46 protein-coding genes are annotated in these 51,819 nt (G+C 61.6%); 25 read left to right on the top strand and 21 right to left on the bottom strand.

Annotation, left to right across the window (positions count from 1 at the left end; translation table 11 throughout):
• Window positions 1–212 precede the first annotated feature (212 nt).
• The 3 genes from ACZRN6_RS32705 to ACZRN6_RS32695 form a co-directional block, all read right to left on the bottom strand.
• Entirely contained in the window at window positions 213–773 is a 561-nt protein-coding gene (locus ACZRN6_RS32705; protein ID WP_322146143.1) for a cytochrome b, read from the bottom strand.
• 123 nt (window positions 774–896) lie between these two features.
• Complete coding sequence (gene phnX / locus ACZRN6_RS32700) at window positions 897–1,724, bottom strand: phosphonoacetaldehyde hydrolase (protein WP_322146142.1); 828 nt, start codon at window positions 1,722–1,724, stop codon at window positions 897–899.
• Between the two features lie 27 nt (window positions 1,725–1,751).
• On the bottom strand, window positions 1,752–2,861 hold the full coding sequence (locus tag ACZRN6_RS32695) for a 2-aminoethylphosphonate--pyruvate transaminase (RefSeq protein ID WP_322146141.1): 1,110 nt from the start codon (window positions 2,859–2,861) through the stop codon (window positions 1,752–1,754).
• A gap of 111 nt (window positions 2,862–2,972) precedes the next feature.
• Here ACZRN6_RS32695 and ACZRN6_RS32690 point away from each other — a divergent pair, with 111 nt between their 5' ends.
• The 3 genes from ACZRN6_RS32690 (at window position 2,973) to ACZRN6_RS32680 (ending at window position 4,922) form a co-directional block, all read left to right on the top strand.
• Window positions 2,973–3,830, top strand: coding sequence for a LysR substrate-binding domain-containing protein (locus ACZRN6_RS32690; RefSeq protein ID WP_464009743.1), 858 nt, complete (start codon window positions 2,973–2,975; stop codon window positions 3,828–3,830).
• Between the two features lie 38 nt (window positions 3,831–3,868).
• Window positions 3,869–4,105 carry a hypothetical protein gene (locus ACZRN6_RS32685; RefSeq protein ID WP_464009742.1) on the top strand — a complete coding sequence of 79 codons (237 nt, stop codon included), beginning with the start codon at window positions 3,869–3,871 and terminating at the stop codon, window positions 4,103–4,105.
• A 109-nt stretch (window positions 4,106–4,214) separates the two neighbouring features.
• Entirely contained in the window at window positions 4,215–4,922 is a 708-nt protein-coding gene (locus tag ACZRN6_RS32680) for a YebC/PmpR family DNA-binding transcriptional regulator (RefSeq protein ID WP_322146139.1), read from the top strand.
• Between the two features lie 131 nt (window positions 4,923–5,053).
• Here ACZRN6_RS32680 and ACZRN6_RS32675 read toward each other — a convergent pair whose 3' ends face one another.
• Window positions 5,054–6,367 carry a leucine-rich repeat-containing protein kinase family protein gene (locus ACZRN6_RS32675; RefSeq protein WP_322146138.1) on the bottom strand — a complete coding sequence of 438 codons (1,314 nt, stop codon included), beginning with the start codon at window positions 6,365–6,367 and terminating at the stop codon, window positions 5,054–5,056.
• Window positions 6,368–6,377: 10 nt separating this feature from the next.
• The gene (zapE, locus tag ACZRN6_RS32670; RefSeq protein ID WP_464009741.1) at window positions 6,378–7,493 is read right to left on the bottom strand and encodes a cell division protein ZapE; all 1,116 of its coding nucleotides are present in this window, start codon (window positions 7,491–7,493) and stop codon (window positions 6,378–6,380) included.
• A gap of 198 nt (window positions 7,494–7,691) precedes the next feature.
• Between zapE and ACZRN6_RS32665 the strand changes: the two genes are divergently transcribed.
• Genes ACZRN6_RS32665 through ACZRN6_RS32635 form a run of 7 tightly spaced genes read left to right on the top strand, consistent with a single transcriptional unit; the run spans window position 7,692 to window position 14,041 of the window.
• Entirely contained in the window at window positions 7,692–8,192 is a 501-nt protein-coding gene (locus tag ACZRN6_RS32665) for a Csu type fimbrial protein (protein WP_464009745.1), read from the top strand.
• Window positions 8,186–8,728, top strand: coding sequence for a spore coat protein U domain-containing protein (locus tag ACZRN6_RS32660; protein WP_322146135.1), 543 nt, complete (start codon window positions 8,186–8,188; stop codon window positions 8,726–8,728). Before ACZRN6_RS32665 ends, ACZRN6_RS32660 begins: the two co-directional genes overlap by 7 nt.
• 18 nt (window positions 8,729–8,746) lie before the next feature.
• Window positions 8,747–9,283 carry a Csu type fimbrial protein gene (locus ACZRN6_RS32655; protein WP_322146134.1) on the top strand — a complete coding sequence of 179 codons (537 nt, stop codon included), beginning with the start codon at window positions 8,747–8,749 and terminating at the stop codon, window positions 9,281–9,283.
• A 4-nt stretch (window positions 9,284–9,287) separates the two neighbouring features.
• Window positions 9,288–9,788 (top strand): Csu type fimbrial protein, encoded by a 501-nt coding sequence (locus tag ACZRN6_RS32650; RefSeq protein ID WP_322146133.1) that lies wholly within the window; start codon window positions 9,288–9,290, stop codon window positions 9,786–9,788.
• Window positions 9,789–9,814: 26 nt separating this feature from the next.
• Window positions 9,815–10,600 carry a fimbrial biogenesis chaperone gene (locus ACZRN6_RS32645; protein WP_322146132.1) on the top strand — a complete coding sequence of 262 codons (786 nt, stop codon included), beginning with the start codon at window positions 9,815–9,817 and terminating at the stop codon, window positions 10,598–10,600.
• Between the two features lie 41 nt (window positions 10,601–10,641).
• A complete protein-coding gene (locus tag ACZRN6_RS32640; RefSeq protein WP_464009740.1) occupies window positions 10,642–13,035 on the top strand; it encodes a fimbria/pilus outer membrane usher protein in 2,394 nt (797 codons plus the stop codon).
• Between the two features lie 52 nt (window positions 13,036–13,087).
• Window positions 13,088–14,041 carry a Csu type fimbrial protein gene (locus tag ACZRN6_RS32635; RefSeq protein WP_322148721.1) on the top strand — a complete coding sequence of 318 codons (954 nt, stop codon included), beginning with the start codon at window positions 13,088–13,090 and terminating at the stop codon, window positions 14,039–14,041.
• Here the strand turns inward: ACZRN6_RS32635 and ACZRN6_RS32630 are convergent.
• Both ACZRN6_RS32630 and ACZRN6_RS32625 read right to left on the bottom strand, forming a co-directional pair.
• Window positions 14,038–14,790, bottom strand: a complete 753-nt coding sequence (locus ACZRN6_RS32630) for an anti-sigma factor family protein (RefSeq protein ID WP_464009739.1) — start codon at window positions 14,788–14,790, stop codon at window positions 14,038–14,040. The two genes, ACZRN6_RS32635 and ACZRN6_RS32630, sit on opposite strands and share 4 nt — an antisense overlap.
• On the bottom strand, window positions 14,787–15,293 hold the full coding sequence (locus ACZRN6_RS32625; RefSeq protein ID WP_464009738.1) for an RNA polymerase sigma factor: 507 nt from the start codon (window positions 15,291–15,293) through the stop codon (window positions 14,787–14,789). Before ACZRN6_RS32625 ends, ACZRN6_RS32630 begins: the two co-directional genes overlap by 4 nt.
• A gap of 214 nt (window positions 15,294–15,507) precedes the next feature.
• Here ACZRN6_RS32625 and ACZRN6_RS32620 point away from each other — a divergent pair, with 214 nt between their 5' ends.
• The 5 genes from ACZRN6_RS32620 to ACZRN6_RS32600 all read left to right on the top strand — a co-directional run bounded on the left by ACZRN6_RS32620 (window position 15,508) and on the right by ACZRN6_RS32600 (window position 20,973).
• On the top strand, window positions 15,508–17,115 hold the full coding sequence (locus ACZRN6_RS32620; protein WP_464009737.1) for an amino acid adenylation domain-containing protein: 1,608 nt from the start codon (window positions 15,508–15,510) through the stop codon (window positions 17,113–17,115).
• Entirely contained in the window at window positions 17,108–18,424 is a 1,317-nt protein-coding gene (locus ACZRN6_RS32615; protein ID WP_464009744.1) for a hypothetical protein, read from the top strand. Before ACZRN6_RS32620 ends, ACZRN6_RS32615 begins: the two co-directional genes overlap by 8 nt.
• Window positions 18,425–18,470: 46 nt before the next feature.
• Window positions 18,471–19,235, top strand: coding sequence for an enoyl-CoA hydratase-related protein (locus tag ACZRN6_RS32610; RefSeq protein WP_322146127.1), 765 nt, complete (start codon window positions 18,471–18,473; stop codon window positions 19,233–19,235).
• 119 nt (window positions 19,236–19,354) lie between these two features.
• Window positions 19,355–20,437 (top strand): catalase family peroxidase, encoded by a 1,083-nt coding sequence (locus ACZRN6_RS32605; RefSeq protein WP_464009736.1) that lies wholly within the window; start codon window positions 19,355–19,357, stop codon window positions 20,435–20,437.
• Complete coding sequence (locus tag ACZRN6_RS32600; protein ID WP_003212459.1) at window positions 20,434–20,973, top strand: cytochrome b; 540 nt, start codon at window positions 20,434–20,436, stop codon at window positions 20,971–20,973. The genes ACZRN6_RS32605 and ACZRN6_RS32600 overlap by 4 nt, the downstream gene beginning before the upstream one ends.
• Before the next feature lie 55 nt (window positions 20,974–21,028).
• On the opposite strand, the gene ACZRN6_RS32595 is transcribed toward ACZRN6_RS32600, so the two are convergent.
• Together ACZRN6_RS32595 and ACZRN6_RS32590 are read right to left on the bottom strand one after the other, a co-directional pair.
• Window positions 21,029–22,180 (bottom strand): M14 family metallopeptidase, encoded by a 1,152-nt coding sequence (locus ACZRN6_RS32595; RefSeq protein ID WP_464009735.1) that lies wholly within the window; start codon window positions 22,178–22,180, stop codon window positions 21,029–21,031.
• A 464-nt stretch (window positions 22,181–22,644) separates the two neighbouring features.
• A complete protein-coding gene (locus tag ACZRN6_RS32590; RefSeq protein ID WP_322146124.1) occupies window positions 22,645–23,007 on the bottom strand; it encodes a DUF6124 family protein in 363 nt (120 codons plus the stop codon).
• 129 nt (window positions 23,008–23,136) lie between these two features.
• Here ACZRN6_RS32590 and ACZRN6_RS32585 point away from each other — a divergent pair, with 129 nt between their 5' ends.
• Window positions 23,137–23,784, top strand: coding sequence for a LexA family protein (locus tag ACZRN6_RS32585; RefSeq protein ID WP_464009734.1), 648 nt, complete (start codon window positions 23,137–23,139; stop codon window positions 23,782–23,784).
• Here the strand turns inward: ACZRN6_RS32585 and ACZRN6_RS32580 are convergent.
• The 4 genes from ACZRN6_RS32580 to ACZRN6_RS32565 are packed head-to-tail and all read right to left on the bottom strand — an operon-like array spanning window position 23,781 to window position 29,321.
• The gene (locus ACZRN6_RS32580) at window positions 23,781–25,718 is read right to left on the bottom strand and encodes an acetyl/propionyl/methylcrotonyl-CoA carboxylase subunit alpha (RefSeq protein ID WP_464009733.1); all 1,938 of its coding nucleotides are present in this window, start codon (window positions 25,716–25,718) and stop codon (window positions 23,781–23,783) included. The two genes, ACZRN6_RS32585 and ACZRN6_RS32580, sit on opposite strands and share 4 nt — an antisense overlap.
• On the bottom strand, window positions 25,715–26,521 hold the full coding sequence (locus ACZRN6_RS32575; protein ID WP_464009732.1) for a gamma-carboxygeranoyl-CoA hydratase: 807 nt from the start codon (window positions 26,519–26,521) through the stop codon (window positions 25,715–25,717). The genes ACZRN6_RS32580 and ACZRN6_RS32575 overlap by 4 nt, the downstream gene beginning before the upstream one ends.
• Window positions 26,522–26,535: 14 nt before the next feature.
• Window positions 26,536–28,143, bottom strand: a complete 1,608-nt coding sequence (locus tag ACZRN6_RS32570; RefSeq protein WP_322146120.1) for a carboxyl transferase domain-containing protein — start codon at window positions 28,141–28,143, stop codon at window positions 26,536–26,538.
• A gap of 14 nt (window positions 28,144–28,157) precedes the next feature.
• A complete protein-coding gene (locus ACZRN6_RS32565) occupies window positions 28,158–29,321 on the bottom strand; it encodes an isovaleryl-CoA dehydrogenase (protein ID WP_322146119.1) in 1,164 nt (387 codons plus the stop codon).
• A 163-nt stretch (window positions 29,322–29,484) separates the two neighbouring features.
• Here ACZRN6_RS32565 and ACZRN6_RS32560 point away from each other — a divergent pair, with 163 nt between their 5' ends.
• Window positions 29,485–31,164, top strand: a complete 1,680-nt coding sequence (locus ACZRN6_RS32560; protein ID WP_464009731.1) for an AMP-binding protein — start codon at window positions 29,485–29,487, stop codon at window positions 31,162–31,164.
• On the opposite strand, the gene ACZRN6_RS32555 is transcribed toward ACZRN6_RS32560, so the two are convergent.
• The 6 genes from ACZRN6_RS32555 to ACZRN6_RS32530 all read right to left on the bottom strand — a co-directional run bounded on the left by ACZRN6_RS32555 (window position 31,161) and on the right by ACZRN6_RS32530 (window position 36,421).
• Window positions 31,161–31,673, bottom strand: coding sequence for a zinc-binding dehydrogenase (locus ACZRN6_RS32555; RefSeq protein WP_322148719.1), 513 nt, complete (start codon window positions 31,671–31,673; stop codon window positions 31,161–31,163). The two genes, ACZRN6_RS32560 and ACZRN6_RS32555, sit on opposite strands and share 4 nt — an antisense overlap.
• 85 nt (window positions 31,674–31,758) lie before the next feature.
• Window positions 31,759–32,511: an SDR family NAD(P)-dependent oxidoreductase gene (locus tag ACZRN6_RS32550; RefSeq protein ID WP_464009730.1), complete on the bottom strand. Its 753-nt coding sequence runs from the start codon at window positions 32,509–32,511 to the stop codon at window positions 31,759–31,761.
• A 109-nt stretch (window positions 32,512–32,620) separates the two neighbouring features.
• Window positions 32,621–33,523, bottom strand: a complete 903-nt coding sequence (locus ACZRN6_RS32545) for a LysR family transcriptional regulator (RefSeq protein ID WP_322146116.1) — start codon at window positions 33,521–33,523, stop codon at window positions 32,621–32,623.
• A 596-nt stretch (window positions 33,524–34,119) separates the two neighbouring features.
• Entirely contained in the window at window positions 34,120–35,019 is a 900-nt protein-coding gene (locus ACZRN6_RS32540) for a hydroxymethylglutaryl-CoA lyase (protein ID WP_322146115.1), read from the bottom strand.
• A gap of 12 nt (window positions 35,020–35,031) precedes the next feature.
• Window positions 35,032–35,430, bottom strand: a complete 399-nt coding sequence (locus tag ACZRN6_RS32535; RefSeq protein WP_322146114.1) for a MerR family transcriptional regulator — start codon at window positions 35,428–35,430, stop codon at window positions 35,032–35,034.
• Between the two features lie 55 nt (window positions 35,431–35,485).
• Window positions 35,486–36,421, bottom strand: coding sequence for a LysR family transcriptional regulator (locus ACZRN6_RS32530; RefSeq protein WP_464009729.1), 936 nt, complete (start codon window positions 36,419–36,421; stop codon window positions 35,486–35,488).
• Between the two features lie 149 nt (window positions 36,422–36,570).
• Here ACZRN6_RS32530 and ACZRN6_RS32525 point away from each other — a divergent pair, with 149 nt between their 5' ends.
• Window positions 36,571–37,800, top strand: coding sequence for an acyl-CoA dehydrogenase (locus ACZRN6_RS32525; RefSeq protein ID WP_322146112.1), 1,230 nt, complete (start codon window positions 36,571–36,573; stop codon window positions 37,798–37,800).
• Between the two features lie 114 nt (window positions 37,801–37,914).
• Here ACZRN6_RS32525 and ACZRN6_RS32520 read toward each other — a convergent pair whose 3' ends face one another.
• Both ACZRN6_RS32520 and xthA read right to left on the bottom strand, forming a co-directional pair.
• Window positions 37,915–39,255, bottom strand: coding sequence for a substrate-binding domain-containing protein (locus ACZRN6_RS32520; protein ID WP_464009728.1), 1,341 nt, complete (start codon window positions 39,253–39,255; stop codon window positions 37,915–37,917).
• 176 nt (window positions 39,256–39,431) lie between these two features.
• Complete coding sequence (xthA, locus tag ACZRN6_RS32515) at window positions 39,432–40,244, bottom strand: exodeoxyribonuclease III (protein ID WP_464009727.1); 813 nt, start codon at window positions 40,242–40,244, stop codon at window positions 39,432–39,434.
• A 178-nt stretch (window positions 40,245–40,422) separates the two neighbouring features.
• Between xthA and ACZRN6_RS32510 the strand changes: the two genes are divergently transcribed.
• From ACZRN6_RS32510 to ACZRN6_RS32480, 7 genes are all read left to right on the top strand, one after another.
• Entirely contained in the window at window positions 40,423–41,073 is a 651-nt protein-coding gene (locus ACZRN6_RS32510) for a GNAT family N-acetyltransferase (RefSeq protein WP_464009726.1), read from the top strand.
• A gap of 64 nt (window positions 41,074–41,137) precedes the next feature.
• Entirely contained in the window at window positions 41,138–42,865 is a 1,728-nt protein-coding gene (locus ACZRN6_RS32505; protein ID WP_322146108.1) for an autotransporter assembly complex protein TamA, read from the top strand.
• On the top strand, window positions 42,865–46,536 hold the full coding sequence (locus tag ACZRN6_RS32500; RefSeq protein WP_464009725.1) for a translocation/assembly module TamB domain-containing protein: 3,672 nt from the start codon (window positions 42,865–42,867) through the stop codon (window positions 46,534–46,536). The genes ACZRN6_RS32505 and ACZRN6_RS32500 overlap by 1 nt, the downstream gene beginning before the upstream one ends.
• Before the next feature lie 292 nt (window positions 46,537–46,828).
• Complete coding sequence (locus ACZRN6_RS32495; protein ID WP_322146106.1) at window positions 46,829–47,302, top strand: MarR family winged helix-turn-helix transcriptional regulator; 474 nt, start codon at window positions 46,829–46,831, stop codon at window positions 47,300–47,302.
• A complete protein-coding gene (locus tag ACZRN6_RS32490; RefSeq protein ID WP_322146105.1) occupies window positions 47,299–48,762 on the top strand; it encodes an efflux transporter outer membrane subunit in 1,464 nt (487 codons plus the stop codon). Before ACZRN6_RS32495 ends, ACZRN6_RS32490 begins: the two co-directional genes overlap by 4 nt.
• A 15-nt stretch (window positions 48,763–48,777) precedes the next feature.
• Window positions 48,778–49,998 carry an HlyD family secretion protein gene (locus ACZRN6_RS32485; RefSeq protein ID WP_322146104.1) on the top strand — a complete coding sequence of 407 codons (1,221 nt, stop codon included), beginning with the start codon at window positions 48,778–48,780 and terminating at the stop codon, window positions 49,996–49,998.
• Window positions 49,998–51,527, top strand: coding sequence for a DHA2 family efflux MFS transporter permease subunit (locus ACZRN6_RS32480; protein ID WP_322146103.1), 1,530 nt, complete (start codon window positions 49,998–50,000; stop codon window positions 51,525–51,527). Before ACZRN6_RS32485 ends, ACZRN6_RS32480 begins: the two co-directional genes overlap by 1 nt.
• Window positions 51,528–51,819 lie beyond the last annotated feature (292 nt).

Raw genomic sequence — 51,819 nt, 5'->3', positions numbered from 1 at the left:
CCGAGCCTAAGCGAGGTGCCGAGTGGTGGGGCAAGAGCCTTTTGGTTACTTTTGGGCTCCTTTCAAAAGTGACCCGCTGTAAGAGCGGAACCCATCTAAACCATCACCGAAAAAACGGATATGCCCCCCACCCGACCCAGCCCCAACACAAATTATGCGTCGATACCTATGGCTATCGCAGGCAACCTCCCTCCCACATCCAGTCGCAGAGTTTACTGACTGCTCTCTCGCTTGCCGGGCATCATCCGCAACGCAGTATTGTCGCGCAGCATGTAGTGGTGAACGATCGCGGCCAACGCATGCAGTCCGATCAACCAGTAACCGATCTTGCCGAACAGCACATGCCAGCTTTCAATCTCCTTGGCCAACGCCTTGTTTTCGGCAATCAGTGGCGGTAACTCAATGCCGTAGAACATCACCGAATGCCCCTCGGCACTGACGATCAGCCAGCCGGCGATGGGCATGCCGATCATCAAGGCGTACAGCGCCATGTGCATCAGGGTCGCGAGGAGGGTTTGCCACTGCGGCGGGGCCGGCACGATCTTCGGCGCCACGCCCAGGCTGCGGGCGAACAACCGTAGCCACACCAGCACAAACACGGTCAGGCCGAACATGAAGTGCATTTCCACGATCAACGTACGTGCACCGCTGCCTTTGGGAAACTGCCCGCGTAACTCAATGCAGGCGTAGACCACCGCCAGCAGCACCACCATCAGCCAGTGCAACGCAATCGACATGGTGCTGTAACGCGTATCGGAATTTTTCCAGGGCATCGCTTTCTTCCTCACTCATCAGGGCAAACCTCCGTTCTTTCGCGACGGAGTCCTTTCAATGTAAGCCTGTTTTACGAGGTTTGCCCGTGAGAGGAGGGCGCAGAGGCGATCTTTTGATCTCGATCAGTTGCCCTGCGGCATTTCACCCCGCGCCAGGCGTTGGTTAATGTCGGCAACAACGTCGGGCAGGTCGGTGATGGTGTCGATCATGTAGTGCGGGCGCGAGCCTTCGAACAGGGCCTGGATGCGCTTGCGTTCGCTGGCGAGTGTGTCCGCGTCCAGGGCACGGAACTGCTCGTAGGTCAGGCCCAGGGCGTTGCCCGAACAGGTCAGCGCCACGGTCCACATGCCGGCGCGACGGCCTTCAAGGATGCCCGGCACGGTGTCGTCGATCTTCACGCAGGCCGCTACATCATCAATTCCCAGGGCGATCACGTTGGCCAGGGCCTGGGCGGGCCACGGGCGGCCTTTGGGCACTTCGTCGGTGGCCACCACGTGGTCGGCGACGTAGCCATTGGCGGCGGCCAGCTCGACCACCTTGTCCATCACCTGCTTGGGGTAGCCGGAGCACGAGCCGATCTTGATCCCTTGCTTGCGCAGGCTGGCGATGGTGTCCAGGGCGCCGGGGATCAGTGCCGAATGTTCGGCGATTTTCTCGATCTGCAGTGGCATGAAGCGCTGGTAGATAGCGGTCACGTCGTCGTCGGTCGGCGTGCGGCCAAAAGCCTTGCGATAACGCTCGGCCACCTGCGGCTGGTCGCACAGGGTGCGGATGTGGTCCCACTTGCCCATGCCCATCGGGCCGCGGGCTTCTTCGATGGAAACCTGCACGTCGAACTCGGCGAAGGCCTCGACAAAAATCTGCGTGGGGGCGAACGAGCCGAAGTCGACCACGGTGCCGGCCCAGTCGAGGATCGCGGCTTGAAGCTGGGTTGGGTTTGCGTAGTTCATGGTTCAGATCCTGTTAGAGGTTGGCAGTCAGATGTCGAGCACGTTCATTTCTTGCAGCACCTCGGCCACCGCCGCGACCGCAGCTTGCATCTCGGCCCGGTTCACATGGCCGATGCAGCCCACGCGGAAGGTTTCGACCTGGGTCAATTTGCCGGGGTAGAGGATGAAACCCTTGGCCTTGACCCGCTCGTAGAACTCCTTGAACTGGTAGCGCGGGTCTTTCGGTGCATGGAAGGTGACGATGATCGGCGCCTGGATCGCGGCAGGCAGGAAGCTGCGCAGGCCGAGCTCGGCCATGCCTTCCAGCAGCGCCTGGCAATTGTCGGCGTAGCGCTGGTGCCGGGCGGGCAAACCGCCTTCTTCGTTGTATTGCAGCAGGGCTTCGTGCAGCGCCGCCACCACGTGGGTCGGCGGGGTGAAGCGCCACTGGCCGGTCTTGGCCATGTAGCTGTGCTGGTCAAACAGGTCCATCGCCAGGGAATGGCTGTTGCCTTGGGCAACGGCCAACGCCTGCTTTTCAGCGAACACAAAGCCCATGCCCGGTACGCCTTCCAGGCACTTGCCCGAGGCAGCGATCAGGGCGTCGAACGGCACTTCGCGGGCGTCGATTGGCAAGGCACCGAAGGAACTCATGGCGTCGATGATCAGGCGCTTGCCATGGCGGGCGATAACCTGGGCGATCTCGGGCAGCGGGTTGAGAATCCCGGTGCTGGTTTCGCAATGGATCAGCGCGACATGGGTGATGCCCTTGTCGGCGTGCAGCAGGCGGTCGACGTCGGCGGCGGTGGTGGGTTCGTTTTCAGCGGTTTCAAAGGTGCTGAACGCGCGGCCGAGCACTTCGCAGATCTTCGCCAGGCGCTTGCCGTAGGCGCCGTTGATCAGCACCAGCACCTTGCCGTCCCGTGGGACCAGAGTGCCAATGGCCGCTTCCACGGCGAAGGTGCCACTGCCTTGCAATGGCACGCAATTGTGGCTGTGGGTCCCATTGACGATCACCAGCAGTTGCTCGCAGAGGCTGGCGGTCAGTTGGTTGAAGCGGTCATCCCATGAACCCCAGTCGACCATCATGGCCTGGCGGGTGCGGGCCGAGGTAGTCAAGGGCCCGGGGGTCAGCAGGATCGGCGCGGCAGTACTCATTCTATGTTCTCGCAAAACGTTGGGATGAAGCTACGGGGCATAAATTGCAGTTTGGCTTGTCATCAATCAAATTGTTTGTTGTTATGCGAGCTATCAGTGAGGCCGATAGCTATGAACTTGTTCCAACTGCGTGCGTTTGACGCCGTGGCCCGCGAGGGCAGTTTTACCCGGGCGGCCGAGCGGTTATTCATCAGCCAGCCGGCAGTGACCGGGCATATCAAGGCGCTGGAAGAGCACTACCAGATTGCGCTGCTGCGGCGCACGGCCAGGCGCGTGGAGCTGACGGAGGAGGGCACCAAACTCGCCGCGATCACGCGCGCCATCTTCGGCCTGGTGGAAGAAGCGCAGACGTTACTGGAGGCCAACCGACAACTGCTCGCCGGGCGCCTGGAAGTCGCGGCAGACGGCCCGCACATGGTCATGCCGATGCTGGCCAGGCTGCGTGAACATTACCCGGGGATCACCGTCAATTTGCGCCTGGGCAATGCTCAGGAAACCCTGGCCGCGCTGTTGTCGGAACGTGCGGATGTGGCCGTGCTGACAGAGGTAGAGCCGCGCAAGGGGCTGCACCTGCAGCCGTTGATCGAGTCACGGATTTGCGCGTTGGTGCCGGCCGGTCATCCATGGTTGGCGCAGCCTGCGGGGATTCGGCTCAAGCAGTTGGATCAAGTGATCATGGTGCTGCGCGAGCCTGGCTCCATCACCCGACGCACGTTTGACGACGCCTGCGCCCAGACCGGCGTGCAGCCCAAGGTGTTGCTGGAACTGGACAGCCGTGAGGCGGTGACGGAAGCGGTGGCGGCTGAGTTGGGGGTTGGGGTGGTGTCGTCGATGGAGGTGAGTCGGGATCCACGGGTGCATGCGATTCCGATCCAGGGTGAGGGGCTGGTGAACCGGCATGTGATCGGGTGCATGGAGCGGCGGCGTAAGTTGCGGTTGATTCAGGCGTTTTTCGAGTTGGCGCCCTGAATGGGGGAGGGCCTCAAATTCAGCGCAAACTTTTGCGCATGATCTCCAGAAGCGTCGCCGTGCTCGGCGGGTTGCTGATTTCAGCTGCCGTCGCCCTGGTGATGGGCGCCTTGCACACCGCCAGCGTGGTGCTGGTGTTTATCGTGTTCGCCGGCGCGGCGCTGTTTTCCTTGCTGGTGTTGATGCCCTGCTGGAATGCCAGGCCGGCGGTGCTGGCGCAGGTGGGCGACTTCGTACCGGGCCGTGAGCGCACAATCAATCCCTTGCGCACCTGAGGGGCATGGCCGGTTTTTTGGTGGATTAGAGTGTTTCAGCGCTATAAACTCTGCCCCCAAAGCGCCGGCCAGTAGACGTCTCGGTGCGATGGATAGAAGAGAGTGAGTCATGGGCGCACAGTGGAAAGTCAAACATAAAGAAGCGGCATCCAATGCCAAGGGCAAGATCTTCGGCAAGCTGGTGAAAGAGATCACTATTGCCGCCCGCAACGGTGCCGACACCACCACCAACGCACATTTGCGCCTGGTGGTGGAGCAGGCCAAAAAGGCCTCGATGCCCAAGGAAACCCTGGAGCGCGCGATCAAGAAAGGCGCCGGTCTGCTCGGTGAGACCGTGCAATACCACCGCGTGACCTACGAAGGTTTTGCCCCGCACCAGGTGCCGCTGATCGTTGAATGCGTAACCGACAACATCAACCGCACCGTGGCGGAAATCCGCGTGGCGTTCCGCAAGGGGCAACTCGGTGCGTCCGGCTCCGTGGCATGGGACTTCAACCATGTGGGCCTGATCGAAGCCTCGCCGGAAAGCCCCGACGCCGATCCGGAAATGGCCGCGATTGAAGCCGGTGCCCAGGATTTCGAAGACGGCGAGGAAGAGGGCAGCACCCTGTTCATCACCGAGACCACCGACCTGGACGCCGTGCAGAAAGCCTTGCCGGAGCAGGGTTTTACGGTGTTGTCGGCCAAGCTGGGCTACATCGCGAAAAACCCGGTGAGCGGTTTGAGCGATGAGCAGATGGCCGAAGTCGAAGCCTTCCTGGAAGGTTTGGACAACCATGACGATGTGCAGGATATGTTTGTCGGGTTGGCGGGTTAATTCCAGTCTGAAGTGAACCCGGTCCAAATGTGGAAGCGGGCTTGCTCGCGAATGCGGTGTGTCAGTCGATACATACTTGGCTGATACACCGTATTCGCAAGCAAGCCCGCACACACGTTGGTTTAGCGCAGTTAGGAAGACCGCAACAGGGTTGTGATTTCCTCAAACCCGGGCCGGGCAAGCACATCCGGCTGGCAGCAGTTATCCCGCAAGCTTTCCAGTGCCACGCATTCCTCCTCGCTCAACCCCGCATCAATCCGTTCCAGCAACTCCCCCAGCAACACCCCGAACGCCCGCACTTCGATGCGCTGCAACGCCCGGGTTTCCTGGCTGTCGAGCGAGGCATGAAACGACGCGGCACCAAAATCCCCGAGCAGACACTCACCGGCTTCATTCCACAGAATGTTATGTCCGTACAAATCGCCGTGGGTGATGCCTTGCTCATGCAGGTGCGCCGCCACCGAGGCAATACCCCGAGCCATGCGTAACGCCACGTCGGCGCTGAAGCGTGTGGTCGGTTCGTAGATATCGCGGGTGCATGACGCCAGGCTCGGCAGGGCCGCAAGGTTGCGGTAGCTCGGTTCGATCAGTTGCATCACCAGCGCCGCCTGGCCTTCGGGATGGTCGACGACCCGGCCTTGCACCTTGATCAAATTGGCATGCAGCCCGGCAGCGATGCAGGCGTGCATTTCGTGCAGCGGCGAGCCGTCGCTGGTGATGCTGCCTTTATACAATTTGACCGCCACTGCCTTGGCCGGCCCGGTGGGCGGTATCCAGGACGCCTTGCGGATGATCCCGGAAGCGCCTTCGCCCAGCACTTCCCCCAACACCAATTGCGACCAGGGAATATTCGGCGTTGCGTCATCGCGGGCCACTTCCACGGCCATTTCCACCGGGTTGCCGGCATAGGCCAGCCAGGTCAGGCTCGGCAAGGTCAGCAGCCAGTCGGGCAGGTGGGTCAGGCGGTTGGAGGCGATGCGGATCAGTTCGAGCTTTTTGCACTGGGCCAGGCTTGGCGGCAGGTCTTCGAGGTGGTTACCGGCCAGCATCAGTTTTTGCAGCAACGGCCGTTCGCCCAGCTCGCTCGGCAACTGGCTGATGCGGTTATCGGTGAGGATCAGCCAGCGCAGCAGGGGCGGTAACGCAGCAGCAGGGACGCGGCTGATCTGGTTCGACTTAAAGCCGATCATGCTCAACTGCGCGCATTGGCCCAGGCATTCCGGCAATTCGGTAAAGGCGTTTTCCGAACAGAACAGCACGCGCAAATGCGGCAGGCGGTGCAGGTCATCCGGCAGGCTGCTGAGGGCATTGCCGGTGAGGTTGAGGATTTCCAGGGAGTCGGCCAGGTCGAAGATTTCCCGGGGGAACTCGGTCAGCCCGCAGCGCAGGTCCAGGCGTTTGATACCGGCCAATTGGCCGGCCTTGAGTTGGGCAAGGGTATCCATGAACAGCGCGTCACTCGGCAATAGGGGCGTGAATGGCGCTCATGATAGCGGGTTGCGGGCCGATCTTCTGCAACTGCCCCAGCCGGCTGGCGGTGCGTGCCAGGTCAATTGCCTGGCCGCTGAGGGATTCTTCCAGCGGCTGCTCGCCGATCAGCACCAAGTGTTTGTCCTGGTCGTAAAGCACATCTATCAGGTTGATGAACCGTTGCTGGGTGGCAATCGGGCTGTCTGCCAGGCAGGGCACACCGTCGATGACCCAGCGATCGTAGTCGCGGCACAGCTGCAGATAGTCCATGACGGCGGTCGGTTGGTCGCACAGGTCGCCGAAGGTGAAGGCGATGCAGCGGCCCTGATGCCAGCGGGCGGTCAGTTGCCGGGCGCCGACGGTCAGGCTTATAGCGGCGTGACCCGCTGACCGCAGCCCCAAGGCTTCGCGTTGCGCAGGCGTACCCGGCCAGACGAACTGCCCAGCGGTGAAACGCTGATCGCCATGGGCCTGGGCCAGGCCACGATAATCCTGGGGCGCGCTGACTTCCATCACGTCCATGCGCGCACTGATCAGCTCGATGACCGGCTTGAAGCGTTGGTGGTACAACGGGTTCGGCAACAACCCGGCGGGCGGGTAGTTGGAGGTCACCAATACCAGCACGCCACGCCGGAACAGCGCCTTGAACAAGCGGCTGATCAGCATCGCATCGCCGATGTCGTGCACATGAAACTCATCGAAGCACAGCACACGACAGCCATCGAGCAGCTCATCCAGGGTCACGGCCAGGGCATCGCGCTGCTGGCGATGGCTGAACATGCCCTGGTGCAGCCGGGCGAAAAAATCGTGGAAGTGCACGCGTTGTTTCTCGGCAAGCGGCAGTGCCAGGAAAAAACCATCGAGCAACCAGCTTTTGCCCCGACCGACGGCGCCGTACAGGTACAGGCTGCGGGTAGGGCACCCGGCCAGCAGGTGTGCGGCTTGCCGGGCCATGGTCTCGATGACCTGTAACTGGCTGGGGCTGAGGGTGTAGCCCTGTTGCCGGGCCTTGCCCAAAAAAAATGCCGTGATGCCGGGGTCGGCAACGGGCGCTGCAGGTTTACCCAGCAACCGTTTAAGCAGGGGCGGTAAAGCAGCCAATGGTTGTCACTCTGTGTTTCGGTGGTCACTCACTTTAGAGCGCCGATTGCGGTTTGACCAATAGAGAAGTACGCCGCGAGCTCTCTGGAAACGGCATGACCTGACTGGCGGATTCCTCTTGAGTGACTAACCTCATACACAGCAGTCACCCCTGTACAAGGATTTGGGGCAGTGAAAGGACACGCAGTCTTGGCAGTCATGAGCGCGATGCTCTGCAACACGGTTTATGGTGCACAGCTCCAGGTGGAGGTGCGTATCGACGTGCAGCGCGGTTGCCAATTGGTCGGCACCACGCGTGACGCAGGCATCGAGCAACTCGGCGTGCTGGATTTTGGCAGTGGCTCCCGGCTGGATGACCCGGCAGGCCCGTTGAGCGCCGCCTTGATCAGCCAGCGCCAGCCACGCCTGGAATGCAACCCGGATACGCCGTATCAGATGCGTGTCGACGGCGGCTTGCATGGCGGCGTCGGCGAAGTGCGTTACCTGGGCGCCACGGCGCCTTCGATCAAACCCATTCCCTATCGTATTTATGTCGACGCCGCGCGCCGCATCCCCTTGGCGGTGGACGTACCGGTGAGTGGCCGCGTGCCCGACTCCGGCACGGTAGACCTGCCCCTCTACGGGCGCATCGAGCCGCTCAAGGACATCCCGGCCGTGGGGCGTTATTCCGACCTGCTCAAAGTGACGGTGACATGGTAAGCCGCGGCTTGGCCTTCGTGGCGCTGGGCGGCCTGTTGCTGCTGGCCGATGACGCCCAGGCGGCGGTCGCCGGGCAGATTCATGCACGGCTGGTGATCACCGCCAGTTGCCAGGTAAGCAAAGGCACCGACAGCGCGCCGGTCAGCCCGGACGGCGGCTCGGCCTTGCTCGACTTTGGGAGCCACGGGCCCACGTGGGACAACCGCCTGGGTGCCGGCATCAGTGACGGCGACAAGGCGGCCCTGGCGGTGTCGTGCAATCCCTCGGTGGTGAGCAGTTTCACCGTGACAATCGACGGTGGCGCCCACGGCGACGGCACCACGCGGCGCCTGAGCAACGGCCGGCAAACCATTCCGTATCGGCTGTCGGCCGATTCCGCGGGCCTGCGCACTTACAGCATCGGCCAGCAACGCAATTTCGTCGTGACCAAGGGCGCACAGGTACCGATCCCGGTATTCGGCTCGGTGGTGGCGAATACCAGGGCCCTACCGGCCGGCATCTACACAGACACCCTGACGGTGACTCTGGATTGGTAAATCATGAGGATGGACATCATGCATGCACTTGTATCGAAAGCAGTTTTCCCATTAATCGCGCTGGCGTGGGTGTCGGGCGCCCAGGCGGCGACCACCGTCACGGGGCAGATCAGTTCCACCCTGATCCTTACCAACAGCTGCCTGGTCAATGGCGCCGCCGGCACCACGGGCTTGAACTTCGGTACGATCAATTTCGGCACCACCAACAGCCAGTTCACCACGGCGACCGGCCAAGTGCTGGGCGGTGGCGGTGGCGCGTTGTCGATCCAGTGTTCTTCGGGCACTTCGCCGGTGATCACCGTGGGTGCAGGCTCCCATGACGGCCAATCCACTGGCGGCTCCCGCGCGCTGTATGACGGCGTGGCCAATTTCGTGCCGTATGACTTCTACACCGACTCCGGGCATTCGACGCTCCTGGCGATCAACGGCACCATCAATGTGGGCGCGAGCACGGGCTTGGCGCAAACCGTGAATATCTACGGCCAGGCCGTGGGCAAGACGGGGCTGCCGGCCGGCACCTACACCGACACGGTGTCTGTCCAGTTGACGTTCTAAAACCATGAGGCGTGCCTGCTGTACGACGCTTTTGGTGATGGTGGGTTGGGGTCTGCCGTTGTCGCTGCTGGCGGTCACCAGCCAGACGTTACAGGTCAGCGCGACGATAGCCGCGGGATGCCTGGTGGTGGGCGGCGGGACGAATTACGGCAGCCTCGCGTTCGGCACGTATTCGGCGCTGGCCACCAGCACGGTCTCGGTGGCGTTGAGCAGTGGGGTAACGCTGCAATGCACGCCAGGGGTCACGTTGAACATGAGCGTCGATGGCGGCTTGCACAACGTCAGCGGCCGGCGCATGCAGCTCAATAGCGGCAGCGCCCAAGTGGCGTATCAACTGTTTCAAGACGCGGCGCTGAGTCAGAGCCTGGGGGTCAGCCAGAGCGTCAGCGTGGCCTACAGCAACGCAAACGCGATAACCCTGCCGATCTACGGCCGGGTGGTATTACCGGGTAATCAGCCTGGGGGGACGTACAGCGACGTGCTGCAGGTGCAGCTGTCCTGGTAAGGCGATTGGCATAAGGAGTGGAATCTATGTTTGCAGCTTCCCGGCGGTATTGGGTCGCGGGTTTTATCGGTTTGGTGGGATTGGGAGCCGGACAAGCCCAGGCCGCCAGCTCGGTGCTGATCTGGCCCATTGACCCGGTGCTGGAGGCCGACCAACAGGCCAGCGCCTTGTGGTTGGAGAACCGCGGTACAGAGACCGCGAACCTGCAAATCCGGGTGTTTGCCTGGAGCCAGGGCGGGTTTGACGAGCAGTACCAGAACCAACGTGATGTGATTGGCAGCCCGCCGGTGGCGAAGATCGAACCGGGGCAAAAGCAGCTGGTGCGCTTGACCCGTACCCGCGAAATACCGCCAGGCCAGGAACTGGCCTACCGGATCATCATTGACGAGATTCCTGCCGCGATCCCTGAAACCCCTGCCGCCGATGGCAAGACAGCCGCTGCCATCCGTTTTCAGATGCGTTATTCGGTGCCCTTGTTTGCGTATGGCGCGGGCCTGTGGAGCAAGGATGACGCCACTCGCCAGCGCGACCCCAAGGGCGCGGGCAAGCCCGACCTGAGCTGGAAGAAGGTCACGGTGGCCGGGCGCAACTATGTGGAGATGCGCAACCAGGGCGCCGTGCATGCACGGCTTACCGATGTGGCGTTCAAGCAGGGTGGGCAAACCCGGCCACTGGTGGATGGCCTTCTGGGCTACGTGCTGCCGGGCGCAACCATGCGCTGGCCGGTACCTGAGGGCGTGCAGGCCGATCAACCGTTACAAGTGCGAGTCAATGGCGCAACGCAACTGGAGAATCTCGCACCCGCACGGTAGCGCAACGGAATAGGGCATGGAGTAGCCCTTGGTCTTAACGGATGGAGATGTCCATTGATGGACACAATGCCTTGGTGAGCCAAGATCGGGCTCGTAGTCTGTGGCGATCGGTGTGGGTGGTGGGTGGGCTGTCTAGCCTGGCGCTTGCGCCGGTTGGCGTGGCCGCGACGTTGCCGCCGCCCCCCAGCAGTATGGAGGCTGTAGCCGATGCACAGTTGTTCCTGGAACTGGTGGTCAACCAGTTGGACACTGGCCGCGTGGTCGCCGTTGATCAACGCGGCGGCGGCCTGTTTCTGCCTGCGGCAACGTTACGGGACGTGGGCATGAAACTGCCGGCCGACATCACCACCGAGGTCGCACTGGACCACGTTCCCGGCCTGCATACCGATTATGACAGCCAGGGCCAGCGCCTGATGCTGACGGTACCGCCGGCGTGGTTGCCGGAGCAGTTCATCGGCAACCGCGATAACTACCCGCGCACCCAGGCACTCACCAGTTTTGGGGCGCTGCTCAACTACGATGCCTACCTTAATGACACGGATGACGCTGGCACCTACCTGGGTATCTTCAACGAAGTGCGGCTGTTCGACACGTGGGGCACGCTGTCCAATACCGGCCAATACCGCACCACCTTTGGCGGTCAAACCAGCGGCAGCACCCTGGACAACGGCTATCGGCGCTATGACACCACCTGGCGCTTTTCCGACGATGAACGCCTGCTGACGTATGAGGCGGGCGACGTGATCAGCGGCGCGTTGCCGTGGAGCAGTTCGGTGCGCCTGGGCGGGGTGCAAGTGTCGCGGGACTTCGGCGTTCGCCCGGACCTGGTGACCTACCCCTTGCCACAGTTTGCCGGCGAGGCGGCGGTACCGTCGTCGGTAGACCTGTTTATCAACGGGTACAAGTCCAGCAGTGCCGACCTGCAGCCGGGCCCCTACACTTTGACCAACGTACCGTTTATCAACGGTGCTGGCGAAGCCGTGGTGGTCACCACCGATGCATTGGGCCGTCAGGTTTCAACCACCGTACCGTTCTACGTCACCAGTACGTTGCTGCAAAAAGGCTTGTCGGACTTTTCGGTGGCGGCCGGCAATTTGCGGCGGGACTACACCATTCGGGATTTTGGCTACGGGCCGGGCGTGGCCAGCGGCACGTTCCGCTACGGGGTGTCGGACTCCTTCACCCTGGAAAGCCACGCCGAGGCCTCGGGCGACCTGACCCTGGGTGGGCTGGGCGGCAACGTGCGGCTGGGCAACTACGGGGTGCTCAATACGGCCCTCAGCCAAAGCCAGTTCGGCAACGAGAATGGCCAGCAACTGAGCTTCGGTTATCAATACAGCAACCAGCGCTACAGCCTGTCTTACCAGCGAGTTGAGCGGCGCGACCAGTACGCCGACCTGACCCTGGTAGACACGCCTTACGCCAGCCTCAGCAAGCGCAGCGAGCAGGTGACCCTGAGCCTGAACCTCAACGACTTTGGCAGCATCGGCGCCGGTTATTTTGATGTACAGGCGGCCGATGACTCCCGCACCCGGTTGTTGAACCTCACGTGGAGCAAGCAGTTGTGGCGCAACACCAGTTTTTACCTGTCGGCTAACCGCGAGATCGGCGACAGCAACTGGGCCGTGCAAGCGCAATTAGTGGTGCCGTTCGACATCTACGGCAGCCTGGCCCTGAGTAATGAGCGCAGCCAGGCTGGCGAGAGCCGCCAGCGCGTCAACTACAGCCGCTCGGTACCGTCCGAGGGCGGGGTGGGCTACAACCTGGGTTACGCCAGTGGCGACGGGCCAGCCTATCGCCAGGCCGACCTGACCTGGCGCATGCAGTCGGTGCAGTTGCAGGCAGGCGTCTACGGCAGCAGTGACGCCGAGACCCGTTGGGCGGATGCCAGCGGCTCGTTGGTGTGGATGGACAACCAAGTGTTCGCGGCCAACCGGGTCAATGATGCCTTCGTGGTGGTGAGCACCGACGGGTACGCCGGGGTACCGGTGCTCTACGAAAACCAGCGGGTGGGTGAAACCGACCGCAACGGGCACCTGCTGGTGCCGTGGAGCAGTGCCTACTACCGGGGCAAGTACGAAATCGACCCGTTGAACCTGCCGGTCAACGTGCAGACCCCGAATGTCGAACAGCGCGTGGCGGTGCGTCGCGGCAGCGGCTACTTGCTGGAGTTCCCGGTGCGCCGGGTGATCGCGGCCAGTATCACTCTGGTAGACGCCCAGCATCAGGACTTGCCCCTGGGCAGCCAGGTACGCCATGAGCAAACCGGGGCGCGGGCGGTGGTGGGGTGGGATGGCCTGGTGTACCTGGAGAACCTGGCGGCCCACAACACCTTGCAGGTCACCCTGGGTGAGGGTCGTACCTGCCAGGCAACGTTCGACCTGGATACCAACGAGGAGCAGGTGCCGCTGATCGGGCCGCTGGTTTGCCAATGACATAAGGAGTGTGGGTGTGCGGGGCAAGGAATGGGTGTTTGCAGTGCTGGTGATGGTGAGCCTGGCTTTCGTGCAGCAGGCACAAGCCTTGTGTTCGGTGGGAGCGACCGTACCTGCAAGCTTTGGCACGGCGGTGAGCTCGATAAGCGTGCGCACCACCGCACAGACCAGCTCGACCAACTCTGGCGGCTTGAACTGCACCTCGGCCCTGATTTCGCTACTGGCCTCCACCGACCACTTCTACGCCACCATCACCGGCTCCTCGCAAGGCGGCATGGTGGGGCCGAGCGGTGATGTGATCAGCTATACGGTGTATGCCAACAACACCACCAGCTTTCCGATGGCCCGGGGCACCGTATTTGACTTTGGCGGCCCTGGCGGCATCGCACAAACAGCCGGGCTGATTTCCGGGCCGGGCACCAAAACCTTGCCGCTTTACATGAGCACGACTATCGGCAGTAACGTGGCAGCAGGCACCTATAGCGAGACCTTGAGTATTTTCTGGAACTGGAACTATTGCTCGGGTATTGGCATTGGCGGCATTTGTTTGGGGCGGGACATCAGCAGCGGCACCACCACCCTGACCGTCAGCGTGACGGTGGCTAACGACTGCACCATCACCGCACCGAATATCGCCTTTGGCAGCGCCCCGGTGATCAGCGGTTTCGCCCCCGTGACCGGGCAAGCCAGCATTGCCTGCACCAAGGGCAGCGCTTACACCGTGGGCATCAGCGACGGCCAGAACCCGGTGAGCGTGGGTGGGCAGCGGCGGATGATCTCGGGGAGCAACTTCCTCAATTACGATATTTTCAAAAGCGCCACCACCACGCGCTGGGGCAGTGTGAGCACCGCGCGGCGCGCCAGCTCCACGGCTGAAGTGAACCCCGGAAATGGCCTGGGCACCGGCAGCCAGGTGTTCAACTTCAACGCGGCGATCTATACCAACCAGGCCACGCCACCGGCAGGCACCTACCTGGATAACGTGGTGCTGGATGTTGGCTTTTAGAACCGCATCGTCTGCTTGAGCATGTGTGTGGTGGATGGGTCTTGCGGGCTGACCATCGCATAGTTATAGCCCGCTCCCGACCAGTACTCGGCCTGCAGTCCGTCGGCGCTGCGGCTGCCGCGGGGCAGAAGTTTGTTTTCCGGGCCCGGCGGGCGAATGTAGAAACTGATGCGCCGCCCTTGCGGGTCTTCATACAGCACCATGGCCGCTGCGCCTTGTTCGGTGCTCAACAGGCGCCCGCTGACCGCCTTGAACCCGGCCTGGCTCAGGTCCGGCAGGCGGTAGGCCTGGTTGAAGTAACGGTCGAGCCAGCCTTGCATGTCGCCGTCGCCTTGTACGCGGTAATCGGCGGGCAGGATGCCGTCTTGGGCAAACAGACGGTAGGCCTGCATGGCGTCGGCCATCGGCAGCACAGCCCCGGCGAGCGTCGCTTGCCGGGCTTGCCAGCCGCCAAGGCCGCCAACACTGACGGCGACCAACAGCACGGCGGCGCTTGCGAGGTGACGGCGTGATTGGCGCTTGATGCGTTGACGGATCAAGGCCGGGTCCAGCTCGGGGTTGGCCGGCTGTTGCAGCGCGCCGCTCAAGGACGCTCTTAGGTGCTGCGCATCCTGTTGCCAGGCGTGCACCTGGGCGGCGACCTCCGGGTGGGCCGCCAGCCAGGTGTCGAGCTGGCGGCGGTCGACGTCCAGAAGGTGGTGATCGACGTAGGCATGCAAATCGCGTTCGCTGGGGGGCAGGCTGATCATTTGAGTATCCGCAGGGCAGGGCTGGTGATTTCGCCGTCGCTTACCTGGCGCAGGGCCTGGCGTGCACGTGACAGGCGAGACATCACGGTGCCCACGGGCACCTCAAGGATGTCGGCGACTTCTTTGTAACTCAAGCCTTCCACCGACACCCACAGCAGCAGCGCGCGTTGTTCGGTGTTCAATTTGTCGAAGGCCTGCAGGGTCGATTGTGCGATGACGGTGCGTTCGACCGATGGCTGCGAATCATCGCGGCCAGTGAAAAACTCCAACATGCGCGTGTAACGCCGGGAACGCCGATGGGCGTCGAGAAACTGCCGGTAGAGGATCGAGAACAGCCAGGCGCGCAAGTCGCCTTCAAGGCGTTTGTCAGCCCAACTGATGATCGCGCGTTCAAGGCTGGCCTGTACCAGGTCGTCGGCGCTGCTGCTGTTACGCGTCAACGACACAGCAAATCGCCGCAACCTGGGGATGAATTCACGTAACTGTTCGTCAAGTTCGTGCATGGGGTGTCCTGCGGCTTCTCATCATTGGCACTGGGCTGTGCTTAGGAAGACGCCGGTCGTTGTAGGTTATTCCATTAATGAAAGAAAGAAACTGGACGATTGGGTATCAGTAATATCTGCATCACTCGGCGGTGTGTAATGACTCGCGTGCCCCTCAATCAACCCTCGTACCTGCAAGGCCATCGCCGGGCAGTGGACAGCAGAGGGTGGATGCATGAAGTCATTAACAACACAAACAAGATGCTTTTCCCGGCAAGGACTTGCCCATTTGCCTGACAGGCAACGTGATCTTTTCGAGCAGTGGGGCACAGGGCCTTCGGCGCGGCCGGCCTACACGCTGGTACACCACGCCATCGAGGCTCACGCGGCCTTGACACCCCAGGCCACGGCCGCCAAATGGGCCGGCCAGCACATCAGTTATGAGCAGTTGAACCGCCAGGCCAATCGGCTGGCGGTGCATTTGGTCGAGCTGGGCGTCAGGCGTGGCGACACCGTGGCGTTGTTTGTCGAGCGTTCGATTCCGATGCTGGTGGGCCTGCTGGCCGTTTTGAAAGTGGGGGCGGCTTATGTGCCGCAGGACGTCAGAATCGCGCCGCCGGTGCAATTGGCGATGATCCTTGAGTCGTTGTCGAGCCCCGTGGTACTGACCTTGTCTGCGTGGAGAGCCCGCGTCCCGCTGGCGCCGGAGCACCGTTGCCTGTGCCTGGACGAGTTCCTTGACGAGACACCGCACGTGGGCGAGGCCAATGACAGGGCGTTTATCGCGCCTGAGCCCGACGACCTGTGCTTTGTGCTTTTTACCTCAGGCACCACGGGACGACCCAACGGCGTACAAATCAGCCATCGTAATGTGTGCAACATCGCGCTCACCGAACCCGGCCGATTGGGCATGGCACCGGGCATGAAGGTGGGGCAGATTCTCAACATCGGATTCGACATGGCAGCCTGGGAAATCCTCGGCTGCCTGGCACACGGCGCGACGTTATTGATTCGCGGCAAAGACATTCGCCAGACGGCCCGCGAGTGCCAGGTATTGATCGCCACACCGTCGATCCTTGCCACCCTTGATCTGCGGGAGTGCCCCGCGCTGGAAGTGGTCGCCGTGGCCGGAGAGCCTTGCTCCCAGGCTTTGGCGGATACCTGGAGTTCCCACTGCCGCTTCTATAACGGTTGCGGTCCTACCGAAACCACCATCGTCAATACCTTGCACCGCCATACCCCGGGCCGGCTGTTGACCATTGGCACGCCGACCCCCAACAACACCGTCTATATCCTGGACGAGCAGGGCCGCCCCTGCCGGATGGGTGAGGTCGGCGAAATGTGGGCCGGCGGTGCCGGTGTGAGCGCGGGCTACCTGAATAATCCCGAACTGACGGCCGAGCGCTACCGCCCGGACCCGTTCATGGGGGCAGGCGCGATGATGTTTCGCACCCGTGACCTGGGGTGCTGGACCGCCGATGGCCAGCTTGAACACCGGGGGCGTGTCGACGACCAGGTAAAGGTGCGTGGGTTTCGTGTTGAGTTGGATGCGGTCTCGACGGCGCTGGAGTCGTGCGACGCGTGCGCCCGGGCCGTTACGCTGAAGCTCGACAGCAGAACCCTGGTGGCTTTCGTAACCCCGGCCAGTGCGGACATCGAGGCAGCAAGGCGGCAGTGTGAGCAACGCTTGCCCTATTACTGCGTGCCGTCGCAGATCTTCGCCGTGGAGCGGTTTGCACTCACTTCCCGGGGCAAGATCGATAAGGCACTGCTCCTGCAATTGGCCCGTGACCGTTGCGTGGCGCCGCTTGCGCTTGCGCAGTGTGGGGCCGCTGATGATTGATGCGCTGACAAAAACCGTGGTGCCCCGCAAACCTGTGGTGTGGCGACGCTGGTCTTCATTGCCGATGTTCTCCCAGTACAACTGCCTGGTAGTGATGGTGCTCGCTGCCAATGGGTTGTTTGCGGTGTTTGGCCTGGCCCGGCCGGCTGTTGAGGTCCAGACGCTGTCGACAATGGTGTTGATCAACCTGTCCCTGGCGATCCTGATCCGCCAGCAGTACGTGATCAATCTGCTGTTTTGGCTGGCCACACGGGTACCGGCGGGTTGGCCGTTATGGATCCGCCGCAGGGCGGCCAAGGTCTATCACCTGGGCGGGCTGCACAGTGGCGCAGCGCTGGCGGCGACCGGGTGGTTCGCGGTCATGGTTGCACTTCAGGGCGGGCGTTACTGGCAGCAGCCCTCGAGTGTTTCATTTGCTTGGCTATTGGTCAGCAGTGCGCTGCTGGGCCTGCTGCTGTTGATGGTGATCATGGCCCAGCCCTGGATTCGTGGGCGCTTTCATAATGGTTTCGAGCGTGTGCACCGGTTTGCCGGCTGGGCGGCGCTGTTGCTGTTCTGGGCGCTGACCCTGATGTCTGTGGCGCAAGGCGACCCGCAGGGTGGGTTGCTCCACGGCCTGATGCAGGCTGGCTCATTCTGGATGATGCTGTTGCTGACACTGAGCATCGCTTTGCCCTGGTTACGCTTGCGCAAAGTCCCCGTCGAACACCTGCGCCCGTCCAGGCATGCGGTGATCACCACGTTAGCGCATACCAGGCCGTTTCCCGGATCATCCACCGCCCTTAGCCTGCAGCCGCTGCTGGAGTGGCATTCGTTCGCCAACATCCCCACACCAGGACAGCCGGGTTTTCGCTTGATTGTTTCGCGTGCCGGTGACTGGACGGGACGTTACATCGAGCAGATGCCTTCCCATGTATGGGTCAAGGGGATCACCACCGCGGGTGTGGCGAATATCGAAACGCTGTTTAAGTCCGTGGTGTACATCGCCACTGGCAGCGGGATCGGCCCGGTGATGCCGCATTTGCTGGCAGCCCAGGTGCCGATCCAGTTGATCTGGTCCACCCGTAGCCCGAGGAAAACCTATGGGGATGAACTGGTTGACGAAATTCTGCAAGCCCAGCCCACGGTCGTCATATGGGATACCGACGTGCGGGGCAAGCCCGACCTGGTGCAATTGGCCTATGGCGCTGTTCACGCCGTTGGTGCCGAGGCCGTGATCTGCATTGCCAACCAGGCGCTGACGCAACGGGTGGTGGAGGAAATGGAAGCGAGGGGAATTCCCGCCTATGGCGCGATATGGGACTCGTGAATCTTTCAGGGCGCTACAACATTCTTTGGACATTGTGGAGGTGGTGATGGATATCGTGGTCGAGCGTTACGGTCGAGTGGTGCTGGTCAGGCTTAATCGGCCCCAGGTAAAAAATGCCCTGAATTCGGCGCTGATGCGCGAGTTGGTTACGTGCTTGCAGGCCCTGGACCAGGATCCGCAGGTAGGGTGTTTCGTGATTACGGGGGCCACGGATTACTTCGCTGCCGGGGCGGATATCAAGGAAATGAGCGGCAAGACTTACCTGGACATGCTCAACGAAGATTACTTCGTTGGTTGGGAAGCCTTTGCCGCGTTGCGCACGCCGAAAATTGCCGCCGTTGCGGGTTTTGCTTTTGGCGGCGGGTGTGAGCTGGCACTGATGTGCGACATGATTTTTGCCGCCGATACCGCGTGTTTCGCCCAACCGGAGATCAAATTGGGCGTGATGCCGGGCATGGGCGCCACCCAGCGGCTGACACACCTGATCGGCAAGGCCAAGGCTATGGATATGATCCTCACCGGCCGGTTAATGACGGCGGTGCAGGCCGAACAGGCCGGATTGGTATCGCGCGTGTTTGCCGCTCATACCCTGCTTGAGCAAGCCCTCGCGGTGGCGCAGCAGGTGGCCAGCTATGCCAAGACTGCCACGGTAGCGGCCTGTGAGGCAGTCAACCAGGCGCAGGAGTTGGGTGTGCGGGACGGGGTGCGATTGGAGAGAAGGCTGTTCCATGGGCTGTTTGCGACCCCTGATCAGAAGGAGGGAATGCACGCGTTCCTGCAAAAGCGCGCGGCTTCGTTTAATCAGCCATAACAACGGAGAAAAGCTGGGCGGTGGTTGCCAAGAAAATAACTACAGTGAAAAGGGAATAAACCTACATGAGCTGCGTCTCATAGCACCTTCCCCCTGCGGCCCCGGCCCTGGAGCTTTTCATGGTAGATCACTCATCACCGCCCCGTCCGCCGTTGAGCACCGCAAGCCTGATAATTCGGTTGGCCAGCATCGGCGTGGTGGTCGCGGTTGTGGCCGGGGCTTTTGCCTACGTCAACGGTAGCCTCGACCCACAGCGGTTGCGGCCTAAAACCCTGGTCAACGCCCTGGAAACCAACAACGGCCTGCACCCGGGCTACCGTCGTAACCATGCCAAGGGCGTGTGTGTGGCCGGTTATTTCGAAAGCAGCCCCGAGGCGCGGCAGTATTCCAGTGCCCAAGTCTTCAGCGAGGCGCGCACCCCGGTGATCGGGCGTTTTGCGCTGCCCAGCGGCAACCCGTATGCGCCGGACAGCAGCGTGCCGATCCGCAGTTTTGCCTTGCAGTTCAGCCTGGCCAACGGCCAGCAATGGCGCACCGGAATGAACAGCATGCCGGTGTTCCCGGTGGGTACGCCCGAGGCATTTTTTGCGATGCTCAAGGCCGGGGCACCCGACCCCGCCACCGGCAAACCGAACCCAACAGCCATGCCGGCATTCTTCGCGGCGCATCCCGAGACCGCGCAGTTCCTGGCCTGGGTCAAAACCGCCAAGCCGTCTGCCAGCTACGCCACTGAGACCTATAACGGCATCAATGCGTTTTACCTGGTAAACCCCAGCGGTCAGCGCCAGGCCGTGCGCTGGGGCGTCGTGCCACAAAGCCAGGATGCCGCGGGTGCCACGGCACCGGCCGGCAGTGATTTTCTCGAAAAAGACCTGACGCAGCGCCTGGTGGCCGGCCCGTTGCGCTGGCAGTTGAATCTCACCCTGGCCAACCCGGGAGACCCTTTGGACGATGCCAGCAAGGCTTGGGCCGGCGAGCACAAGGTGTTGAATGCCGGGACGCTGGTGCTGCAAAGCAGCCAGCCGCAGATGGACGGTGATTGCCGCGACATCAACTTTGATCCACTGGTGCTGCCGAGCGGTATCGAAGCCTCGAATGACCCGCTGCTGGCTGCCCGTTCGGCGGCATACGCCAGTTCTTACCTGCGTCGCACCAGCGAAGTCAGCCAGTTGCACAGCGCCCCTCAGGAGTCGAAGCCATGAATGCCCAACCCCGGTTTTTCGCTCCGCTGGCGCGGCTGCTGCATTGGTTGATGGCGTTGATGATCATCGCCATGCTGTTTATTGGCGCGGGCATGGTGGCCTCGGTGTCAGAGCGTCATGAGTGGCTGATCCACCTGCACAAACCGTTGGGGATTGCGATCCTGGCACTGGTGATCGTGCGGCTGGTGGTGCGTTTTTCCACTCGCCAGCCGCCGCTTCCTGCTGACCTGCCGCTGTGGCAGGTGCTGGCGGCCAAGGCGTCCCATGTGGTGCTGTATGCCTTGATGCTGGTGTTGCCGCTGCTGGGCTGGGCGATGATTTCGGCGGCCGGCGACCCGGTGATGCTCAGTAGTTCGGTGCAACTGCCGGCGTTGGTGGGAGCAAACGCGCCGTTATTTGCGGTGTTGCGCAAGGCCCACGGTTATCTGGCTTATTTGCTGTTTTTGACGGTGCTGCTGCACCTCGCGGCGGCGCTGTTCCACGGGTTGATCCGGCGTGACGGCGTGCTGCAGAGCATGACCGGCAGCAAGGACTGATACCTTGCCCGGCGACGGCGGCTGTGTAGCCGCCGTCGCCGGGCAAGGTGGACCCTTAGCGCAGTACGCCGACGATATCCGCCACGCTGCTCAACACATCCTTGGCCAATTGCATCGAGCGTTTGCCCGACCAGCCGGTGTGCGGGTTGGGCGCGTCATCGTTGTCCTTGAAGGGCATTTCCAGGGTCAGGGACAGGCAATCGAACTTCTCGCCGACGCTGTTGCACGCAAGTGTCATGTTGGCTTCGCCGGGCAGGTCGCGGGTGTAGCCGTGCACCGTCTGGAAGTCGCGGGTGAGGCCACTCAAGTGGCTGCGAAAGTGTTTCTCCAACTGCTCGATGCGTGGCGTGTAGCCAGGGTTGCCTTCACAGCCAGCGGTGAAAACGTAGGGGATTTCTTCGTCGCCGTGGATATCCAGGAACAAGTCGACGCCGTACTTTTCCATTTGCTGCTGGACGAACAGCACTTCCGGGCTGATCTCCTGGCTTGCACTCTGCCAGGCGCGATTGAGGTCCTGGCCCATGGCGTTGGTGCGCAGGTGACCATGGAACGCGCCATCGGGGTTCATGTTCGGCACCAGATACAGGTCGGCGGCGGCCAGCAGTTTTTTCAACTCGGTGTCACCGTCCTGCTGCAGGCGCTCGATAACGCCCTCCATGAACCATTCGGCCATATGTTCGCCGGGATGCTGCTGGGCGATGATCCAGACTTTGCGCTTGTTGGCTTGGCCTTTACCACGGCGCAGCAGTTGGATGTCTCGACCTTCGACACTTTTGCCGGTGGCCAGCAATTGCGTGCCGGCGCGGTTCAGCGCCTGCCCGATCAGCCAGTCATGGCGTTCGCGGCTGTAGGGTTCGAAGTAGGCGAACCAGGCTTGTTTTTCGCGGGTTTCGAGGGCGATGTGTAACGTCTCGCCATCAAAGCGGGTGGGCACCCGAAACCAGTTGATATGGTCGTAGGACGCCACGGCGTTGTAGCCACTCCAGGCGTGCTTGTAGGAAGAATGGCTAGCGTTGCTCAGGCGAAAGGTGTGGGTGTGGCCCACGTGCATGCCTTCGGCCTTGAAGTGGAACCACTGGAAGTGTTGGCTTCGCGTGTCCGGCTTGATGGCTAACAGCAACTGGTGGGCATCGCTGGCGTCGAGCACCTGGATATTGCCGCTGTCGAAGTCGGTACTGATCTTGATGGAGGTCAAGGCCACGGTCATAGTCTGGGTGCCTGAATATGAGTGTTGTGGCGGGCATTTTACACCGGAGTGGGGTAAAGCCTGGATGCAATTTTTGCGGGGGAGGAGGGGGCGTCGTCCATGACGCCGCCGCAGCTTAGAATCTATGAGATTGATTCTCAAGTGCTATTTTTGAAAGAACCGGCCTAGAGCGCTCGATCGACTTTCTTTTGGCGATGGTCTTTTGCTACCATGCGCGTCATCAAGTAACACACAGTCTTCATTAGCCTGAAGCCACGCCAGAAAAAACTGGCAAAAAAAAGACCCGGCCAAAGAGCCGGGTCAAAAACCGTGATTAGCCTGATGAGGAGATATTCCAAGAGTCCGACCTAAGGTCTCTTGGGCTATCGACTGATCTCGCGATCAGCTAGGTCCAATAATAATCATTATCATTTGCAAGTCAAATGTTTTTATCCCTCAGATAGAAATATTTTTGCTTCGCCTCGTTACATTCTCGCCGAGGGTTCGGCCTCCCGGGCCGAAAGTCGCAGCGACCGCTCCACCATTACCTTCGCCATATCAATCAAGTAGACCACTGAAAACGCCAGGTCCCGGCTATTGCCGTGGGCGCTGTTTGCCGACTCATAAGCGGTGGCGGCTGCGCTGCGCAGCAGGTCGGAGGCGTGGACCAGCGCTTCTTCATCGCTGATGCCTGGCTTGACCTCGAACAACGCGTCGTCAACGGCGGGTGGCGCGGCAGATTCTTTCAAGTAATAGTCCAGCGCGCGCTGGGCGGCGCCGCTGCTGCGCATGAACAACAGCTCGTCGTCATCGCAGGTTTCGGGCAGGGGATGCGGGGTTGTCGTCATTAGGTCGGTGCTCTGGGTGGGTGTCGAAAGCCTGCAACCGATATTAGTACTAATCGTATTTATGGCGTTTTATTGATTACTACAAACTGTTTATTGTCGTCGTGAGTACACAACGTATTGTCAGGCCCCATGGATAGATGGATAGCGTTGGTCAAGGCCAGCATGAAAGACCGCAAGGTCACGCAGGATCAATTGGCGTCGCGCCTGGGCATGTCTCAGGGTGGGGTCGGCCATTGGCTGAACAAACGCCGGGTGCCGAGCCTTGCCGACATGAACCGAGTGATGGCAGAACTAGGCCTGGATTACCTTGAGGTCGCGCTGGTGGTGCGCGAAAAAACGGTCGCACCAGTGGCGCAAGCGCTGGAGCCGACGCCGCATGACAACCCCAGTTATCGTTACCCGGTGAGCGAAGGGAAGGGAGGGTACCTATTGCAGGAAGAACCTCGGCCATACGGCGCTGGCCGTTTGCAGATAAGCGACTATCACGCCCGTGGCAAGGCATTCTGGATGCGGGTGACGGGCAATGCCATGACCGCCCCCAGCGGTTTGAGTATCACTGAGGGCATGATGGTTCAGGTGGACCCGGCCATTAAGCCCGAACCCGGCAAACTGGTGGTGGCCCAATGGGCATTCAACCCCCAGTCGGTCCTGCGCAAACTGGTGAAGCAAAGCGGCCAGCTTTACCTGGTACCGCTTAACCCGACTTACCCGAAGATGCTCTTCACTGAAGAGTGCCGGATCGTCGGCGTGGTGGTGCAGGCGGTCACGAGGTTTTAACTCGTGGCTTCCAGTTCCACCAATGCGCTGCCTTCACTGACCATTTCACCTTCCTGGCAGTACAGCGCCTTGATCACCCCTGCATGGGGCGCGCGAATGCTGTGCTCCATCTTCATGGCTTCCAGCACCACCAGTTGCGTGCCGGCCTCAACCGTTTGCCCGGCTTCCACCAGTACCCGCACGATGCTGCCGTTCATCGGTGCGGTCAGGCCGCCCTCATGGGACTGGCCGGCGTCGACGGCGGCGATTGGGTCGAACAGGCTGACGCTGTGTACCTCGCCATCCCAACGCAGAAACAGGCTGGCGCCCTCGCGTACCGCCAGATGGGAACGACGCACGCCTTGCTGGTCGATCAGCAACTGTTCACCGTGCAACTGTGGCGCATTGGCGCCGGTTTGCAGCTTCACCAGGCGATCCTGGCCGTTGCAGCTCAAGTGCAGGGACACTTCGGCCGGCAAACCGGCGCGAAAGCCGCGGGCGTCTGCCCAGGGCGAATGAGAGTCGCTGCTCGGTTGGGTGCATATCAGCGCCTGGCCTGCGGCCTGCCAGAACGCCTCGCCCAACTCGCCTGGCGCAGGCAGCAGTTCATCCTGATAACGCGGGATAAACCCGGTATCCAATTCAGCGGCTGCAAACGCCGGATGGCCGATGATGCGTCGCAAAAAGCCGAGGTTGGTCTTCAAACCACCCACGGCGAATTCATCGAGCATGCCCAGCAGTCGCAGGCGCGCCTGTTCGCGGTCTTCACCCCAGGCAATCAGCTTGCCGAGCATCGGGTCATAGAACGGTGAAACGCTGTCGCCCTGTTCTACACCGCTGTCTACCCGACGTCCCGGCCCGGGCTTGGATTCGCGGTACAGCGCCAAGTGTCCGGTGGCCGGCAGGAAATCATTGGCCGGGTCCTCGGCGTACAAGCGCACTTCAATGGCATGCCCCCGCAGCGGCACCTGCTCCTGGGTCATCGGCAGCGGCTCGCCCTGGGCCACACGAATCTGCCAGGCCACCAGGTCCAGGCCGGTGATCGCCTCGGTCACCGGGTGTTCCACCTGCAGTCGGGTGTTCATCTCCATGAAGAAAAACGCGCCGCGGGCATCCAGCAGAAACTCCACGGTGCCCGCACCTACGTAACCGATCGACTGAGCAGCACGTACGGCCGCTTCGCCCATGGCCTTGCGCTGCTCGGCACTCAGGCCGGGCGCGGGCGCTTCCTCGACGACTTTTTGATGGCGACGCTGGATCGAGCAGTCGCGTTCGTTGAGGTACAGGCAATGGCCGTGCTGGTCGGCGAACACCTGAATCTCGACGTGGCGCGGCTTGAGCAAATACTTCTCCACCAGCATCTGCGCGTTGCCAAACGAGGACAGCGCTTCACGCTGGGCCGAAGCGAGAGCTTCGGCCAATTGGCTGACGTCCTCGACCACTTTCATGCCCTTGCCGCCACCGCCGGCGGTAGCCTTGAGCAACACCGGGTAACCGATGCGCTCGGCCGCCTGGCGAAAGGTTTCCAGGTCCTGGGCGTCACCGTGGTAACCGGGCACCAGCGGCACGCCGGCGGTTTCCATCAGCGCCTTGGCCGCCGATTTGCTGCCCATGGCATCAATGGCCGAGGCGGGCGGGCCGAGGAAGATCAGCCCGGCGGCTTCAATGGCGCGGGCGAACCCGGCGTTCTCTGAAAGAAAGCCATAGCCTGGGTGAATCGCCTGGGCGCCACTGGCTTGGGCTGCGGCGATCAACTTGTCGATTTGCAGGTAGCTGTCGGCGGCCTTGCTGCCGCCCAGGTCAACGCGGATATCTGCCTCTCGGGCGTGCCGCGCGTCGCGGTCAGTGGCGCTGTGCACGGCCACGGTGGTCAAGCCCATGGCCTTGGCGGTACGCATCACACGGCAGGCAATTTCGCCACGGTTGGCCACCAGTACAGTGGTAAGCGTCTTCATGAACGCGGCTCCTGAGGCTGCCAGTTGGGCGTGCGTTTTTGCAGGAATGCGCGCAAGCCTTCCTGGCCTTCTGCGCTGACGCGGATCCGGGCGATGGAGTTTTCACAATAGCGGCGCAACGCCGGGGTGAGCGCGCCATGGCCGACCTCGCGCAACAGATCCTTGCTGGCACGCATGGCCGCCGGGCTGTTGAGCAGCAGGTTGGTGATCCACAGTTCAACTTGCACCTCCAGGTCAACGGCCGGATAACTTTCCGCCAAAAGCCCGATTTCTCGCGCACGCTGGCCGCCAAAACGGTCGGCCGTGAGGGCATATCGGCGGGCTGCCCGCTCGCCGATCGCCTGCACCACGAACGGGCTGATCACTGCCGGCGCCAGGCCGATACGCACTTCCGACAGGCAGAACTGCGCATCATCGGTGCCAATCGCCATATCGCAGCAACTGATCAGCCCGAGGGCGCCGCCGTAGGCCGCACCCTGAACCACCGCCAGCGTCGGGATCTTCAGCTTGGCCAAGTTGTACATCAGCTCGGCCAGCTCCCGGGCATCGTCCAGGTTGGTGTGGTAATCCAGCTCGGCCGACTGTTGCATCCAGGCCAGGTCGGCGCCGGCGCTGAAGTGCTTGCCGCGCCCGCGCAGCACCAGGAAGCGCAGGGCTGGATCGCCTTGCACCTGGTCCAGGGCGATGATCAATTCGCGGATCATTTCGGCGTTGAACGCGTTGTTCTTGGCTTCACGACTGAGCCACAGGGTGGCAAAGCCACGCGGGTCGGTGACCAGTTCGAGGGTGTTGAAATCGCTCATGGGTGCAGCTCCATTTACATGCGAAACACGCCGAAGCGGCTCGGCTCGATGGGGGCGTTCAGTGCCGCAGACAAGGCCAGGGCCAGTACGTCGCGGGTCTGCAACGGGTCGATGACGCCGTCGTCCCAAAGCCGTGCGCTGGAGTAGTAGGGGTGGCCCTGGGTTTCATACTGGTCGAGGATCGGCTGTTTGATCGCCGCTTCTTCCTCGCTGCTGAAAGCCTGGCCCGCGCGCTCGGCCTGCTCACGCTTGACCTGCACCAGCACGCCCGCCGCCTGCTCGGCACCCATCACGCCGATGCGTGCGTTGGGCCACATCCACAAAAAGCGCGGGTCGTAGGCGCGGCCACACATGCCGTAGTTGCCGGCGCCAAAGCTACCGCCGATGATCACGGTGAATTTCGGCACCTTGGCACAGGCCACTGCCGTCACCAGCTTGGCGCCGTGCTTGGCGATGCCGCCGGCCTCGTATTTCTGGCCGACCATAAAGCCGGTGATGTTTTGCAGGAACAGCAGCGGAATCCCGCGCTGGCAGGCCAGCTCGATAAAGTGCGCGCCTTTTTGCGCGGCTTCGGCGAAGAGGATGCCGTTGTTGGCCAGGATCGCAATCGGGTAGCCGTGCAGGTGCGCAAAACCGCACACCAGCGTGGTGCCGAACAACGCCTTGAATTCATCGAATACCGAACCGTCCACCAGCCGCGCGATCACTTCACGTACATCGAACGGCTGCTTGGCGTCGGCCGGGATCACGCCGTACAGCTCTTCGCTGCTATAAAGCGGCGCCAGCGGCGTGCGTTGTTGCAACTGGCCCAGCTTGCGCCAGTTGAGGTTGGCCACACTGCGCCGGGCCAGGGCCAAGGCATGTTCGTCACTGTCGGCATAGTGGTCGGCCACCCCGGAAATCCTGCAGTGCACATCGGCACCGCCCAGGTCTTCGGCGCTGACGACTTCACCCGTCGCTGCTTTCACCAGCGGCGGGCCGGCGAGAAAGATGGTGGCTTGCTGGCGGACCATGATTGCTTCGTCTGCCATCGCCGGCACATAGGCGCCACCGGCGGTGCAGGAACCCATCACCACCGCGATCTGCGGTATGCCCTGGGCACTCATGTTGGCCTGGTTGAAAAAGATTCGCCCGAAGTGCTCGCGGTCCGGGAACACCTCATCCTGACGCGGCAGGTTGGCGCCGCCGGAGTCCACCAGGTAGATGCACGGCAAGCGGTTCTGCTCGGCGATGGTCTGGGCGCGCAGGTGTTTCTTGACGGTCAGCGGGTAGTACGAGCCGCCCTTCACGGTGGCATCGTTGGCGACGATCATGCACTCGACGCCTTCCACCCGGCCAATCCCGGCAATCACTCCGGCCGCCGGCACGTCTTCGCCGTACACCTGATAAGCCGCCAGTTGGCTGAGTTCAAGAAACGGCGAACCCGGGTCGAGCAAGCGGTTTATCCGCTCGCGCGGCAACAGCTTGCCCCGTGACGTATGCCGTTCCTGGGCCTTGGCGCCGCCGCCTTGCTGCACCTGGGCGAGCAGGCTGTGCAGGGCGTCGACCTGTTGGAGCATCGCCGCGCCGTTGGCGGCAAATTCCGCCGAGCGCGGGTTAAGCTGGGTGTGCAGGGTAGCCATGGGGCGCGCTCCGTTCAGCGGGTTTCGTTAAACAGTTCGCGACCGATCAACATGCGCCGGATCTCACTGGTGCCGGCACCGATTTCGTACAGCTTGGCGTCACGCAACAGACGGCCCGCCGGGAATTCATTGATATAGCCGTTGCCGCCGAGAATCTGGATCGCGTCGAGGGCCATCTGGGTCGCGCGCTCGGCGCTGTACAGGATCACCCCGGCGGCGTCCTTGCGCGTGGTCTCGCCACGCTCGCAGGCCTGGGCCACCGCATACAAATAAGCGCGGCTGGCATTGAGTTGGGTGTACATGTCGGCGACCTTGCCCTGGATCAGCTGGAACTCGCCGATGCTCTGGCCGAACTGCTTGCGGTCGTGGATGTAGGGCACGATCAGGTCCATGCAGGCCTGCATGATCCCGGTGGGGCCGCCGGAGAGCACCACGCGTTCGTAATCGAGGCCGCTCATCAGCACCTTAACGCCGCCATTCAGCGCGCCGAGGATGTTTTCTTCGGGTACTTCGACATCATCGAAAAACAGCTCGCAGGTGTTGGAGCCACGCATGCCCAGCTTGTCGAACTTGGTGCTGCGACTGAAGCCTTTGGAGTCGCGCTCGACGATAAATGCAGTGATGCCGTGGGCACCCTTTTCGAGGTCGGTCTTGGCGTAGATTACGTAGGTGTTGGCGTCGGGGCCGTTGGTGATCCAGGTCTTGCTGCCGTTGAGCACGTAGACGCTGCCACGTTTATCGGCGCGCAGCTTCATGGACACCACGTCGGAACCGGCATTCGGCTCACTCATGGCCAGGGCGCCGATGTGTTCGCCGCTGATCAACTTGGGCAGGTACTTGAGTTTTTGTTCGTGGGTGCCGTTGCGGTTGATCTGGTTGACGCAGAGGTTGGAGTGCGCGCCGTAGGACAACGCCACTGAAGCCGAGCCCCGGCTGATCTCTTCCATGGCCACCACGTGGGCCAGGTAGCCCAGGCCGGCGCCGCCGTATTCTTCCGGCACCGTGATGCCCAGCAGGCCCATGTCGCCGAACTTGCGCCACATGTCGGCGGGGAACAGGTTGTCGATGTCGATCTGCGCAGCGCGCGGCGCCAGTTCCTTGGCCACGAAGGACTGCACCTGGTCGCGCAGCATGTCGATGGTTTCACCGAGGGCGAAGTTCAGGGAGGGGTAACTCATGGACGGGCACCTTCTAGCGTTGTTTTTGTGTGGCCAATGCGCCGGGGGAGGGCGATCACCTTTACGTTAACGTAAACTTGCGTTGCAGGACTGTCAATCGTAGTTTACGTTTACGTCAAGCAACGCAGCGTCCACCTACAATAAAGACAAAATAGGGGTCGAAATGGAACAAGCGAATCAGAGCTACAGCCGTGGCTCCCAGGACAAGACCTTGCTGGCCATGACGATCGGCCAGGCATTCGACCAAACGGTCGCGCAGTACCCGGAAGGTGACGCGCTGATCGTGCGTCACCAGAACCTGCGCTACACCTGGCGGCAACTGGCCGACGCGGTCGACCTGCACGCCCGGGCCTTGCTGGCGCTGGGTTTGCAGACCGGCGATCGCCTCGGCATCTGGGCGCCCAACTGCGCCGAGTGGTGCATCAGCCAGGTGGCCAGCGCCAAGCTGGGGGTGGTTCTGGTCAACATCAACCCGGCCTACCGCAGCAGTGAGCTGGAATACGTGCTCAAGCAATCCGGTTGCCAATGGCTGGTGTGCGCCGGTTCGTTCAAGTCCTCCGATTACCATGCGATGTTGCAAGAACTGGTGCCGGAATTGGCCGAAGATGCCATCGGTGAGGTGAACAGCGACAAACTGCCGGACCTGCGCGGCGTCATCAGTCTGGACCCGCGACCGCCCTCGGGATTCCTGCCCTGGTCGCAGTTGTCGGCCCTTGGCGCAGGCGTGCCGCCCGAGCATCTGCAAATCCGCCAGGCCAGCCTGCACTTCGATCAAGCCGTCAACATCCAGTACACCTCCGGCACCACCGGCTTCCCGAAGGGCGCCACCCTCAGTCATCACAACATCCTCAATAATGGCTACATGGTTTGCGAAAGCCTGGGCCTGACCGCGCAAGACCGCCTGGTGATTCCGGTGCCGCTGTATCACTGCTTTGGCATGGTGATGGGCAATCTGGGCTGCATCACCCACGGCACCACCATGATCTACCCGAATGACGGCTTCGATCCGCTGCTGACCCTGGCCGTCGTCGCCGAAGAACAGGCCACCGGGCTCTACGGCGTGCCCACCATGTTCATCGCCATGCTCGATCACCCGCGTCGCGCCGAGTTCGACCTGTCGCGCCTGCGCACCGGGATCATGGCCGGCGCAACATGCCCCATCGAAGTGATGCGCCGGGTCATCAGCGAGATGCACATGCGCGAGGTGCAGATCGCCTACGGCATGACCGAAACCAGCCCGGTGTCGTTGCAGACCGGGCCGGATGATGACCTTGAGCGGCGCGTGACTACGGTTGGCCGCACCCAGCCACAGCTGGAAAGCAAGATCATCGACGAGTCTGGCAACACCGTGGCGAGGGGGCAGATAGGCGAGCTGTGTACCCGTGGTTACAGCGTGATGCTCGGCTACTGGAACAACCCCGACGGCACCCGCGACGCCATCGACGACGCCGGGTGGATGCACACCGGCGACCTGGCAACCATGGACGAGCAGGGCTACGTGTGCATCGCCGGGCGTAACAAGGACATGATCATTCGCGGTGGCGAGAACGTGTACCCGCGGGAGCTGGAGGAGTTTTTCTTCACCCATCCGGCGGTGGCGGATGTGCAGGTGATCGGTATTCCGGATGAGCGCTATGGTGAGGCGATCGTAGCGTGGGTCAAGTTCCACCCCGGGCATGTCGCCAACGAGCTTGAGCTGCAGACGTGGTGCAAGGGGCGGATCGCGCATTTCAAGACGCCGAAGCACTTCAAGTTCGTCGACGAGTTTCCGATGACGGTGACCGGCAAGATCCAGAAGTTCCGAATGCGCGAGATCACCATCAAAGAGCTCAAGGACGCCTAGAGCCGCACCACAATCTTGCCGACCTGGGCGTTGGACTCCATGAAGTCATGGGCCAGGGCAATGTCCTCAAAAGCAAATACGCGGCCGATCACAGGTCTTAGTTGACCGCTCGCCAGCCCCCGCAGGATAAAGCGCTTGGCCTTTTCCAGGCGCGCCGGGTCCTGGCTGATCTCGAACAGCTCGTAACCGCGCAGGGTCAGATGCTTGCCAAGGATGTCCATTACCCGCACCGACAAGTCGCGGCTGTCGAGGGCGCCGTACTGGAAAAAGATCCCTTGCAGGCTGAGGGCGCCAAGGATGTCCGACACCGCGGGGCCACCCACCGGGTCAAAGGCCATGCGCGCACCCTGGCCGTTGGTGAGCGCCATGACTTCGGCCTGCACATCCTGTTCGGTGGTGGCGATGACATGTGCGGCGCCGGCAGCCAGCAAGGCCTGGCGTTTTTCCGAGGTGCAGGTCAAGGCCACAGGGACCGCGCCCAGCAGGTTGGCGATCTGGATTGCCGCCAGCCCGACGCTGCTGGACGCAGCACCTGAGCGCTGCCAGTAGTGTGGAAACGGACGATACGTGCCATGGCATTTCCCCCTGAGGTGCTCAAAACGAGTAGCCGCGCATGCCGCCGTCGATGGTCATCACGGTGCCGGTGATATAGCGCGCCAAAGGCGAGGCGAGGAAGGCCACGGCATTGGCGACGTCCGCGGGCTCGCCGAAATCCCCCAGGGCAATATTGCGTTCGGCGAACTCACGGCGCGCTTCACCGGGGTACAGGCGGCGTATCTGCGCCGTGTCGATCAGCCCGGGTTGTACGCAATTGACCGTCACGGCGTGTTTGCCCAATTGCTCGGAAAGGCCTTTGGACCACGCCACCAGGCCGGCCTTGGCAACGATGGCGGCATTCACCACCTCGGGCTCCAGGTTGCCGCTGATATTGATGATGGTGCCACCCTTGCGGGCGATAAATTGCGCGAGCAATTGCTGGGTCAACTGTCGGTGGCGGTCGAAGTTGAGGGTCATGCCTTCAATCCATTCGCTTTCGGGCGCATCAATGGCCATCGGGCGGCTGCCACCGGCGCAGTTGATCAGGATGTCGACGTGGCCCAGGCGCGCCAGGGCGTCGGCGGCGATGAGCGCCGGGGCATCGGCTGCCATGAAGTCCTGGATCAATGTCAGCGGCGCGGTGCCGTCACTCTGGCTGATTTCTGCTACCAGGCTTTCGAGCAAGTCAGCGCTGCGCGCTACACCGAGTACCTGCACGCCTTCTGCGGCGAGGGTTTTGCAGATGGCTCGGCCCAGCCCCATGCTGGCGCCGGTGACGAGTGCAGTTTTACCGCGTAGTTGCAGGTCCATGGTTGCCGCCTTTTTGAATCGTGGTTGATGCAACCCACGATAGGCGGATGGATTGGAAAGAAAAACGGCGGGATGGGTCTTTCATTGTTATAGAAATAATAACAATGCTTCAGGCCAGGCCTTGTTGCTCCAGCAGTTCGGTGAGCCAGTCAATAAACACCCGGACCTTGGGCGCCAAGTGTTGCTTGTTGGGATACAACACGGAAATCGGCTTGGGCTGCGGTGTCAGGCCGGGCAGTACCTGAACCAGGGCGCCACTGTCCACGTAGGGTTGCAGGGACAATTGCAGGCCTTGCAGCAAGCCGAAGCCTGCCAGGCCACAGGCCAGGAATGACTCTGAATCATTGACCTGAATCCCGCTTTTCAGGCGGGTGACGAGCGTTTCGCCATCGACGTAAAACGACCAGTCCATGATCTTGCGATGAGGCCCGGAGAAATAATTGACCGCCACATGCCGCGCCAGGTCCGCAAGTTGGGTCGGCACGCCATGCCGGTCCAGGTAGCCAGGGGACGCACAGGTCAGCATCGGTACCGTTCCGATGCGTCGGGCGACGCTGCTGGAGTCGGTCAACTCCCCCAGGCGCACCACACAGTCCACACCTTCACCGACGATATCGATGGGCGTGTCGCTGCTGCCGACCACCAGTTCGATATTCGGGTAGCGCTGCTGGAACAGCGGCAGGGCGGGGATAACCACGGTTTTTGCCAGAATCACTGGCAGGTCCAGGCGCAACTTGCCGGCAGGGCTGTCAGCTGTAGAGGTAAAGGTGGCCAGTGCTGCGGTGACATCGCCGAGAATCTTCGCGCTTTGCCGGTAAAACTGCTCACCTTCGGCGGTCATGCTCAGGGTGCGCGTGGTGCGGTTCAGCAGGCGCACAGCGAGGGTTCGTTCCAGGTGCTGAATGGCTTTGGTAATGGCAGGACGATGCAGTTGCAGCACGTCGGCAGCCTTGCTGAAGCTGGCGCTGTCGACCACCTGAACGTAGATCTGCATGGCCTGAAACATGTCCATGGGCACTTCCCGCGCAAAAGGCCATGAGCATAACGTATTGCCGGTACGAATCGCGCAAAGCACAAAGGGGACCCGAAGGTCCCCTTTAATTTGTCGTTGCGTGCTCTTTTTTTATTATTGAGGGGCGGTCTATTGTTGTTTTTGGCAACCGTGGCCCTTTACCGCTGTTTTTGGCGACCCCCATCCGGGGTCAAGAGCAAACGTATTTTTTTGAGCGCTGATCTGCTTCTTCGCACGCGATCCAACCAGTGGGTAGCTACCTTGAGGTAGTTTTTTGTTCTTCTCTATCCGGTTGCGGGTTTCGGCATCTGCCGTTCCCTGCGAAGCACATCTTCTCCAAAAAAATCTGTTAGCTGCGTCTCTGCCGTGTTGTTTTTGTTATGTCAGAGTCGTTACGTCTTATTTTTATTAGGTTTGGTGCTTTTTATTCTTGTTATGCAATAGAGATAGCAGAAGCCGTGCCAACTTTATAAAGTGCTTTAAAATCAATGACTTGATTTTTGTGTAGGAAATTTCTTTCAGTGAATGCGACAAAATATGTTCCCGTGTTACCCGATGTGTAGCTGCGAGGTAACACATCGTCACGGCAACGCTACTCAACCGGCGCTGCGCGCCTTCGCCACGCGCGAGCCGGTGGGGCGACCCAGTACGGTACAGATCTGCTGGCCCGCCAATACCAGCGTGTCCATGTCGATACCGGTTTCGATGCCCAGGCCATTGAGCAGGTACAACACGTCTTCCGTGGCAACGTTACCGCTGGCCCCCTTGGCATAGGGACAACCGCCGAGCCCGGCAATAGAGCTGTCGAACACCCGGATACCTTCCTGAAGGCTGGCGTAGATATTCGCGATAGCCTGCCCGTAGGTGTCATGGAAATGCCCGGCCAGCTTGTCACGTGGCACCTCGACGCCGACCACCTCGAACATCCGCCGCGTGGCGCCCGCGGTGCCGGTGCCGATGGTGTCCCCCAGGGACACTTCATAACAGCCCATGGCAAACAGTTCCCGGGCTACCGCCGCCACCTGTTCCGGCGCTACCTGGCCTTCGTAAGGGCAACCCAACACACACGACACATACCCGCGCACGCTCACACCATGCTGCCTGGCCGCGTCCATGATCGGCACGAAGCGCTCCAGGCTTTCGCTGATGGAGCAGTTGATATTGCGCTGGGAAAACGCCTCGGACGCCGCTGCGAACACGGCGACTTCCTTCACACCCGCTGCGAGCGCATCTTCAAAACCCCGCAGGTTCGGCGCCAACGCGCCATAGGTCACGCCCGGCTTGCGCTGAATTTGCGCAAACACTTCGGCAGACCCGGCCATCTGCGGCACCCACTTGGGCGACACAAAGCTGCCGACCTCGATATAACCCAGGCCGGCTGCGGTCAGCGCGTCGACCAGTTGCACCTTGTCGGCAACGCTGATGGGTTGCGCTTCATTTTGCAGGCCGTCGCGCGGGCCGACTTCCACCAGGCGCACATGAGAGGGAAGGGACATGGCAGCTACCTTTTATGAATGGCCAACCTGGCTCTGAATGGTTTGTTCCAGCGCTTGGGTACAACGTTCTTCGGCGGTGTCCAGTTCCAGTTTCATCTGTTCGATGTCGAGCAACTGTTGCTCCAACTGCTCGCGGCGCTCGGCGATTTTCGCCAGCATGCTGTGCAGTTGCTTCTGGTTGCCGCTGGTGGGGTCGTAGAGTTCGATCAGCTCGCGGCACTCGGCCAGGGAGAAACCGATGCGCTTGCCCCGCAGGATCAGCTTCAAGCTGACCTTGTCACGCGGCGAATAAATGCGCTCCTGGCCCCGGCGTTCCGGGGCCAGCAGGCCTTGTTCTTCATAGAAGCGAATGGCGCGGGTGGTGATGTCGAGCTCGCGCGCGAGGTCGGAGATGCTGTAGGTCGTACTCATGGTGGCGCTCAAGGAGTGTCTTGAGCGTTAAGCTAATGGCTGGTTGACGTTAACGTCAAGCCTGCTGCTTATCCAGTTTCTTCTCATGGGCGGTCACTTGCTGGCACAACTCGATCATCTGCTCACGCATCCAGCGGTTGGCCGGGTCCTGATCGGTGCTTTCGTGCCAGTACAGATGGGTTTCCACCATCGGCACATCATTCACCGGCAGGTTGAACCAGTGCAGTTCATGGCGCCGGGCAAACCGCTCCGGTACGGTCATCACCATGTCGGTTTGCTGCAACACTTGCGAAGCCATCAGGTAGTGCTGGGAGCGCAGGGCGATCTTGCGTTGCAGGCCCATCTTGCCCAACGCCAGGTCGACGTGGCCCAGGCCATTGCGTCGGCTGGAGATATGAATGTGGGTCAGCGACAGGTAGTCATCCAGCGTGAGTTTTTCCTTGCCTGCCATTGGATGGCCCTTGCGCATGGCGCACACGTAGCGGTCTTCCATCAACTTGACGTGGCGCACTTGCGGGTCGGTGTTAAGCGGCGCATCCACGGCAAAGTCCAGGCGGCCGGCGGCCAACTCCTTGGTGGTTTCCCGGCGCTTGGACAGGAAACTCTCGATCACCACTGTCGGCGCCAGGCGGCGCAGGCGCTGGAACAGAGCGGGCAGAATCACCGCTTCGGTGAGGTCGGTCATGCTGATGCGGTAGGTCTTGGCCGCCTGTTGCGGGTTGAAAATCCGGCTTTCCTGCACCGACACCCGCAGCAACGACAGCGCATTACGCACCGGGCCGATGATGTTCTGGGCCATGGGCGTGGGTACCATGCCCTGGGCGGTACGCACGAACAGCGGGTCGTTGAAGGTCTCCCGCAGGCGGGCCAGAGCGTTCGACACGGCCGGTTGGGTAATCCCGACAATCTGCCCGGCGCGGGTCAGGTTGGCTTCGGTGTAGATCGCGTCAAAGACGATGAAAAGGTTAAGGTCGACCTTGCTCAGATTCATTTCGCTGCGCTCTTATTGTTAGGTTGCCATGCGCCGATCATATATCGGTGATGAATGTTAATACACGCCGAGAATAGGCTAGGTAAATTATCAACGCTGTTCTAGCATCAATTTCATGACCTAAACAACCTTCCTAAAGGGAGCTGCTCATGGATTTCGCTTATTCGCCCAAGGTTCAGGAACTGCGTGAACGCGTCACTGCGTTCATGGACGCTTACGTCTACCCGGCCGAGCCGGTGTTCGAACGCCAGGTCAGCGAAGGAGATCGCTGGCAGCCCACTGCAATCATGGAAGAGTTGAAACTCAAGGCTAAAGCCGAGGGCCTGTGGAACCTGTTCCTGCCGGAATCCGAACTGGGCGCTGGCCTGACCAACCTCGAATACGCGCCATTGGCAGAAATCATGGGCCGCTCGTTGCTGGGGCCAGAGCCGTTCAACTGCTCCGCACCCGACACCGGCAACATGGAGGTGTTGGTACGCTATGCCAATGAGGAGCAGAAACAACGCTGGCTCGAACCGTTGTTGCGCGGCGAGATCCGTTCGGCGTTCGCCATGACAGAGCCAGACGTGGCCTCCTCTGACGCCACCAATATGGCCGCCCGTGCGGTACGTGACGGCGACGAGTGGGTCATCAACGGTAAAAAGTGGTGGACCTCCGGTGCCTGCGATCCGCGCTGCAAGATCATGATCTTCATGGGCCTGAGCAACCCCGATGCACCGCGCCACCAGCAGCACTCGATGATCCTGGTACCGGTGGATGCCCCCGGTGTGAAAATTGTGCGCCCGCTGCCGGTGTTCGGCTACGACGACGCGCCCCATGGCCACGCCGAAGTGCTGTTTGAAAACGTGCGTGTGCCTTACGAAAACGTTCTGCTGGGCGAGGGCCGCGGTTTTGAAATCGCCCAGGGGCGCCTTGGCCCGGGCCGCATCCACCACTGCATGCGTTCTGTCGGCATGGCCGAACGTGCGCTGGAATTGATGTGCAAACGCTCTGTCAGCCGTACCGCCTTCGGCAAACCGCTGGCACGCCTGGGTGGCAACATCGACAAAATCGCCGACTCGCGGATGGAGATCGACATGGCGCGCCTGCTGACCCTCAAAGCCGCCTACATGATGGACACCGTGGGCAATAAGGTCGCGAAAAGCGAAATCGCGCAGATCAAGGTGGTAGCGCCGAACGTGGCATTGAAGGTGATCGACCGGGCGATTCAGATCCATGGTGGCGCCGGCGTATCCAACGACTTCCCGCTGGCCTACATGTACGCCATGCAGCGCACCCTGCGCCTGGCCGACGGCCCGGACGAAGTGCACCGGGCAGCAATCGGCAAGTTCGAGATCGGCAAGTATGTACCGCGCGAGATGATGCGCAGCGGGCAGTAAAACCGAGGTGTCTTCATCGCAGGCAAGCCAGCTCCCACAGGGGAATGCAGTCAACTGTGGGAGCCGGGCTTGCCCGCGATGAGGCCAGTGCGCGCAATAAAGATCTTTAAGTCCTCAGTAAACCCAAACCTCCACTCGCCGGTTCTTGATCCTTCCCTCATCCGCCGTATTCGCCGCCACCGGCATCTCGGCGCCAAAGCCGCGAATGTCCCTCAGCACCACGCCGCTCTTGACCAATTCCCGCCGCACCGCCATCGCCCGCAACTTCGACAATAGCGCCGCCCGCTGCGCATCATTCTTGGCATCCCCAAACCCCACCAGTGTCACCTGCTTGTCCAGCTTGCCGTGGCTCTTTATATACGCCACCACGCGCATCAAGTCCTGGCGCGCCTTGTTGTCGAGGCTGGCGCTGCCTTCCTCAAAGCGGAAGTTCACCGTCAAGCGCTGCGCCTGCCGGGCAATCGCCTGGTAGTCCTCGGGCATCGGGGCCCGCGGCTCCACCGTCATGGCTTGCACCTGTTGCGCGATAAAGCCGTTGGCAGCAACGATGGCCTGGCCCTTGCTGCTTTGCGCAAAGTCCACCAGCGCCCTGGCCCACGGGTTTTGCTCAACCGGCGGCAAATAGAAAAACAACCGGCGCGACAGTGGGTAATCCTCGGTGGCAATCAGGCTGTCCAGCGCCATCATGGGCTGTGAGTCACCATCGACAATAGCCACCGCCTTGGCCTGGCGCACATAGGGCAAGCCGATAAATCCGATACCCTGTGGATCGCCGCTGACCGCATCCGATAACTGCTCACTGGACTCGAACCGCTTGGCGCTGCCGTTCAGGGACTCGCCGCGACGGTTAAGCACCAGTTCCTTGAAGGTGTCGTAGGTGCCGGACTGATCATCCCGCGCATACAGGTGAATCTTGCCGCCGATGCCGCCGAGCTGTTCCCAGGTCGAGACCTTGCCGCTGAAAATCTGTGCCAGTTGTTCAGTGTTCAAGGTGTTCAGCGGGTTGCGCGGGTTAAGGATGATCGCCAAACCATCAATGGCGATGACCTGTTCGGCGTCCGGGCTTTTCAGGTCGCCGAGGGATTCCAGCTCCACCAGCTCGCTGTCCTTGATCGGCCGGGAAGACGCCGCGAGGTCAGCGCTGGCTTTTTTCAGTGCGACAAACCCGGTGCTGGAACCGTGGGCGGCCACGTCTACCGTCACCCGTTGGCCCTGACGAGTCTTGCCAACGATATGCTGCTCGTTGGCCTGGTCGGACGGTTCGCTGTGCACACCTTGCAAACCCTGTTGTTCCATCAACCCCTTGACCAACGCCGGGCCCAGCGCCGCGCCGATGGTGTTGGAACCCTGGATGCGCAAGGCCGGGCCGTTTTCGGGAACGGGCAGCGGGGTGGAGAAAGCGGCGAGGGGGAATGCGCTGAACAGGGCCAGCAGGGACAGAACGCGCAGCATCATGCCGGCACCTTCTCAAGCCAAAGGGAGTGCCGCGAGATTAAGTCAGGCAGGTTTCAGCAATATGACTTGAGGGCTGCCATCAAATGTGGGAGCTGGCTTGCCTGCGATGGCATCAATTCGATATGACCGACATACCGAGGTGTCTGCATCGCGGGCAAGCCCGGTTCCCAGATAAATCAGCTCAGTTCCATCCAGATCGGCGCATGATCGGAGGGTTTTTCCATGCCACGCAGGTCGTAGTCCACGCCAGCGTCCTTCACCCGGGGCAGCAACCCCTGGGAGGCCATGATCACGTCGATCCGCAGCCCGCGCTTGGGCTCATCTTCAAAGCCACGGCTGCGGTAATCAAACCAGCTGAAGCGGTCGGCCACGTTCGGGTTGAGGTGGCGGAAGCTGTCTACCAGGCCCCAGTTCTTCAGGCGCGCCATCCACTCACGCTCTTCCGGCAGGAAGCTGCACTTGCCGGTCTTCAGCCAGCGCTTGGCGTTGTCGGCACCGATGCCGATGTCGCAGTCTTGCGGGGAAATATTCACATCACCCATTACCACCACTGCCTGGTCATTGCTGAACTGCGACTCCAGCAGGTTTTGCAGGTCCTCGTAGAAACGCTGCTTGGCCGGGAACTTGGTGGGGTGGTCGCGGCTTTCGCCCTGTGGGAAATAGCCGTTCATGATGGTAATCGGATTGCCGTTGGCGTCGGCGAAGGTGCCCCAGATAAACCGGCGCTGGGCGTCTTCTTCGTCACTGGCAAAGCCTTTATGCAGCGCCAGCGGCTCCTGGCGTGAGAGCAGGGCGACACCGTAGTGGCCTTTCTGCCCGTGGTAATACACGTGATAGCCCAGGGCCTGTACCTCGGCCAGTGGGAACTGGTCATCGTGGACCTTGGTTTCCTGCAAGCCGATTACGTCCGGCTGATGCTTCTCTATCAGCGCCGCCAGCTGATGAGGGCGGGCACGCAGCCCGTTGATATTGAAAGACACGATTTTCATGGTCGGCAGCCCAGTCTGGCAAAAGGGCGATGCTAGCCGACAAGTCGGACGGGGGCCAGCGTGGCGGTAGGACTAGGGCACTGCTAAGGTCTGAAAGCAGGGAACGAGTCAGTCTCTGTGGGCTCGTACTAACAAGAGCGCAACCGTTTGAGTCAGCGCCCAGGGGAGATCCATTGTTATGCCTGATACCTCGACTGCCATCGCCCAGATTCACATGCTCGACAGCGGCTATTCCCGCGAGGCCCGTTCCTTGTTGTACCAGGCCTATCGCCATGAGCCGACCTTCGCCTACCTTTTCGAAGCCGAACGTCCTGGCTACGAACAACGGGTGCGCGCCACGGTGCGTGAACTGGTCAAGCAACACTTCTTCCAGAAACTGCCGGCGATTGGCCTGCTGGTCAACGACCGGTTGATCGGCATCGCCCTGATCGCACCGCCCACACGCCGTCTGGGCATCACCGAAAGCTGGGCCTGGCAACTGCGCATGTGGTTGAGCACCGGCGTGCGGGGCACCCGGCGCTATCTGGAATACCATCAAGCGGTGCTGGCGTGCCTGCCCGCGGACTCGGTTCACGTGTTGCCGCTGCTGGGCATTCACCCACAATTCCAGGGCAAGCACTACGGCGAGCCATTGCTGGAGGCCGTGCACAACTGGTGCGCCGAAGACCCGCATTCATCCGGCGTGGTGCTGGACACAGGGAACTCCCGCTATCTGGAGTTCTACAAACGTCAGGGATACGAAGAGATCGGTGAGGTGGCTGTAGGACCTGTGCTGGAACACGTGTTCTTTCACGCAAATCCGCAGGTGTTACAGGCTGCAACGCTTTAAAACAGAATTCTTCAGACAATTCCGGGTTCTAACTCGCTCCCAAGCTCGTGTAGCATCCCGGCCTATGAAGTTTCCAGGAAGATTTACCAGCGGCTTGATCCTGCTGTTCACGAGCTGCGGCGCCTTGGCGCAAAGCGAATTGGATGTGCGCATCAAACCTTCAAACGACGCGTTGAAAGCCAACATCGAAGGCTACATCGGCGGGGTCGGCGATCGTGACGAAGAAGCCCTGCTGCGGTTCAGCCGTGGCGCCGAGGAGCAAGCCCGCAAGGCTGCCCAGGCGTTGGGCTTCTATCAGCCACAGATTGCCAGTGATGTGAAGGGCGGCAAGAACCCGCGCCTGATCCTCACCATCGACCCTGGCGAACCGGTGCATTTGCGCAACGTGACCATTCGGGTCGATGGCCAGGCCGCCGACCTCAAGGCCTTTCGCGTGCCCGCAAGCGACCAACTCAAACCCGGAGCCGTGCTCAACCACGGCAACTACGAGGACGCCAAGCGCGTTATCCAGAACCAGGCGTCACGCTACGGGTTTTTCAGCGGGCGTTTTACCCGCCAGAAGCTCAGCGTCGACCCCCAGGCGGGCGTGGCCGATATCGAACTGATTTACGACAGCGGCCCACGCTACACCTTGGGCAAGGTCAGCTTTGCCGGCGACACGCCGTTTGATGAAGACCTCCTGCAACGCATGGTGCCGTTCAAAAGTGGTGCGCCCTACGACTCCGAACTGATCGCCGAACTCAACCAGAACCTGCAATCCAGCGGCTTTTTTGAAGGCGTGCGCGTGGACGCCGCCCCGGCCGCATCTACTAAAGACGTGATTCCGGTGGCTGTGCAACTGGAAACCCGCAAGCCCCGCACCATGGGCCTTGGCCTTGGCTACTCGACCGACGTTGGCCCGCGCGGCAAGGCCAACTGGACGCGTCACTGGGTCAACCCCCAAGGCCACAGTTATGGCTGGGAAGCCGAGCTTTCTGCGCCCCGGCAGAACGTCGGGCTGTGGTACGACATCCCCATGGACCCGCCACTGACCGACAAACTGCGCTTTGCTGGCGGCTACCAGAACGAAGAAATCGCCAACACCGACACCCTGAGTAAATTGCTCACCCTCGGCCCCGAGTGGCACAGCAAGTTGCCCAGCGGTTGGACGCGGGTGATCTCACTCAAATGGCAGCGCGAAGAATATCGTCTGGGCAACGACTCGGGCCTGAGTACGCTGCTGATGCCGGGCATCAGCTATTCCTACCTGCGCAGCGACAATCGCATCGACCCGCACAATGGCTATCGCCTGCTGTTCGATGCCAAGGTCGCCAAGGAAGGCCTGGGTTCCGACACCAACCTGCTTTACGGCACCGCGACCATCAAGGGCCTGACCACTCTTTGGGACAACCACCGCTTCCTGGCCCGGGCGCAGTTTGGCGGCAGTGCCACCAACGGCTACAAATCCGTGCCGCCATCGTTGCGGTTTTTTGCCGGTGGTGACCAGAGCGTGCGGGGTTACGAATACCAGACCCTGTCGCCGGAAAACGACCGTGGCGACCGCATCGGTGGCCGCTACATGGTGGCCCTGAGCGCCGAGTACCAATATTCCATCGCCGAAAAATGGCGGATCGCGACCTTTATCGACCAAGGCAACTCGTTCAACACCCTGGAAATGCCAAGCCTGAAAACCGGCGTGGGGGTGGGCGTGCGCTGGGTGTCGCCGGTCGGCCCGATCCGCCTCGACCTGGCCCATGCCCTCGAAGATCCGGGCGGCATTCGTTTGCACTTTTCCATGGGGCCTGAGCTGTGATGCGTGGTTTGAAAATAGCGGGGCTGGCCATTCTGGCGGTACTCGCAGTGACAGTGCTGGCGCTGTGGACGGTGCTGGGTACCCAAGTCGGCAGCCGTTGGGTGCTGGGCCAGGTGCCGGGTTTGACCGTGGAGAATTTCCAGGGGCGCCTGGGCGGGCAGTGGAGTGCCGACCATCTGTTGTGGCAACAAAACGGCAGCCGCGTGGAGTTGCAGGCGCCGAAGTTCGACTGGTCACCGGCCTGCTTGATGCGCATGACGGTGTGTATCAACCAACTGGATGTGGAGCAGGTGAGCCTGCAGTTTCCACCCAGCACCGAAGAAAGCAGTGGCCCCATTACCCTGCCGGACCTGAAACTGCCGCTCGCCATTCAGTTGGGCGACATCCGTGTCGGCAGCCTGTTGTTCAATGGCAGCGAAGAACTCCAGGGCCTGCAATTGGCGGCACACTGGACCGCCGCCGGCATGCAGATCGACTCGGTGCACTTGCAACGGGAGGGCCTGGTACTCGACCTGTCGGGCCTGCTTCAACCCTCCGGCAACTGGCCATTGACCGCCAGCGGTAACCTGAGCCTGCCCTACGCTCCGGGCGGCGCGCCCTGGAAACTGGCGCTCAAGGTCGATGGCGACCTGCTCAAAACCCTCAAGCTCGACGCCGACAGCAGTGGCTACCTGGCCGCCAAACTCAGCGGCGAGTTGCAACCGCTGGCGGAAAACCTGCCGGCACAGCTGCACATCACCGCCGACGGTTTCAAACCCAGCGCCGACTTGCCCGATACTTTGCAGCTCAATCAGTTGGACCTGACGGCCAAGGGCGACCTGAGCAACGGTTACCAACTGTTGGGCAAAGCTGTACTCCCTGCGGAAAAAGGCCCGGTGAACCTGTTGCTGCAAGGCAAGGTCGACGCCAAGGGCGCGCAGATCGCCGGGCTGGATTTGAACGCCGGCGACAAACAAAGCCTTAAGCTCAGTGCCAATCTGGACTGGCAGCAAGGCTTCAGCGCCGACGCAAAAATCGATTGGCTGGACTTCCCCTGGCATCGCCTGTACCCGGTGATCGACGAACCCCAAGTCGCTTTGCGTACCTTCAACGGCGAGGTCTCCTACAAGGATGGCAACTACCTTGGCAACTTCAAGGCCGACCTCGACGGCCCGGCGGGCAAATTCAGCCTGGCCAGCCCGTTCAGTGGCGACCTCAAGCAAGTGTTCCTGCCCGAGCTGAAACTCGCTGCCGGCCAAGGCAAGGCCGAAGGCCACCTGAACCTGCAGTTTGCCGATGGCATCGCCTGGGACACGGCGCTCGACCTTTCGGCGATCAACCCGGCGTATTGGGTCGCGGAGTTGCCGGGCACTCTGGCCGGCCCGCTGCGCAGCAAGGGTGAAATGAAGAACGAGCAGCTCAAGCTCAACGCCGACCTGGACCTGAAGGGCCGTTTGCGCGGCCAACCCGCCGTACTCCAGGCCAAGGCTGAAGGCGCAGGCGAGCAATGGACCCTCGGCACCCTGGACATTCGCCTGGGCGACAACCGCATCTACGGCAGCGGCAGCCTGCAACAGCGGCTGGCCGGGCAGATCGACATCAAACTGACGCGCCTCGCCCAGCTCTGGCCGCAACTGCGCGGGCAGATGACCGGCCGCCTCGACGTCGCCGGCACCCTGCAAGCGCCGCACGGCAAGCTCAACCTGCTGGGCCAGCAACTGGCCTTTGAAGACAATCGCCTGCAAAACCTGACCCTGGACGCGAACCTCGATAACGCCCAGCGCGCCAAGATCGACCTGAAAGGCAGTGGCATCCAGGCCGGAGAAACCCAGGTCGGCACGTTCACCGCCAGCGCCCAGGGCGATATCAAAAACCAGAAAGTCCAGCTCGACCTGGCAGGCCCGCTGCTCAAGCTGGCCCTGGCCCTGGACGGCAAACTCGACCAAGGCAACTGGCGCGGGCGCCTGGCCAGCGGTGATGTGCAAGCGGGTGGCCAGGACTGGAAGCTGCAAGCCCCGGCGAAAATCGAGCGCATGGCCGATGGCAAGCTGACCTTTGCGGCCCACTGTTGGGTTTCCGGCCCCGCAAGCTTGTGCGGTGAAGACCAGCGCCTGATGCCCGAGCCCAAGCTGCGTTACCACCTCAAGCAGTTCCCCATCGAGAGCCTGGCGCAGTGGTTGCCCAAGGATTTCGCCTGGCAGGGCAAGCTCAATGCCGACGTGCAACTCGACCTGCCGGCCAGCGGCCCCAAGGGCGTGGTCTCGGTGGACGCCAGCGGCGGCACCTTGCGGGTCAAGGACAAGGACCAGTGGCTGGATTTCCCCTATGACACCCTGAAGCTGGAAACCACCCTCAACCCCACGCGCATCGACACCCAGCTCAACTTCCGTGGCGGCAAGCTCGGCGAGTTGCTGTTGCAGGCGCAGATCAACCCGCTGGCGAAGAACAAACCGGTCACCGGCAATTTCACCCTGGCCGGCCTCGACCTCGCCGTGGCCCGGCCATTTGTACCGATGGTCGAGAAGCTCAACGGCAAGCTCAACGGGAGCGGGCGAATCGGCGGCAGCCTGCTGGCGCCTCAGGTCAACGGCAGCGTCAACCTGGTCGGCGGCGAAATCTCCGGTCCGCAGCTGCCCGTAAGCTTCGAAGGCCTGAATATCCAGGCGTTGATTGCCGGTGAAAGCGTGCAACTCAATGGCGGTTGGCGCAGTGGCAAGGCCGGGCAGGGCACCGTCAAGGGCCAGATCGATTGGGCCCAGGCACTGGCGGTGGACATCGCGCTGCAAGGCACGCAACTGCCGGTCACGGTAGAGCCCTACGCGACCCTGGAAGTGGCGCCCGACCTGAAAATCAGCATGAAGAACGACAAGCTGGCGATCTCCGGCAAGGTGCAGATCCCCAAGGGCGAGATCACCGTGCGTGAACTGCCGCCGTCGACGGTCAAGGTCTCGGATGACACGGTGATCGTCGGCAGCCAGACCGAAGAGGGCAAGCCGCCCATGGCCATGGCGATGGACATCGACGTGGAGGTGGGCAAGGACAAACTGAGCTTCGCCGGTTTCGGCCTCACCGCCAACCTGCAAGGCCACGTGCACATCGGCGACAACATGGACACCCGTGGCGAACTCTGGCTCAACGACGGCCGCTACCGCGCCTACGGCCAGCGGCTCACGGTGCGCCGTGCGCGGCTGCTGTTCGCCGGGCCGATTGACCAGCCATACCTCGACATCGAAGCCATCCGCCAGACGGATGACGTGACCGCCGGTATTCGCCTCAGCGGCAGCGCCGAACAGCCCACCACGCAAATCTTCTCCGAGCCGGCCATGAGCCAGGAGCAGGCGCTGTCCTACCTGGTACTCGGTCGCCCACTGAGCACCACCGGCGAAGACAACAACATGCTGGCCCAGGCGGCACTGGGGCTTGGGTTGATGGGCAGCGCGGGGGTGACATCGGACATTGCCAAGAACCTGGGCATCCAGGACTTTGAACTGGATACTCAGGGCAGTGGCACCAACACTGCGGTGGTGGCCAGCGGCAAGATCTCCGAGAAACTCAGCCTGCGTTATGGCGTCGGCGTGTTCGAACCGGCCAACACCATCGCCTTGCGCTACCTGCTGAGTAAAAAGGTCTACCTGGAAGTGGCCAGCGGCGTGGCCAGCTCCCTGGATATTTTCTACAAGCGGGATTTCTAGTCAGGCCACGGCCTGTGCCGCATCGCCGACCCATTGTGGGAGCAAGCGCGCTCCCACATTTTTTTGCCCATCCGCACCCAGGCTGCTCGCCACTTATCGACTAATTAGCAAGCAACCTAACTATTCGTTTGACATTCGCTGCCTAGGCAGTAACATCGCGACACACATTCACTGCTTAGGCAGTTAATAGCAGAGTCTCGATTGTTGCTGCTGTTTTCAACAGATCCTAATTCTGCGTTGAACGTACGCTCGGCCTGTCGGCCGTGCCTAGGCAGTTAGAAGGTAGGTCTCGATGAAACACTTTTCCCCCGAAAACTTCCATAACTGCCACCTCGGCCTGCTGCTGGGCCGGGCAGCCCTGCTCAAAGACAAGATCATCGACACGCACATGGAGCCCCACGGCATCACTGCCGCGCAGTTCAAGGTGTTGATCATCATGGCCCAGTACGGCGTCGACACCCCGGCCGAGTTGTGCCGCAACCTGTCGCTGGACAGCGGCTCCATGACCCGCATGCTCGACCGTCTTGAGCAAAAGGACCTGCTGGCGCGCAAGCGTTCCGAGCAGGACCGGCGCCAGGTGCAACTGGTGTTGACCGTGGAAGGCCAGCGCGTGGCCGACATGCTGCCTCACATCGGCGCCCAGGCGTTGAACCAACTGGCGGGCGCGCTGGAACCGGGTGAATTGCAAACCCTGGAAAAAATCTTGAAGAAAATTCTGATAGCTGCGGGTGACCCCATCACCATTCAGCGGGTAGGTGGTGCATGAACAATCGCTCCTTGCGTGCCGGCCTCAGCCTTGTGCTGGTGGCCATGACTATGGCCGGTTGTGCCAATTTCAGCGGCTTGAACACAGAAGGCAAACGCCTCGAAGCCAATACCCTGCAAACCGGCAAGTCCCTCAGTGGCGTAACCCTGTCGAGCGCCGCCTGGCCCACCGCTGACTGGTGGAAAAACCTGGGCGATCCGCAACTGGATGGCCTGATCCAGGAAGCCCTGCAAAACAGTCCCGACATGCAAGTAGCCAGCGCGCGCGCCCACCAGGCCGAAGCCGCTGCCTATGCCGCCGATGCGGCGCGCATGCCGACCCTGGACGCCAGCGCCGGCATCAGCCGTTCGCGCCTGGCCAAGGACCAGGACCCGCTGGGCCAGGGCGATGCCTACGCCACCGTGCGTAACATCGGGGCCAGCTTCAATTACAACTTCGACCTGTGGGGTGGCCAGCGCGCCGCCTGGGAAGCCGCGCTGGGCCAGGCCCGCGCCGCCGAAGTCGACCAACAGGCCGCGCGCCTGACCCTGGCCGCCAACGTCGCCAAGGCCTACAGCGACCTGGGCCAGGCCCATATCGTGCGTGACCTGGCCAACGATGACCTCAAGCGTACCCGGCAGATGCTCGACCTGGGCCAGCGTCGCCTGAACTCCGGGATCGACAGCCAGTACCAGTACCAGCAAACCGAAAGCCTGGAAGCCAGCTCCCAGTCGCAACTGATCGATGCCGAAAAACAACTGCAGAGCGCCAAGATCGCCCTCGCCGTGTTGCTCGGCAAAGGCCCGGACCGTGGTGGCGAACTGGTCCGCCCTAACGTGCTCAAGCCCAGCGCCGTCGCCGTGCCGTCCGTGTTGCCTGCCGAACTGGTGGGCCGTCGTCCAGACCTGATCGCCGCGCGCTGGCGTGTGGAGGCGGCGAGCAAGGATGTCGCGGCCAGCAAGACCCGTTTCTACCCCAACCTCAACCTGAGCGCGAGCGCCGGGGCCGAGTCGTTGCTGGGGGATGCAATGTTTGGTTCGGCCAGCCGTTTCTTCAGCATTGCGCCGACCATCTCGCTGCCGATCTTCGACGGCGGCCGCTTGCGTGCCGACCTCGATGCTCGCGATGCCGACTACGACCTGGCCGTGGCCCAGTACAACAAAACCCTGGTGCAAGCCTTGGGCGATATCGGCAACACCCTCGTGCAACTGCGCGAGACCGGCCGGCAGATCCAGGCCCAGCAACATGCGGCAGACATTGCGCAGCAGTCCTACGACACCGGGGTCCAGCGTTACAGCTCAGGTATCGGGAATTACCTGGACGTACTCAGCATCGAACAGCAACTACTCCAGGCCCAACGTCAGTTGGCGACCCTGAATGCCGAGCAAATCGATCTTTCGATTCAATTGATGCAGGCCCTGGGCGGCGGTTTCCACGCCGAAAACGTGGCCTCGACCACCCCAGCCACGCGCACTGAATAATTCAAGGTACTTGTCATGGCCACTGCCGAAACCAGCAACAACGCTCCTGAAACAAACAAGGCTGAACAACCCAATACCACCAGCAACCCGCGCAAACGCAAAGTCATGCTGATTGTCCTGGCGCTGATCGTCATCCTCGGCGTGGTGGGCGTGTGGGGTTGGTACGAACTGTATGGCCGCTTCAGCGAAAGCACCGACGACGCCTATGTGAACGGCAACGTGGTGGAAATCACCCCGCTGGTCACCGGCACCGTGGTGAGCATCGGCGCCGACGATGGCGACCTGGTGCATGAAGGCCAGGTGCTGATCAACTTCGACCCCAACGACGCCGCGGTCGGCCTGCAAAGTGCACAAGCCAATTTGGCCCGCACTGTGCGCCAGGTGCGTGGCTTGTACAGTAACGTCGACGGCATGAAAGCCCAGGTGCTGGCGCAGAAAGCCAATGTGCAAAAGGCCCAGGACAACTTCACCCGCCGGAAAAACCTGGCGGCCGGCGGGGCAATTTCCCAAGAAGAACTGTCCCACGCCCGTGATGACCTGACCTCGGCGCAAAATGCCTTGGCCAACGTCGAGCAGCAGTTCAAGACCACCAGCGCATTGGTGGATGACACCGTGATTTCGTCCCACCCGGACGTGCAGGCTGCCGCCGCGCAGTTGCGCCAGGCTTACCTGGCCAACGCCCGTAGCACGCTGATCGCGCCGGTGACCGGCTACGTGGCCAAGCGTACCGTGCAACTGGGCCAGCGGGTTCAGCCGGGCACCGCATTGATGGCGGTGATTCCGCTGGACCAACTGTGGATCGACGCCAACTTCAAGGAAACCCAGCTGCGCAATATGCGTATCGGCCAGCCGGTGGACATTGAGTCTGACATCTACGGCAGCGACGTAAAATTCAGCGGCACCGTCGACAGCCTCGGCGCGGGTACCGGCAGTGCGTTTGCCTTGCTGCCGGCGCAGAACGCCACCGGTAACTGGATCAAGATCGTGCAACGGGTGCCGGTGCGTATCCACGTGAACGCCGATGAGTTGGCCAGGCACCCGCTGCGGGTGGGCTTGTCCACCGTGGTCAACGTCGACCTGCACGACCAGAGTGGCCCGGTATTGGCCCAGCAGGCGCCGCAAAAGGCCTCGTTCACTACCAATGTCTACGATCGCCAATTGGCCGAAGCTGACGCCATGATCACGCAGTTGATTCATGACAACAGCGTCGCCGCTCCCAAGGCTGCGCAACGCTAATGAGCAATAACGCCTCCTTCACGCCGCCCAGCTTGCTGATGGCCACCATCGGCTTGTCCCTGGCGACCTTCATGCAGGTGCTCGACACCACCATCGCCAACGTGGCGTTGCCGACGATTTCCGGCAACCTCGGCGTGAGTTCGGAGCAGGGCACCTGGGTCATCACCTCGTTTGCCGTGAGCAACGCCATCGCGCTGCCGCTGACCGGTTGGTTGAGCCGTCGTTTCGGCGAGGTGAAGCTGTTTCTGTGGGCCACCATCCTGTTTGTGCTGGCCTCGTTTCTGTGCGGTATCTCCACCTCGATGCCCGAGCTGATCGGCTTTCGGGTGCTGCAAGGCCTGGTCGCCGGCCCGTTGTACCCGATGACCCAGACGCTGCTGATTGCGGTCTATCCGCCCGCGAGGCGCGGCATGGCCCTGGCGCTGCTGGCGATGGTCACGGTGGTGGCGCCGATTGCCGGGCCGATTCTCGGTGGCTGGATTACCGACAGCTACAGCTGGCCGTGGATCTTCTTTATCAACGTACCCATCGGCATCTTTGCGGTGATGGTGGTGCGTTCCCAACTGAAGAAACGCCCGGTGGTCACCAGCTACCAGCCGATGGACTACGTCGGTCTGTTGAGCCTGATCGTCGGCGTCGGCGCGTTGCAGATCATCCTCGACAAGGGCAACGACCTGGACTGGTTCGAGTCGAACTTCATCATCATCGGCGCGGTGATCTCGGCCATCGCCCTGGCGGTGTTCGTGATCTGGGAAATGACCGACGAGCACCCGGTGGTCAACCTGCGGCTGTTCGCCTACCGCAACTTCCGGATCGGCACTATTGTATTGGTGCTCGGGTACGCGGGCTTCTTCGGGATCAACCTGATCCTGCCGCAATGGCTGCAAACCCAGATGGGCTACACCGCCACCTGGGCGGGCCTGGCGGTGGCGCCGATCGGGATTTTGCCGGTCTTGATGTCGCCGTTCGTGGGCAAATATGCGCACAAGTTCGACCTGCGGTTGCTGGCCGGGTTGGCGTTCCTGGCGATTGGCTTGAGTTGCTTCATGCGCGCCGGCTTTACCAACGAAGTGGACTTCCAGCACATCGCCCTGGTGCAGCTGTTCATGGGGATCGGCGTGGCACTGTTCTTCATGCCGACCTTGAGCATCCTGATGTCCGACCTGCCACCGGCGCAAATCGCCGACGGTGCGGGCCTGGCGACTTTCCTGCGGACGTTGGGCGGCAGCTTTGCGGCGTCGCTGACCACCTGGATCTGGATTCGCCGGGCAGACCAGCACCATGCCTACATGAGCGAAAACATGACCACCTACGACTCGGCCACCCGCGACGCGCTGAATGCGCTGGGCGGGGCAGGGCACCAGGCGTATGCGCAACTGGACCAGATCCTGACCAGCCAGGCGTACATGATGTCTACCGTGGATTACTTCACATTGCTGGGGTGGATGTTCATGGGGTTGATCGTGATTGTATGGCTGGCCAAACCACCGTTTGCGGCGAAGGCCGGGCCGGCGGCATCGGGCCACTGATCGAAAGGCCGAGCTCGATCAAAATGTGGGAGCTGGCTTGCCTGCGATGCAGGCACCTCGGTACAGCAGATACATCGAGGTGATGCTATCGCAGGCAAGCCAGCTCCCACATTTGATTGGTGTTGTGCCTGAGGATCAGGCGCCGGGCAAGGCCAACTGCGGGTTGATGAAGTCGAAGGCAGAAGAAAAGCGGATTGGGAAGCACCCTGCTTGTAAAGAGGAACCTTCTGACATTAATCGCTGATAGCTACTCTTTACTCTCTGGTCTCTCGTAGAACCAGAGATTCAAGGA

This window comes from Pseudomonas sp. A125 (assembly GCF_055409485.1).
Note: the sequence above shows the minus strand (reverse complement) of the source record. Positions and strands in the feature narration are given on the sequence as shown.

Excerpts from the sequence above, each read along its gene's own strand:
- ACZRN6_RS32705 (WP_322146143.1), bottom strand. The coding sequence starts at position 773 with ATGCCCTGGAAAAATTCCGATACGCGTTACAGCACCATGTCGATTGCG.
- phnX (WP_322146142.1), bottom strand. The coding sequence starts at position 1,724 with ATGAACTACGCAAACCCAACCCAGCTTCAAGCCGCGATCCTCGACTGG.
- ACZRN6_RS32695 (WP_322146141.1), bottom strand. The coding sequence starts at position 2,861 with ATGAGTACTGCCGCGCCGATCCTGCTGACCCCCGGGCCCTTGACTACC.
- ACZRN6_RS32690 (WP_464009743.1), top strand. The coding sequence starts at position 2,973 with ATGAACTTGTTCCAACTGCGTGCGTTTGACGCCGTGGCCCGCGAGGGC.
- ACZRN6_RS32685 (WP_464009742.1), top strand. The coding sequence starts at position 3,869 with ATGATCTCCAGAAGCGTCGCCGTGCTCGGCGGGTTGCTGATTTCAGCT.
- ACZRN6_RS32680 (WP_322146139.1), top strand. The coding sequence starts at position 4,215 with ATGGGCGCACAGTGGAAAGTCAAACATAAAGAAGCGGCATCCAATGCC.
- ACZRN6_RS32675 (WP_322146138.1), bottom strand. The coding sequence starts at position 6,367 with ATGGATACCCTTGCCCAACTCAAGGCCGGCCAATTGGCCGGTATCAAA.
- ACZRN6_RS32665 (WP_464009745.1), top strand. The coding sequence starts at position 7,692 with ATGAGCGCGATGCTCTGCAACACGGTTTATGGTGCACAGCTCCAGGTG.
- ACZRN6_RS32660 (WP_322146135.1), top strand. The coding sequence starts at position 8,186 with ATGGTAAGCCGCGGCTTGGCCTTCGTGGCGCTGGGCGGCCTGTTGCTG.
- ACZRN6_RS32655 (WP_322146134.1), top strand. The coding sequence starts at position 8,747 with ATGCATGCACTTGTATCGAAAGCAGTTTTCCCATTAATCGCGCTGGCG.
- ACZRN6_RS32650 (WP_322146133.1), top strand. The coding sequence starts at position 9,288 with ATGAGGCGTGCCTGCTGTACGACGCTTTTGGTGATGGTGGGTTGGGGT.
- ACZRN6_RS32645 (WP_322146132.1), top strand. The coding sequence starts at position 9,815 with ATGTTTGCAGCTTCCCGGCGGTATTGGGTCGCGGGTTTTATCGGTTTG.
- ACZRN6_RS32640 (WP_464009740.1), top strand. The coding sequence starts at position 10,642 with ATGGAGATGTCCATTGATGGACACAATGCCTTGGTGAGCCAAGATCGG.
- ACZRN6_RS32635 (WP_322148721.1), top strand. The coding sequence starts at position 13,088 with ATGGTGAGCCTGGCTTTCGTGCAGCAGGCACAAGCCTTGTGTTCGGTG.
- ACZRN6_RS32630 (WP_464009739.1), bottom strand. The coding sequence starts at position 14,790 with ATGATCAGCCTGCCCCCCAGCGAACGCGATTTGCATGCCTACGTCGAT.
- ACZRN6_RS32625 (WP_464009738.1), bottom strand. The coding sequence starts at position 15,293 with ATGCACGAACTTGACGAACAGTTACGTGAATTCATCCCCAGGTTGCGG.
- ACZRN6_RS32620 (WP_464009737.1), top strand. The coding sequence starts at position 15,508 with ATGAAGTCATTAACAACACAAACAAGATGCTTTTCCCGGCAAGGACTT.
- ACZRN6_RS32615 (WP_464009744.1), top strand. The coding sequence starts at position 17,108 with ATGATTGATGCGCTGACAAAAACCGTGGTGCCCCGCAAACCTGTGGTG.
- ACZRN6_RS32610 (WP_322146127.1), top strand. The coding sequence starts at position 18,471 with ATGGATATCGTGGTCGAGCGTTACGGTCGAGTGGTGCTGGTCAGGCTT.
- ACZRN6_RS32605 (WP_464009736.1), top strand. The coding sequence starts at position 19,355 with ATGGTAGATCACTCATCACCGCCCCGTCCGCCGTTGAGCACCGCAAGC.
- ACZRN6_RS32600 (WP_003212459.1), top strand. The coding sequence starts at position 20,434 with ATGAATGCCCAACCCCGGTTTTTCGCTCCGCTGGCGCGGCTGCTGCAT.
- ACZRN6_RS32595 (WP_464009735.1), bottom strand. The coding sequence starts at position 22,180 with ATGACCGTGGCCTTGACCTCCATCAAGATCAGTACCGACTTCGACAGC.
- ACZRN6_RS32590 (WP_322146124.1), bottom strand. The coding sequence starts at position 23,007 with ATGACGACAACCCCGCATCCCCTGCCCGAAACCTGCGATGACGACGAG.
- ACZRN6_RS32585 (WP_464009734.1), top strand. The coding sequence starts at position 23,137 with ATGGATAGATGGATAGCGTTGGTCAAGGCCAGCATGAAAGACCGCAAG.
- ACZRN6_RS32580 (WP_464009733.1), bottom strand. The coding sequence starts at position 25,718 with ATGAAGACGCTTACCACTGTACTGGTGGCCAACCGTGGCGAAATTGCC.
- ACZRN6_RS32575 (WP_464009732.1), bottom strand. The coding sequence starts at position 26,521 with ATGAGCGATTTCAACACCCTCGAACTGGTCACCGACCCGCGTGGCTTT.
- ACZRN6_RS32570 (WP_322146120.1), bottom strand. The coding sequence starts at position 28,143 with ATGGCTACCCTGCACACCCAGCTTAACCCGCGCTCGGCGGAATTTGCC.
- ACZRN6_RS32565 (WP_322146119.1), bottom strand. The coding sequence starts at position 29,321 with ATGAGTTACCCCTCCCTGAACTTCGCCCTCGGTGAAACCATCGACATG.
- ACZRN6_RS32560 (WP_464009731.1), top strand. The coding sequence starts at position 29,485 with ATGGAACAAGCGAATCAGAGCTACAGCCGTGGCTCCCAGGACAAGACC.
- ACZRN6_RS32550 (WP_464009730.1), bottom strand. The coding sequence starts at position 32,511 with ATGGACCTGCAACTACGCGGTAAAACTGCACTCGTCACCGGCGCCAGC.
- ACZRN6_RS32545 (WP_322146116.1), bottom strand. The coding sequence starts at position 33,523 with ATGGACATGTTTCAGGCCATGCAGATCTACGTTCAGGTGGTCGACAGC.
- ACZRN6_RS32540 (WP_322146115.1), bottom strand. The coding sequence starts at position 35,019 with ATGTCCCTTCCCTCTCATGTGCGCCTGGTGGAAGTCGGCCCGCGCGAC.
- ACZRN6_RS32535 (WP_322146114.1), bottom strand. The coding sequence starts at position 35,430 with ATGAGTACGACCTACAGCATCTCCGACCTCGCGCGCGAGCTCGACATC.
- ACZRN6_RS32530 (WP_464009729.1), bottom strand. The coding sequence starts at position 36,421 with ATGAATCTGAGCAAGGTCGACCTTAACCTTTTCATCGTCTTTGACGCG.
- ACZRN6_RS32525 (WP_322146112.1), top strand. The coding sequence starts at position 36,571 with ATGGATTTCGCTTATTCGCCCAAGGTTCAGGAACTGCGTGAACGCGTC.
- ACZRN6_RS32520 (WP_464009728.1), bottom strand. The coding sequence starts at position 39,255 with ATGATGCTGCGCGTTCTGTCCCTGCTGGCCCTGTTCAGCGCATTCCCC.
- xthA (WP_464009727.1), bottom strand. The coding sequence starts at position 40,244 with ATGAAAATCGTGTCTTTCAATATCAACGGGCTGCGTGCCCGCCCTCAT.
- ACZRN6_RS32510 (WP_464009726.1), top strand. The coding sequence starts at position 40,423 with ATGCCTGATACCTCGACTGCCATCGCCCAGATTCACATGCTCGACAGC.
- ACZRN6_RS32505 (WP_322146108.1), top strand. The coding sequence starts at position 41,138 with ATGAAGTTTCCAGGAAGATTTACCAGCGGCTTGATCCTGCTGTTCACG.
- ACZRN6_RS32500 (WP_464009725.1), top strand. The coding sequence starts at position 42,865 with ATGCGTGGTTTGAAAATAGCGGGGCTGGCCATTCTGGCGGTACTCGCA.
- ACZRN6_RS32495 (WP_322146106.1), top strand. The coding sequence starts at position 46,829 with ATGAAACACTTTTCCCCCGAAAACTTCCATAACTGCCACCTCGGCCTG.
- ACZRN6_RS32490 (WP_322146105.1), top strand. The coding sequence starts at position 47,299 with ATGAACAATCGCTCCTTGCGTGCCGGCCTCAGCCTTGTGCTGGTGGCC.
- ACZRN6_RS32485 (WP_322146104.1), top strand. The coding sequence starts at position 48,778 with ATGGCCACTGCCGAAACCAGCAACAACGCTCCTGAAACAAACAAGGCT.
- ACZRN6_RS32480 (WP_322146103.1), top strand. The coding sequence starts at position 49,998 with ATGAGCAATAACGCCTCCTTCACGCCGCCCAGCTTGCTGATGGCCACC.